Source organism: Acinetobacter sp. AHP123, assembly GCF_023757925.1.
GTDB classification, from domain to species: domain Bacteria; phylum Pseudomonadota; class Gammaproteobacteria; order Pseudomonadales; family Moraxellaceae; genus Acinetobacter; species Acinetobacter oleivorans.
This window is the reverse complement of record NZ_CP092454.1, coordinates 865,074-922,744: the sequence shown is the minus strand read 5'-3', so window position 1 is coordinate 922,744 and position 57,671 is coordinate 865,074. Positions and strand designations below refer to the sequence as shown.

The following is a 57,671-nucleotide window of genomic DNA, read 5'->3' as shown; positions in this document are numbered from 1 at the left end:
GTGTGTTAAAAGAAGGCATGCATATTATTGAACCAACCAGTGGTAATACAGGGATTGCATTGGCTTTTGTTGCTGCTGCTAAGGGTTATCCAATTACTTTAACTATGCCTGCAAGTATGAGTCTTGAGCGTAGAAAAGTATTAAAAGCACTTGGTGCCAATTTAGTTTTAACTGAACCAGCGAAAGGGATGAAAGGTGCAGTTGATGAAGCTATACGATTAGCAGGTGAACAGCCAGATGTTTATTTCTTACCTCAACAATTTGAAAATCCCGCCAATCCACAAATCCATGTAGATACAACTGGCCCTGAAATTTGGCAAGCAACAGATGGACAAGTCGATATTTTGGTTGCAGGTGTTGGTACTGGCGGCACAATTACTGGTATTTCTCGTTATTTCGAACAAGTTCAAAATAAACCTTTATATTCTGTAGCCGTTGAGCCTGCTGAGTCTCCAATTATTACTCAAACTAGAAATGGAGAGAACATTACACCTGCGCCGCATAAAATTCAGGGAATTGGTGCGAACTTTATTCCAAAGAATCTTGATTTGGATCTTGTAGATGAAGTTTTACCAGTGACTAGTGAAGAAGCAATTCAGTGGGCAAGAAACTGTGCAACCCAAGAAGGTATTTTAGTGGGTATTTCAAGTGGCGCAGCTTTGGCTGCGGCGGCAAAAATTGCAGAACGCCCTGAAAATGCTGGTAAAACTATTGTTGTTATTCTGCCAGATAGTGGGGAGCGTTATTTATCTTCTGTTCTGTTTGACGGTTTATTTGACGAATAATATTAACTGTATAAAAAAGCCCATCTATTGATGGGCTTTTATTTAAGCTTATTTATAAAGCACTTTTTAAAGCTTTTTGATGACGTTTAACAGACCGGGCATATTTTTTAGCTTTGTGCCGTGTCCAGAAGCTTCGCTCATATCCAGTTGGTCCCACATTATAATAAGCCGTAGCCTTAAACCAACTATCCGCTGACTGATAATAGTGATTTAAGATATAAGCACCACATTGAATATTTGTAGATTCATCATACAAATTACCAGCACAAGTTTGTTGCCAATAGCTGGGAATAATTTGAGTTAAACCTACTGCACCCGTAGGCGAGAGGGCATTAGTATTGTAACTTGATTCTTGTCTTATGACTGCGGCAAGTAAAAGAGGGGGCACATTATATTGGTCAGCACTTTGAATAATTATTGGAGATAACCGATTCGCTGTGCTTTGTGGAACAGAATAAGCTTTTTGTAGACCAGACGAGAGCTTATTTGAACGCCATGAAAATGAACCACTATTCGGGCCTAAGCTTGTACACCCAGTCATTATTGTCATTAAAGCAATTACGAAAAATTTGAGACTCAAAATGTTTATTTGAGTCGGTTTAAAATAATTGTTAGATAAAGATGAGGTAAGCAAAATACAAAACCGATAATCAAATTTCAAATGAAATCATGGTATTCAGCTGTAATTAATCGATCAATATAAGTTCTGTTGCTCAGCACAAGCAAAGAGTGAGAGTTTTGTATAATTAAAATGAAAAAACCCCGACATCCTGTCGAGGTTCTTTCGTATTCAGCTTATGTAGCTAACTCCTGTCAACTACCGCTTCCTGCGTTCTTATTCTTCTTCAATGAGACATCCTGTCTCTCTATGCTTCATATATTATGAAAAAATACTAAAGATGAATATCCGCAAATCACCGCAAGTTTTGTACGTTTTAACTTACAGATCAACTTACTTAAATACGATGTCGACAAGTTTCTGGGCTATAGGAGCACAAATCAATACACTTGGAAAAGCCAATATCCATGCAATAATCCAAGCCGATACCCACAATGAAAGGAAATGATGATTTAGGCCCACTACTTTAAAAGTTGAAATACCTGAAACTATAAAAGACATCATTCCAGATAAAATGAAGAGGAATAAAAGCTTCTGTGCTTTCATGGTCTTATATTCCTTGATAAGCATTTAAGATCAATGCAAAATTTTCTCCAAATTGTTGGGCAGTTTTAATATCTCCTTCATCAAACCTATCGGCATTACTGCCATGTTCGGCCTGGGCCATTAAGCCTGACCATGAACCGAGACGGTTGGCTGCTTGAGTATAAGGAATACCTTGGTGTTGCTCAGGCATAATCGGGTTGCCAACCCATAACATGCCGTGTTGCATACAAAAGGTGAAAAGTGAAATTAGTGTCGATTGTTTGTCACCTGCGGGAAGGGAAGATACAGTAAAGCCAGCCGCCAGTTTTCCTTTAAAGCTCTGCTTTTTCCATAATGGACCAGTTGCATCCATGAGTTGTTTTAACTTGGAAGATACGCCCCCTAAATAAGTGGGGGATCCCCAAATTAAGCCGTCATATTGAATTAGGATTTCTGGGTTTTCCACAAGATGTTCAGCATTGAGTAAATCTACTTCGATATTTTCTTGGCTTAAGATGCCCGTTTGAATTTGCTGAGCAATAAATTGGGTGTGGCCTTGGCGGCTATAGTAAATAATGGCAACGGTTTTCATGAGTAGTTTCCTCTTTATTTAAAGTTGAAATAGTTTTGCAGTGAGATATAAGCCACAACCAAAAACACTATGGTTCATCAAACTTTTTAGGCAGTTCAAAAAAGGACGAGGGGTTTTTGAAGAAGTAAAACCACTACCCATCGCAGGTTGCATAATAAAAAAAGGAATGAGAACGGTGACTACACCAAACAGAAGTGCTGAATAAAACTGAGGATGGCTAAGCCAATCTGAGCTGACAATGAAGAGAAAGCTCAATGCAAAGATCAGCCCAACACTATAGTGAGCAACCCAGCCCAATAAATATTCACCCTTAATTTGAGGGCTTTGAGCTATAGATTGATGGATAATTTTCCTTTTAAATATCCAACCGACCCAGCGACCGAGAAAGGCGAAATTTAAGGTCGGAATTTTGAATATCTTTAATGTTAACAGCCAGATATCCATAATAATTGTTGCGCCAATGCCGAGACATAAAGCCTGAAAGAATAATGTGGAGAGATTCATTTTGAAACCTTGCTTTTATACGTCTGAAACGTGATAAATTTATTGTGCAAGTTAAAGTTCACTTGAAGTCAAGAGGGTGTTATGGATATTGGTGAAGTCGCTAAAAAGGCAAAAGTCACAACCGCTACACTACGTTTTTATGAAGAGAAAGGATTAATTAAATCGATAGGGCGACAAGGTTTACGTCGGCAGTATGGGAAACAAGTGCTTGATCAATTAGCACTCATTGCTTTAGGTCGTGCCGCAGGTTTTTCTTTAAATGAAATTGCCACAATGTTTGGACAAGATGGTAAGCCAGAGTTTGATCGGCAAAAATTAAAAGATAAAGCTAAACAATTAGAGCAAATGGCAAAACGATTGCATTTTATCAGTCAAGGATTAGAACATGCTGCTGTATGCCCTGCTGAAAACCATATGCAATGCCCAACCTTCCAGAACTTTTTAAAAGCAGCAATTGCTGGAGAATATCAGCCAACAAAACTTTAATCAGTTTTTAGCGAAGAGGTTGAATTTTTAAGGTTCTATTAAATAGTTAGTCTTGTCATATTTTCGCCATAAAGATTTCATCTTTTTGAAGTGAAAACTTCATATAAGCTTGATTAAATTTGCTTAATTTTTTACCAACTGTATAAAACTATGAGCAAAAAAACTTTAGTCGCATTATTATGCTGTGCCAGTTTAGGATTGACGGCATGTAATGATGATAATGATCAAGATCAAACATCACCTACTGAAAAAGTTACCGAACCGACCTTAATTTCTTTTGCCAAATTACCTGTAGAAACTTATGCGGCTGGCCCAGACTCTGGGGCATATGTGAAAGGTGCAAATGGAATTTATCCTCCATTTAAGGGTCAACCTGTACAAGGCTTTTCTGCTGCATTAAAAAATGAAGATGGCAGTTATATGGCAATGGCTGATAATGGTTTTGGGACTCAAGATAATTCAGCAGATTTTTTACTTCGTATTTATAAATTAAAACCTGATTTCAAAACTAAACCTAAAGGCACGGGTCAAGTAACTGTGCAAAGCTTTATCCAGCTGCGTGATCCGAACAAATTAATTCCATTTAATATCGTGAATGGTGATACAGCTGAGCGTTTATTAACGGGTGCTGATTTTGATCCAGAATCTATGCAACGTACTAATGATGGGACTTACTGGATTGGTGATGAATTTGGACCTTATTTACTTCATTTTTCAGCGGATGGTGTATTACTAGATGCACCAATTGCTCTGCCAAATCCGTTAAACCCGACTCAAGAGTTACGTTCACCACAAAATCAGTTTAATAAAGCACAAATTAATTTTGTAGAGCCTCTAGTTCAGCAAAGTGGTGGTTTTGAAGGAATGGCGATTTCGCCAGATGGGCAGTATCTTTACCCGCTTATAGAAAAGCCAATTAAATCAATCCGAGAAACGGAACGACAATTATTGATTTCTCAATTTGATCTGAAGAAAAAAGCGTATACAGGAAAATATTATTGGTTCCAGTTAGACAGCAAGGCAACAAATATTGGTGACTTCCAACTCTTTAATGATAAAGAAGGCATTATTATTGAGCGTGATGCGACCCAGAATAATTTAGGCGGATATAAAAAATTAATTCGTATTAAATTAAATGAGTCAGGCCAACTAGTAAGCCGTGAAGATTTAGTCGATTTAATTAAAATTGCTAACCCGAATTTGTTGTATGGCACAGCTAGAGCAGGGGATATTGGTACGGGACAGGTTTTTGCCTTCCCATTTGAAACCATTGAAGATGTGATTATTGAAAATGGCACAACGCTTACCGTTTTCAATGATAATAACTTCCCTGGTTCAACAGGACGTAATGCAAAATTGGCTGATGATAATGAAATTATTCAGATTCGTTTGCCAAAAGCTTTGTTCTAAGCTCTATAAATAAAAATTAAAACTGCGGCGGATTTTGTTCCGCCGTATTTATTCCAAGAATAAAATATTGAGTAAAGTTTAATCAAATTAATTTCTATATTGTTGTTTTCGCATGTTTTATAAACAGGGAAAATGAATGAAATTCATGTTAAAATGATCGGCTTTCATCTTTAGATGTCTCTCCTCCATCTGCTAGCCGAGATTCGCAAGCCATGTCTACTGCCTACACCATGCAGACTGCGCCCAAAGCGCTGTTTGATTACGACAAATATTGGGCGTCGTGTTTTGAACCCGCACCATTTTTGCCGATGTCACGAGAAGAAATGGACCAACTCGGCTGGGATGCATGTGACTTTATTTTAGTCTGTGGGGATGCTTATATTGATCATCCATCGTTTGTATCGGGTGTGATTGGGCGTGTACTTGAAGCACAAGGTTTCCGTGTCGGAATTATTGCACAGCCAGACTGGACCAATGTTGAAAGCTTCCGCGTTTTAGGTAAGCCTACGATTGCTTGGGGCGTGACCGCAGGTAATATGGATTCGATGATTAACCGTTATACGGCAGATCGTAAAATCCGTTCTGATGATGCTTATTCTCCAAACAATGAACCAAATAAACGTCCTGACCGCGCAGCAACAGTTTATTGCCAGCGCTGTCGTGAAGCTTTCCCAGATGTACCAGTGTTATTAGGTGGTATTGAAGGTAGTTTACGTCGTATTGCGCACTACGATTATTGGTCAGATAAAGTTCGTCGTTCGATTTTGATGGATTCAAAAGCCGATTTACTCATGTATGGTAATGGTGAGCGTGCCATTATTGATGTGATGCATCGTTTGGCCAAAGGTGAAAAAATCCACGAGATTACAGATGTTCGTGGTACAGCATTTATTATTAATAAACATAACAAAGCATCAAAAGCAAAGTTTGTTGAAGTTGCGAGTAATGATGTAGATACGATTGGGCGTGTTGATCCAATTATTAACCCCTATGTCATGACTGAAGATATTGATGGCTGTGAGGTTGAAAAAGAAAAGGGTAACTCTTTAGCTCAGTATCAAGATTTCCAGAAAGAGATTGTTGCAAATCCGATTGTGCGTGAAGGCGACAAACTCGATGACGACACTCAAATCGTTCAATTAAAGCCGGCACCGTCAAAAGCAATTAAACATAAATTACCTCCACGCGAGTTAGCGGTAATTCGTTTACCTTCTTTTGAAGAGGTGTCAAATGATCACGTGCTTTACGCACATGCAAACCGTATTTTGCACCTTGAAACTAATCCGGGTAATGCCCGTGCTTTGGTTCAACGCCATGGTGAACGTGATGTCTGGATCAATCCTCCACCAATTCCTCTAACGACTGAGGAAATGGACTATGTGTTTGATCTTCCATATGCACGTTTGCCGCATCCTACTTATGGCGATGCTCGTTTCCCTGCATTTGATATGATCAAATTCTCGGTTAACATTATGCGTGGCTGTTTTGGCGGCTGTACGTTCTGTTCGATTACAGAACATGAAGGACGTATTATTCAAAACCGTTCGGAAGATTCGATCTTACGTGAGATTGAAAAAATCCGTGATACGGCACCAAACTTCACCGGCATTATTTCAGACTTAGGTGGTCCAACGGCAAACATGTACCGTTTGCACTGTAAAGACCCTGAAATTGAGAAGAACTGTCGTAAACCTTCTTGTGTATATCCGGGCGTTTGTCAAAACTTGCATACCGATCATGCACCTTTAGTACAGCTTTATCGTAAAGCACGTGCGATTAAAGGTGTGAAGAAGATTCTCATTGGTTCAGGTTTACGTTATGACCTTGCAGTACTCAACCCTGAATATGTCAAAGAGCTGGTACAACACCACGTTGGCGGTTATTTAAAAATTGCTCCTGAACATACCGAAAATGGTCCTTTATCTAAGATGATGAAGCCGGGTATTGGTACGTATGATCGTTTCAAACAAATGTTTGACCGTTTCAGTAAAGAAGCAGGAAAAGAGCAATATTTAATTCCTTACTTTATTGCAGCACATCCGGGTACTTCAGATTATGACATGATGCACCTTGCAATTTGGTTGAAAAAGAATGGTTTCCGTGCCGATCAAGTACAGACGTTCTATCCATCGCCAATGGCAACTGCAACAACTATGTATTATTCGGGCAAAAACCCGCTTGCTAAAGTAGCTCGCTATACTGAAAAAGTTGATATTGTAAAAGGTGAGAAACGCCGTCGTCTGCATAAAGCATTCCTACGCTACCATGATCCAAACAACTGGCCATTGCTTCGTGAAGCTTTAAAAGAAATGGGCCGTGCAGATTTAATTGGTAATTCAAAGCAGCACTTGATCCCGACCTATCAGCCACAAGGTACTGCTGAAGGTGAATATAAGTCGGCACGTAAGAAGAACTCTTCTGTAGCGGGTGATTCAGCAAAACGTGGTCAAGGGCCATCTCGTTCAGCAGCAGGGCAAAAACGTCCACAAAAAGGACAGGTTCTAACCCAGCACACTGGTTTGCCTCCTCGTGAAACCGGTGAGAAAAGACCATTTGGTGGAAAAAGTAAACCTAAAAGCAAGGTTCGTGGATAGTGATAAAACAGGCTCTTAAATAGAGCCTGTTTTGTTTTTAAAGTGTCTATTTAAATCGTATAGTGAGATTTTTGAAGATTAAAAGTACAAAAAACGTAACGAATAATGAGAAATAGCAAAAATCTGACGAGCTGCACTTGATTGTTGTAGATTCTATGATTATAAATAATGTGAGGGTGGCTAAATTTAAGCCAAGCTTGATAACTACAAGTGAAATTACTAAGTGAACCTTTTAAAAAACGGCTGTGTCGTTATCAATTAAAACAAAGTGTGATCTAGCAAAATCATTATAAAAAACCTAAAGGATTGGACCCATGTACTATTTAATTACGATTTTATTATTATTTCTTGCTGTTGTAATGGCAGTGAAAAGTCTTTCGCGAAGGCATCAACATGATAGTGCCTTGAAGCGCCGTGCAGTATTAACTAGTCATGAGCAAATGACATTAACCAGACTACAAACAGTTTTACCTAAATTTACCGTGTTGGCACATGTATCCTTTGATGCATTATTAACTACAAAATATGCGCATACACGTCGAAAATATCAAAATATGGCAGCTGATTTTGTTGTACTTGATCAAAATTATCAGGTTGTTGTCATTGTAGTTCTTGGTGAAAATGGTTTACGCCGTGCGCATCAACAATATGAACGTCGTCTATTACAATTGGCTGGCTATCGTGTACTGCATTACAGTGAGGTACCTGATTATCACGATCTGAGAAGGGACTTATTGACTCCAGAAACAGAGATGGCAATTTTACATGCAACGCCGCAACTAGAACGAATGTCAAATGCGTTTGTGAAGTCTTAAAAATTAGAGATTATAGCAATTGATTAAAGAACTCATTAAAGAAGATCTTAATAACATGCTGACATTAACAATGTTAAAACTACTAAAAAATTGAGCAATATAACTAGGGATATTGCTCAATTTAGTGTCACTTTATATTTATAAAAATTAGGGAAGTACTGCAACAACCGTCATTTCTACAAGCACGTCCGGCGCATAAAGTTTGGATTCTACACAAGTACGTGCTGGAGGATGTCCTTCACTAATCCATGCATCCCAAACAGCATTCATTGCTGCATAATCTTTGTCGATATCTTTTAGAAAAATCATAACAGAAAGAATATGAGTTTTATCTGTTCCAGCTTCTGCCAATAGACGGTCAATATTATCTAAAGTTTGTTGAGTCTGTGCTGTAACATCTACGCTTGTATCGTCTGCGAGTTGGCCAGCTAAATGTACCAAATTACCTGAAATCGCAACTTCGCAGTAGCGTGAAGTCACGTGTAAACGCTTTACCGTCATAAAAATGCTCTAGAGTGGCTTTATTTAATAGTTTTGATTTTATGAAGAGTTGCTGGGTTGGTGCAAGCAAGTAGAAAGGAATTTCAGTAGATTATTGTGATGAAGGGATATCTAAGCCATGTATCAGAAGAGCCCTGTAATATTCGGATTTGGTCGTCACGCCAATCACAGGACGATATGCCGAAAGTAAAGGTTGCTTTGGCATGTTGCAAATACATGGGTAATGAATATGCGTTGATTAGGTTACTCTAAAGTCTCAGTAAAAGGGAGTCTATTTTGTTTAAAAGTTGCTCTTTTGAGTGAGAATTAATCAATCACCAAAGGTTAAGTTGGAAGTCATCCGCTTGGGTCTGTAATTGATAAACTCCTATACCAATTAAGCGGAACTGAAAATGTTCAGGAATCTGCATTTCATTTAATAATAAATATAAAACTTGGATTAAGTCCTGTAGCGACTGGATCGGTCTTTTAAAGCTTTTACTATGTTGTAAAGTCTGAAAATTCTTGAGTTTAAGTTTAATATTCACACCACGTGCATTGAGCTGTTTTTTCTCTAAGCTTTGCCAGACTTTCTCAGCTAGTCCTTGCCAATAGGGCTGGCATTGAACCAAAGTAAAGTCACTATCGAAAGTGGTCTCTTTCGAAATTTGTTGGCGGGCTCTTTCAGCTTGAACAGGTCTATGGTCAATTCCTTGTGCATATAGATAAAGTTGTTGTCCATATTTACCAAAGTGGTGAACTAAAACAGCCTCTTCAGTTTTCTGTAAATCACCTAAAGTATGTAATTGAAATTGCTGTAATTTTTCCTGAGTGACTTTGCCGACGCCAGGAATCTTTTTAAGAGGTAGGTCTTGAATAAAACTAGCGACTTGCGAAGGTTTGATTACACATAAACCATTAGGTTTGTTCCAGTCCGAAGCAATTTTTGCCAAAAATTTATTGGGGGCTACACCTGCTGATGCTGTCAGTCCAGTTAACCTAAAAATATCTTCCCGAATATGCATCGCAACCTCGGTTGCACTCGCAATCTGTTTTAGGTTTTCAGTGACATCTAAATAGGCTTCATCTAAAGATAAAGGTTCAATAAGCAGAGTATATTGCTGAAAAATAGAGTGAATTTGAGCGGAAACTGTGCGGTATTTTTCAAAATTTGGCTCAATAATAACGACTTGAGGGCATAGTTTCCTTGCCTGACTCATCGACATGGCTGAACGCAGACCAAATTCACGGGCAGGATAGGATGCAGCAGCAATGACAGCTCGCGGATGATGAGAAGAAATAACCACAGGGAGATGCTTTAGATCAGGACGCTCTCGCAATTCGACTGATGCATAAAAGGCATCCATATCGATATGAATGATTTTGCGCATATTATTGTGCTTTCACGATGCCTTGCTGCTGTAAGAATTGGTGCCATTCTTTGACTGAACCCTCATAAACATTTAAGTCTACGGGCTTTATTATCCCTTCAATTTTACCCTGATTACTATGCTGCCAAAAGAGCCATTTTCTCTTGTCTTTAAGTTCAGGTTTTCCTTCATAATCACGAACCCAAAGGGGGGTATTAGGAAAACTACCGATTAACACAATGTGATAAAAAGTTTTAGAAATATAAAAGATAGGCTGTTTGCCATAATGCTGTTTTAGGCGATCATGCATGATGCCTATTTCTTTAAGTAATTGTTCTTTGGTATGCGAATTAATACAGTTACCGTCATATTCCAGATCAATGACAGGGGGGAGCGTATCTGCTTTTTTTGGAACTGTTGCAATAAAATTTTCGGCTTGTGTTTTACCATCACGACATAGACGATAAAAGTGGTAAGCCCCTACATGAAGCCCATGTTCACGAGCTTTGAGCCAGTTTTCTTGAAATTTTGAATCTTTGTAATCGCCGCCTTCAGTCGCTTTTAAATAAACGAATTGAAACTTTTCTGGTGATATTTTTTTCCAGTCGATATCACCTTGATGGTGAGAGACATCGAACCCTTGAACTGGATAATCTTGAGCAATTGCTTTTTGTTGGTAGAACAGACCGAAGTAAGTGAGAACCCCCATGACACAAGCTAAAACAATACCGATTACGGTGTTGTAGCGTGGTGCAGAAAAGGTTTTTGCCAGCTTGGTCATGCAAAACTCAGTAAAGATTTGAAGCCGACATCATAACGTGATTCAAGAGGGAGAAACCACGCTAAAAATGCAACGGCTTATACGGGGGTATTTTTTGGAATTTGCCAGAAAATAAGCGCTGTAATGACATTGATACAGCCGAGGCAAATGAGAGTGACGTGGAATGCAGTGGTCACATGGTCAGCTCCATAATAATCAGTAAAGATATTAATGAGTGTGCCCGCGAGTGCCACGCCAATACTCATTGATAGCATCATGATCATCGACAAGAAACTATTACCGCTGCTTGCATCTTGTTGAGGCAAATCTTTTAAGGTCAATGTGTTCATACCCACAAATTGCAGTGAGTTTAATGTGCCAAATAAGAAAAAGTGCAAGGCTCTAAACCAAGTTGGAGTGTCGACTGTCATGATGGCGAAAGAGGCAATACATAACCCGACCAGCGTTGTGTTGATGAGTAAAAAACGTCGATAGCCTATTTTTTGAATAATAGGTCTGACAATTGGTTTTGAAAATAACGAGCCTAACACCAGTGGAATCATCATTAAACCGGCAATAAAGGGTTCAAAGCCAAAAGCCACCTGTAGCATGAGCGGTAAAACAAAAGGTAAGGCATTACCACCAAAGCGGGCAAAGAAGTTACCTAAAATACCAATTGCATAAATTTTGTTTCTAAAAAGTCGGCTACGGAACAACGCATTTTGATGAGTATGAGAGTGATAGGCATACCAAAGCGTTGCGATTATACCGAAGACTAGTAGCGAAATACTGAACCATTTTGAATATTCAGGTGAGGCTAAATGTTCGATACCCAAAGACCATCCAATCATAGCCACCACTAATAAGATGAAGCCGCCCAAATCAAATGTTTTGACTGAAGGTTCTTTTAAATTAGGCATGACTTTTAATGTCATTAAGATGCCTAAGATACCCATGGGAATATTAATTAGGAAAATCCAGTGCCACGTTGCAACTTCAACTAACCAACCACCTAAAGTTGGACCAGCCAACGGCCCGAGTAAACCTGCAAGACTCATTAAGCTCATTGCAGCTAAAAACTGAGTTCGGGGAATAATCTTTAAAAGTGATAGTCGACCTACAGGAAGTAGTAAGGCTCCGCCTACGCCTTGGATGACTCGGAAAAATAAGAGTTCATTGAGGCTCTGAGAAAGACCACAACCTAAAGAGGCTAAAGTAAAAATAACGATTGCCGATAAGAAAATATTTCTAACACCAAAGCGATCTGCTAACCATCCACTTAAAGGAATGCAGGCGGCTACTGATAAAACATAGGCCACTACTACGCTATGCATGCGTAGAGGGTCTTCATTTAAATGGTGAGCCATTGCAGGAATAGCTGTATTTACAATTGTTGTGTCCAAAGCCTGCATAAAAAAGCCAATGGAAACCAAAAGTACGAGTAAGCGATATTCAGGTTGCAAGGCTTGGTGAGTCGGCGTGGCATTCATAACATTTGAAAGTTAACGTTTTGGTCTAGTGTAAAACAAATTGAAAGTAAAAAAAGTAAGACAATGTTGATTACCCCTTTAATAAATCTAAGTGCTTTTGAGGGTAGCGGTGAAAATAGTTAAAACAAAAAAAGCGGCAGAACCGCTTTTTTATGGAGAGTAGGTGGGTAACTAAACAACAAATCTTTTCGGCATTTTTAAATTTTTAATGACGTTATAAATTTGATCGACATCATCACATACAATTAATTTAGCTCGGTGCTGAAGGGGAAGAAAACCTTCTTGAACCGCATGGTCTAGTTGGGCAATCAATGCATTATAAAAGCCATTTACGTTATACAAAATCATGGGTTTTTGGTGTTGGTTAAGTTGGCCCCAAGTGGCTATTTCCAATATTTCTTCGAATGTTCCTAAACCGCCGGGTAATGCAATAAATGCACTTGCACGCTCTGCCATCATGGCTTTGCGCTCGTGCATGGTTTCTACGATATGTAATTCGGTTAAGCCAGCATGGGCTACTTCATAGTCGAGCATAAATTCAGGAATGACACCGACAGCTTCTCCGCCGTTTGCGAGAACGCTTTCAGCAACTTGTCCCATTAAACCAATACTGGCACCACCGTAGACTAAACCGAAACCTTGGTCAGCTATTCCATGAGCGAGTTCAATTGCCTTTTCTCGGTAGATCGGGTTATTTCCCGCACGTGAACCACAATATAATGCAATAAGAGGTTGTTTTGTTTTTACAGCTGTTATTGGTGAATCATTTACTGCCATTGTTAATACGCTATTCATTGTTTTATTTTCACCTTATCACGTTCATATTTCTTGTCTACACTAAGCAAAAAATATGACAACTTTATAAGCAGATTTATAGTAAAGACTCATGTTTTGTATGGGTTTGGTGAATGCCTGTCATGAACAAATAAAAATGATGAATTTATGTTAAATCTTGCCTATACTAAAAATTCGTTTAACAACATATGAACAAATATGGGTAGTGGTTGTAGTCGCTCCGTTTTAATTTCTTGTCCTAAAAAAACATTTTCCCTCCTTTGTATGGGCATGCCTGCTGTGTTGCCAAATAAAGATAAAATCCAATCAGCACAGGAGCAGGATCGATGATCTTTGAATGGATGTCTGATCCATCTGCTTGGGTGGGTTTAGCAACTTTAATCGTTCTTGAAATTGTATTGGGGATCGATAACCTCGTTTTCATCGCTATTTTGGCTGAAAAACTGCCGCCAGAGCAGCGAGCTAAAGCACGTATAATTGGTTTAATACTCGCCTTAGGAATGCGGCTAATACTTTTAGCTTCGATTGCTTGGGTCGTGACACTGACAGAACCACTCTTCCATATTTTTAATCACCCATTCTCTGGGCGTGATTTGATCTTGTTGTTCGGTGGTGTGTTCTTGCTCTTTAAAGGCACCATGGAATTGCATGAGCGCATGGAAGGTAATCAACTTCATAAAGAAGATAACCCTGTTCATGCTGCGTTCTGGATGGTCATTGTCCAGATTGTTGTGCTTGATGCTGTGTTCTCGTTAGATAGTGTGATTACCGCTGTAGGTATGGTGAAAGAGCTGTCAATCATGATGGTTGCAGTTGTAATTGCTGTCGGAATCATGTTGTGGGCATCGAAACCGCTCATGGACTTTGTGAATAAGCATCCAACGGTCGTTATTCTGTGTCTTGGTTTCTTAATGATGATTGGTTTCTCTTTGGTGGTGGAAGGTTTTGGTTTCCATATTCCGAAGGGCTACTTATATGCTGCAATTGGCTTCTCGGTTTTGGTGGAAATTATCAACCAGAGCATGCGTCGCAATCAGGAAAAACTGGTTACAACTACAGACTTACGTTATCGCACTGCTTCAGCCGTGTTACGTATGCTAGGAAGTAAAAGCAGTGGTTCTAGCTCAGATACGCAATCTTCTGATAAAGAAGACGTATTGGCTACACAAGCTTTTGCAGATGAAGTTTTTGACGAAGAAAATGGCGCTTATCATAGTGTGCTTGTGCAAGGTGTTCTTGGTTTATCAGAGCGTCCTGTAAAGTCTGTTATGACTCCACGACCTGAACTTGAGTGGATTGATTTAGACGACGAACCGGAAGTTTTAAAAGAACGTTTAATGTCAATGACGCACTCTCGTTTGATTGTTGCACGTGGTGAGCTTGATAATATTGAAGGTATTGCACTTACTCATAAAGTTCTAAATGGCTTTATCGAAACAGGTGTGGTCGATTTCCAAAAGCATTTACGTGAACCTGTCATTGTGCATGAAAATGCTCAAGTACTTATGGTGATGGAGCAATTACGTCAAGCACCGTTACAAATGGCAATCGTTTTAAATGAATACGGTTCAATTGAAGGTATTGCAACGCCAATTGATATTTTAGAAGCCATTGCGGGTGAATTCCCTGATGAAGATGAGCTAGATGCAGCCGCTGAGAGCTTGGCAGATGGTTCATTAATACTTGAAGGTTCAACGGACATTCGCCACGTATCGCTTTTATTAGGCCGTGATTTGGTCGATGAGAGTGAACAGTATTCAACTTTGTCAGGTTATTTGTTATTCCATTTAGGCCGCTTACCAGAAAATGGTGAAGCTGTTGAAGCAGATGGTTATCGCTTTGAAGTGATTACGATGGAAGGTCATAAAATCGAGAAGGTTCATATTGTTTCTATCGAACAAGATGAATCAAAAGATTAAATGACATTTTAAGTCTAGAAACATCATAAAATAGCTCAACTCTGAGCTATTTTTTTATTTGAGAAACACAGAATGACTCAACACACTTGTCCATGTGGAAAAGGCAGCTATGCAGAATGTTGTGAGCCTTTACATTTAGGCACAGCAAAAGCCCTGACGGCAGAGCAGCTTATGCGTTCGCGTTATAGTGCTTTTGCATTACAGCAAATTGATTATATTGTGAAAACAACCGCTTTAGGCCAGCAAACTGCACTTGATAAAGATGCCATTGCAGACTGGAGTAAACAAAATCAATGGTTGGGTTTAGACGTCGTTAACACCAAAGAAAAACTCGATAAAACCCATGCACAGGTTGAATTCAAGGCACATTATCATGATGGACAAAAAGCTCATGTTCACCATGAGGTTTCACATTTTGTATATCATCAACAACAATGGTTTTTTCTTGATCCCACTGTAGATATGCATGTCACCATGAAACAGCCTTGCATATGTGGCTCTGGAAAAAAATTTAAACAATGCTGTGCACAATTCCTATAACTTTATCTTAAAATACGCGCACCGTTTGGCCTGAGGGAAAGGGCAATGTTACTCACCGTTATTTATATTATTGCGATTACTGCCGAAGCCATGACAGGCGCATTGTCTGCTGGGCGACGGAGTATGGACTGGTTCGGTGTCGTACTGATTGCCTGTGTGACTGCTTTAGGTGGTGGGTCTGTACGTGATGTATTACTTGGCCACTATCCTTTAACTTGGGTAAAACATCCTGAATATCTTGTTCTGACTTGTTGTGCTGCTTTTGTCACAATCATTATTGCCAAATGGATGCGTCACTTACATAACATCTTTTTGGTGCTCGATGCTTTAGGACTAATTGGATTTACCATTATTGGTTGTCAGATTGCCTTACAAATGGGGCATGGTTTTGTCGTATCGGCAGTAGCAGGGGTGTTAACTGGAGTTTCTGGCGGTATTTTGCGTGACATTTTATGTAACGATGTTCCGTTCGTTTTCCGTCGCGAACTTTATGCGAGTATTTCTTTTGTAGCTGTCATTTGCTATTGGGTATGCTTAGATTTGGGATTCAGTTTAGAGTTAACTGTTATTTCAACCTTAATTTTCGGTTTTACTCTGCGTCTGATTGCGATCTATTTCGGCTTAGAAATGCCTAAGTTTATTTATAAAGATGACGATGCAGAATCAGCTTCATCAACCGATGAACATTAATCATGCAGAATACGATGTGAGCATGCTATAACAATTAAATATTGTATTGCTCACTTATTCTTTCCAGTAGAGTTTTCTTATGGATCTGGTTTCACGTATACAAAATCTTCCAATTGGCAAATTCCACTACACTTTATTGTGGGTGGTTGGGTTAGGTTGGATGTTTGATGCGATGGACACCGGTATCATTGCTTTTATCATGACAACGCTTGTTAAAGACTGGGCATTAACACCAGCCGAAAGTGGTTGGATTGTCAGTATTGGCTTTGTGGGAATGGCTATTGGAGCAGTTTGCTCGGGAGCCTTAGCCGATCGTTTTGGCCGAAAGACAATATTTGCCACAACCATGGCAATTTATAGTATTGCGACCGCCTTATGTGCTTTTGCTCCAGATTTAAAATGGTTATTGATTTTCCGTTTTATTGTTGGCCTTGGACTTGGCGGACAGTTACCTGTTGCGGTGACATTGGTGAGTGAATATATACCCTCACATGTGCGTGGTCGTTTTATTGTATTACTTGAAAGTTTTTGGGGTTTAGGCTGGTTAGTTGCAGCGTTAATTTCTTATTTTATTATTCCTAAATTTGGCTGGCATATCGCATTTCTGATGGGTGGCCTCCCTCTAATTTATATTTTAGTGATTTGGAAAAAACTCCCCGAGTCGATACCGTACCTCATTAACCGTGGTCGTATCGAAGAAGCGCATGCATTAGTACAAAAACTAGAAGCTCAGGCGGGTGTCCAAATCGTTCATCACATTGAAGTTGTGCCTGTCGCCATACAACAAAAGGTCTCTTTTAAACAACTTTGGAGTGGCCCTTTTGCACGCCGTAGTTTAATGCTTTGGCTCATCTGGTTTGGGATCGTCTATTCCTACTACGGTATCTTTACGTGGTTGCCAAGTTTATTGGTGAAACAGGGCTATGACATTGTTAAATCTTTTGAATATGTTTTGCTGATGATTTTGGCACAGCTACCCGGTTACTTGGCAGCGGCATGGTTTGTTGAGCGATTGGGTAGAAAAATTACTCTCGCTTCATTTATCGGGTTTTGTGCATTGTCTGCATATTTCTTTGGACAAGCCGACAGCGTAAATAGCATTATGTTTTGGGGCTGTCTCATGTCTTTCTTTAATTTAGGGGCATGGGGCGTTTTATACACCTATACGCCAGAACAATATCCAGCCAATATTCGGGCTTTTGGTTCGGGCTGGGCATCGGCAATGGGGCGTTTAGGCGGAATTTTGGCGCCGATTGTGGTTACTCATATGATGGTTGCAAAGCATGGGTTTAGCCATGTTTTTATGATGTTTACCGTTGTTTTACTTTTGGTCGCGGCTGTAATTTTAATATTAGGTGAAGAAACCCAAGGGAAAAGACTAGAGTCGATAGGCTTGTAGTTTTGCCTAACTTTATAGCAAGTAACTAAAAATATAGAGAGATGAGACATAATTTGACGCTCAGGTGACAGACTCCCTCTTGTGTCTGTAACATAGCCCACTTAGCATAAGACTCATTTAAAATAACGACTGATTTGGAAGATAAGCTGACTATGACCAGCCTTGCGCATCAAGCGACAGAAAACCGCTCTGTAGCCGAATTTACTGAACAGGCTTACTTGAATTATGCCATGTACGTCATTATGGACCGTGCATTGCCGCATATTAGTGATGGCTTAAAGCCTGTACAGCGCCGTATTGTCTATGCCATGAGCGAGCTAGGCTTAAAAAATAGCGGCAAGCCAAAAAAATCAGCACGTACAGTAGGTGATGTGCTCGGTAAGTATCATCCTCATGGTGACTCGGCATGTTACGAAGCGATGGTATTGATGGCCCAGCCATTTAGTTATCGTTATCCTTTAATTGAAGGACAAGGTAACTGGGGGGCACCAGATGATCCTAAGTCATTTGCTGCGATGCGTTATACCGAAGCAAAGCTTTCTGCTTACAGTGAGTTGTTGTTAAATGAGCTAGGTCAGGGCACAACTGACTGGCAAGATAACTTTGATGGTTCATTAAAAGAACCTATTACGTTGCCAGCGCGTATTCCTAATATTCTACTCAACGGCACAACTGGTATTGCGGTTGGTATGGCGACGGATATTCCTCCACATAATTTACGTGAAGTGATTAAAGGCACGATTGCATTAATTCGTAACCCGCAAACTTCAGATGAAAAATTGGCTGAATATATTCCAGGGCCAGATTTACCAACAAAAGCTGAAATTATTACTCCGCCAGAAGAATTACTCAAAATCCAGACCACTGGTCGTGGCAGTTACCGCATGCGAGCGGTTTATACCTTCGAAAAAAATGAAATCGTGATTACTGAATTGCCTTATCAAGTATCGGGCTCTAAGGTGATTACTCAAATTGCCGACCAAATGCAGGCCAAAAAGCTGCCATTAGTCGTTGATATTCGTGACGAGTCGGATCATGCGAACCCAACACGATTAGTGATTGTACTTCGCTCTAACCGCATTGATGCGGAAGCGGTAATGAGTCACTTATTTGCAACCACCGATCTAGAGTCGAGCTACCGTGTTAATTTAAACATGATTGGTGAGGATGGACGTCCTCAAGTTAAATCGATTCGTCGTATCTTGCTTGAATGGATTGAGATCCGTAAAAAAACAGTAACTCGCCGTTTAGAATATCATTTAAACCGAATTGAGAAACGCCTGCATATTTTGGCAGGTCTTTTAATTGCTTATCTTGATATTGATACAGTGATTCGTATTATCCGTGAAGAAGATCAGCCTAAACCTGTCTTGATGGAACATTTCAATATTGATGAGATACAGGCAGAAGCAATTTTAGAACTCAAGTTGCGTCATTTAGCAAAACTTGAAGAGATGGAAATCCGTCATGAACAAGATGAGCTTGCTGCAAAAGCTGCCATTATTCGTGAGCAATTAGAAAATCCAGAATCTTTAAAAAATTTGATTATTGGTGAATTAAAAGAAGACGCGAAAAAGTTTGGTGACGAACGCCGCTCTCCAATCGTGGTGCGTGCTGAAGCTGTTCAGATTAAAGAACAGGATTTAATGCCAGCTGAAGCGGTAACGGTGGTTTTATCTGAAGCGGGATGGATTCGTGCTGCAAAAGGTGCGGATGTTGATGCAGAGAATTTAAACTATCGTGCGGGCGACCAATATTTAAGTCACGCTGTGGGTAAAACTAATCAACGGATCTATTTCCTTGATGAGACAGGGCGTAGTTATGCCTTACCTATTAGCAGTTTGCCATCAGCAAGAGGTTTGGGTGAACCATTAAGTTCTAAACTTGCTCCTGCAAGTGGCGTGTCGTTTATTCAGGTTTATCTAGAAGATGAAGAGTCTGAACTTATCGCTGCGAGTACCTCGGGTTATGGGTTTAAGACTCAAACCAAACAGCTAGATACCAATGCCAAGGCAGGTAAGACATTCTTGTCTGTTCCTGAAAAATCAAAAGCTTTACCATTAATATCTGCTCAGAATATGACGCACTTAGCGGTGCTCAGCTCAGCAGGTCGACTCTTGATTATTGATTTGGCAGAACTACCAAATCTAAATAAGGGTAAAGGTAATAAGTTGATACAACTTGATGCGAAAGAGCAAATTTTATCCATGACAACCCTGAACTTAGATGAAATAATTCAGGTGGTTGCAGGTCAGCAACATCTAAAATTAAAAGGTGATGATCTACAAAAATATATGGGTAAACGAGCTTCGAAAGGTCAGCTCTTACCACGTGGATATCAAAAAGCAAATAAACTGTTGATTCAGAGATAAAGCTAGCGTCTGGCAACATAAATACGCTATATATGGCAACATGTTCAAGCAATGAACTGAACTTGTTGGTATTGAATAACGATTAAAAGGACAGCAATTTGGAGTACGTAATTTGTACTCCATGCAAAAAATTTGGCAGGGTTAAATTGTCAAAACTTCTGTCTCATAATCTTGTTCGAAGTGTCATGAATGTGCCAATAAGTTTTAAATATGTTCTGGCACCAAGAAGCTAAAGAATAGCTGGGGCATTGAATAACAGTTATTACTAAGGATTACGAATCGGAGATAATGGCATTATGGAAAAAATTTGGTTTGCAGAATACCAAAAAACAGGGATTCCAGAAACAGTAGCATTGCCTGCGGAAAATACCTCACTTGTTGATATTTTTGAGAGTAATTTCCAAAAATTTGGTTCTCGCGATGCCTTTATCTTTATGGATAAAGCGATGTCATTTAATGAGTTAGAACTTGCAAGCCGTAAGTTCGCAACCTATTTGCAAAATTTGGGGTTAGCAAAAGGAACTCGTGTGGCAGTGATGATGCCGAATGTATTGCAGTATCCTGTAGTTGCATTAGCTGTGTTACGTGCAGGTTTGGTGTTAGTAAACGTTAACCCACTTTATACTGCGCGTGAACTTGAGCATCAATTAAATGACTCAGGTGCAGAAGTCCTTGTGATTATCGAAAACTTTGCCAGTGTTTACCAAAGCATTTTGGGTAAAACTCCAGTGAAGCATGTCGTAGTTGCATCAGTCGGAGACATGCTCGGTACACTCAAAGGTACTCTGGTGAATTTTGTACTACGTAAAGTACGTAAACAAATTCCAGCTTGGAATATTCCAGGGCACGTTAAATTTAACTCAGCATTAAATAAAGAAAATGCGAGTAATTATAAGCGTCCGACTTTAACTTTAAGTGACACTGCTGTACTTCAATATACTGGTGGTACAACAGGTGTTTCAAAAGGTGCAGAGCTTACTCATCGTAATCTTGTAGCAAACTTACTTCAGTGTGATGGTATTTTCCAAAGTAAATTTGGAGCAAACGATGGTGCTAAAGGCGACCGTATTGTTTGTGCTTTACCGCTTTATCATATTTTTGCGTTCATGGTTTGCGCGATGTACGGTATGTATAAAGGTCAAGCAAATATCTTGATTCCGAACCCTCGTGATTTACCAGCTGTTATTAACGAATTACGTAAATATCAACCATCATTCTTCCCAGCTGTAAACACATTGTTTAATGCTTTAGTGAACAATGAAGAATTCAAACAACTTGACCATAGCAATTTAAAAATGGCGATGGGCGGTGGTATGGCCGTTTTACCTTCTACAGCAGAAGCGTGGAAGAAAATTACTGGTACAACTATTATTGAAGGTTATGGTTTGTCAGAAACTTCACCGGTAGCAACTGCAAATCCACCTGCTTCTACTGAATTTAGTGGCACTATTGGTATTCCGTTACCTTTAACTGAAGTTGCTATTTTAGATGATGACGGTAAAGAAGTTGCTTTAGGTGAGCAAGGCGAAATCTCGATTCGCGGTCCTCAAGTGATGAAGGGCTACTGGAATCGTCCTGATGAGACAGCTAAAGTCATGACAGCAGATGGTTTCTTCCGTACTGGCGACATCGGTGTGATGGATAGCCGTGGATATACAAAAATTGTAGACCGTAAAAAGGATATGATTTTGGTTTCTGGCTTTAACGTTTACCCAAGTGAAATCGAAGAAGTTATTGCTAAACATCCAAAAGTATTGGAAGTTGCAGCCATTGGTGTTCCAGATGAAAAATCAGGTGAAGTGCCAAAACTCTTTATTGTGAAAAAAGATCAAAGCTTGACGACTGAAGAAGTTTTGAACTTCGCTAAAGAAAACTTAACAGGCTATAAACGCCCTCGTTATGTTGAGTTTATGGATGAATTACCAAAATCAAATGTAGGCAAAATTTTACGTAAAGACTTACGTAAACCAGCCTAATCAGTGAATGAAAAAGCGCCTTAGGGCGCTTTTTTTATTTTAGTTTTTATGGCTTTTTATAAACCAGCGGTCTATATAAGGACGTCCAATTCCGACCATCCCAACAAAAACAAGCATTGTGCCAAGTTGCAGGCGTAGGTGAGTTAAATCAAGCTGACCATAACTTAAATAATTATCTGCTAAACAATATATCGTAATCACAATGAGCCAGTGCCACAAAGTAAGTCGTTTAATACCGACTGCAATAAAGGTAATTGTTAAAATAACAAAGGTGCCAAGTGTCGATTGCCAATTCAAATTTGCACAAATCACACTAAGTAAAAAAGCCATAATAGGGAGCACGATCTTTAATATGCGATCTATCTGAAGTTGATTCTGTTTTTGCTTATCCAAGACTTCAAACAATTCTTTTTGATCAGGTTGTTGCATACATGGCCCTATTAATCAGTGATGACAAGTGATTGCATAAAATTTCAGGTAAAAACGCAATGTTATGATAGCATGATCAACAGTATTTTTAGTGATGGATGGCACTATGCAGGGCATCAGCGGCATTATCTATATTATTTTAGTGGCATGTTTGCTGCCATACGCATTTACCGTAATTGCAAAGTTTACAGGTGGTTTTCAGCCTGTTGATAATCAAAACCCAAGAGCTTTTTTTGCCAAAACAACTGGTTTGGCTGCTCGTGCAAATGCCGTACAACAAAATAGTTTTGAAAGCTTACCTTTATTCTTAACGGCTATTTTAATGGCTGAATATATGGTCGTTCCGGAATATTTTATTCTGAGATTGGGTTGGGCATATATTATTTTAAGAGTTATTTATGGGATCTGTTATTTAAGTAACTGGGCAACTTTACGTTCGATTGTCTGGTTCTTATCTATATTGTGCCCAATCTTCTTATTAGTGGTCACGATTAAACTGACTTGAGTGTCATTCTGTCATCATTCATATCAACTTTCGCGTGTGCGCATTGTATAATCGGCATCATTTTGATGATATCCACGCTATAATCGAGTGGATTTTACATCTGACTTCATAACGAAAGAGTATTGATATGAGTTACAGCAATATCCCAGCAGGTAAAGATGCCCCAAATGACATCTATGTCATCATTGAAATTCCTGCAAATGCAGCACCAATTAAATATGAAATCGACAAAGATTCTGATGCATTGTTTGTAGACCGTTTCATGGGTACAGCAATGTTCTATCCAGCGAACTATGGTTATGTTCCAAATACTTTGTCTGAAGATGGTGACCCGTTAGACGTACTTGTTGTAACTCCACATCCTGTTGCTGCTGGTTCAGTCATTCGTTGCCGTCCAGTGGGCAAATTAAAAATGGAAGATGATGGTGGTATCGATGCGAAATTAATCGCTGTTCCACACGAGAAATTGTCTCCATTGTATAAAGACGTTAAGGAATATACAGATCTTCCTCCGTTATTAATTAGCCAAATTGAGCATTTCTTCAGTCACTATAAAGATCTAGAACCAGGTAAGTGGGTAAAAATCAGTGGTTGGGAAGGTGCTGACGTTGCTAAAGCTGAAGTATTAAAAGCAATTGAAGCTGCTAAATAAGCTTTAATTGATAAGGCTCAGAATGCCTTAATTGATATTCTGAGCTTAATAAAAAACCTACATCTGTTGCCAGACGTAGGTTTTTTTATGCTTGATAAATTTGTGAATTAGAATAATTTCACAGGAATATCAAGGAAGATACGCCATTCATTCGTATCGCCAATATAGGCTTTCGATTGGTAAGCATCACTCGCACGGTAGTAAGAGTTACGAATACGCAGGCTTGCATCTTTAGCGAAACCACTTTGAACGGTGTATTTCACTTGGTTAAAGAATTCACGTTCTTGAGCATCGTCAGTCACGTTTCTAACTTTGATGTCCCAACCGTATACAAATGCAGTTGTCCAGTTTAAACCAGGTAATACACCTAACTTACCAAAGTCTACGTTGTACTGAATTTGTGCAGATTTTTCATCGTTACCGATGAAGTCAGACATGTAAGAGTTCGGTAAATAGATACTTTGGAAACCATCAGCATTTTGACCATAGTCATAACCAACATTACCGCTGTTTTGTTGGTAAGCAACCATTACGCTATGTGGACCAGTGTTATAGGTTGTAGAAATTGCCCAAATATTATTAGACTTTTCTTCACCAGCTATATTAGTCGAAGCATAATCTGGTGCTACTGCTCCAGTTGCTGAATAAGTAATAGCATCTTTATCAAACTTTGTATGGTAACCACTAAAATCGTAAGTTAATGAACTGTCATTCGCCAAAGGCTGTTTAAAGTTCACATTAGCATAATGGCGTTCAAGTTTATTTTTGCTGTCTAAACCATAGTAAGATGCATTTAAGTTGTCATTGAACTTATATTTAGCACCCCAAACAATGGCACGATCAAGTCCGTTGCCATATACATCAGCATCGGTATTGATTTGATCAGACATTTGGTCTTTAGTAAATTTACCAGCAACCAATTCAAGATTCTTGATTTCATGGCTAGTTAATAAAGTACCTGTAAAGTATTCAGGTACCATACGTCCAGTATTACTTGCAAGAACAGGTAAATCGAGTACTTGAGTACCGTAACGTACTGTTGTATTCGAGAAACGTGCTTTAACGCTACCACCACCACGAGCCCAGTGATCGTAAGCCGACCCGTCGTTATTCTTAGGAATCATTTGGTTTCCGGCATTTTTATTTTCACCGATCTTAAATGAACCATCGCCAACAACGCCAACACCGAAGCCAACAATACCAGGGGTAAAGCCTGAATCGATACTTACAATTGCTGATTGAGCAAATGAGCTAGTATCTTTTGCGCCCTGTTTTTTATCACGGCTGATGTAACCTGTACGGAAGAGAATAGAACCGTTCGCATCTTCAACAAATCCTTTTGCCTCACTTTGCTCGCTTGCCTGAGCTGAGGAAATTATTGCCGCAGAAATGAGAACTGCTAATGTAAGTTTTTGTGCATTTAGCATATTTAAAGAACCTCATAAAAACGATAAATCCTGTGCCTTGTTATTGTTCAGGGCCTAGGATTTGAATCAATTGTATAAGTAATCTATAAAAAAGATATATTTTTGTTGATTTTATTTTATATATGCTATGCAGAAATTGATTAATGTGCTACTGCTTGTTGACTAAATTTACTATTAACCTTTTATACTTAATGTATTGTTTAAAATAAAAAAAGTAATTTATTTTTTAGTGTATTTTTACCATTTATTTTATATTCCAAGCTCAAAAAATAGTTGATTCTTCTGTTTGTTTTTTGATCTTTTTTGGTGGATATGTTTACTTTTTGATCTTCTCTTGAGTTGATTTTTTCGACAAATTATTTTAAATATTTTTTAAATTGTTACTTTATAACATTATTTTGAAGAGTGATGTGCAAAAATAGATCACTGTAGAAGACCAATAGAATTTAATTTAATTGGTCAAATTTAGTGCGATATTCTGCGTAAATTTTGTGCATTACTCTTTTTGCTTATATTGCTGATTAAAAAAGACCCAAAATAGTTCATAAGTTTAAAAATAGAAAAAATAAAGAAATCTAATTAAATGAAATGCCCATTTACAGACCATTAAAAGCCGAGCGTTAAGAAATTTACGTAATTTTTATATTTCCTAATCAAGGCTAAATAGAAATTTTACATTGAGTAAATGAATACTTCCCATCGTGGTTACTAGTTTCCGATAAGGGGTTTTCATATGCTTATTATTTCTAAACGGACAAGAATTTTATTTTATTTTATTGTTTTTTATAGATATATATTTATAAGAAACAAGCGGGGGTTTCATTGTAAGACAAGTTTGATCTCAAAATTAATGAAGTGCATTGATAGCCAATATGGAATTGGCACAGCAATTGCTAAAGCTTAAGTAACACAATGTGTTTTATATACATAAATCGTGCATTCATTATGGGGGAGATCAGAATGATGAAATTTGCACTTAAGACCTTAGGTCTTGGTATCTTTGCAGCAGGCTCAACGATGGTTATGGCTGAACCTGCACCATCTTTTTATGGCATCACGACAACAGGAAGTGTAGCGGCAACTACTGACTATCGCTTCCGCGGAGTTACTCAATCCTCAAATAACCCTGCAATTCAAGGTGGTTTTACTTTTTCTCATAAGTCGGGTGCTTATTTATCACTCTGGGGTTCAAGTGTTGATTTTGGAGTAACTGGCAACTCAACAGAAACTGATGTCGCTTTGGGTTATACCAATACTTTAAAATTAACGGATACGCTTGCGCCTACTTATGATGTCGGTGTAATTCATTATGGCTATATTGGTTCTGGTCATAGTTTTGACCGTAATGGAATTGGTTATGATGGTAAAAATGGATTAGATTTTAATGAGGTTTACGGTAAATTAACTTTTGCTGATTCTTTATTTAAAGGTGATGCACTTAGTGTAGGTGTGAACTATTCAGATGATTACTGGGCTCATTCTAAGCAGTTCTGGTATTTTAATGTCGGTTATTCAGCGCCAATTGCAGATACAGGATTTACAGGCCTTGCATCAGTTGGTTATAACAAATTCAAAAATAAAGATGCTTTAGCCGTAGTTGCTGGTGGTCCAGGTAAAGACGATAGCTATATCGATTATAAAGTGGGTGTAAACCGTAACATTCTAGGCATTTTGGCTGAGCTAGATGTAGTTGGTACAGATATTAGTACTTCTGGCATGACCGATGCTCAGAAAAAACCTTATGACACAGGTTTAGTGTTTAGTTTAACTAAAACATTTTAAGTATATGCTGTAAAAAAGCGGGTTTATTGACCCGCTTTTTTATTAGTTTTCTATTTCAGAAAGTAGCTGTTTTAACTGGTTAAGCTCAATATCCGTAGCTTTAGACAGTGGCTTGCGTGGTGAACCCGCAGCAACACCTTTTAACTGTAAACCTGCTTTAATCGTTTTGGGTAAACCACCAGTTACAATAAAGCGTAGTAGAGGAAGTTGCTGATAAAATGATTTTTGGGCTTGTTCTAATTCACCATTTTTTACATGTTCGATAAGTTGTTGAGGTTGTTGACCTAACAGATTTGGTGCTGCTGTACACCAACCACTTGCTCCAGCACATAAAGCTTCTAAAGCTAGAGGGTTACATCCGTTATAAAACGGAAGTTCTCCTTTTGAGAGTTCTTGAATTTTATGCATGCGCTGAATATCACCGCTGCTTTCTTTTACCATTGTGATGTTTGCAATGTTATTAAACATGCGCACGATTAATTCTGGAGACATATCAACACCGCTAGTTGCAGGGTTATTATAAATCATAATCGGTAAAGTCATCGCTTGTGCAATCGCTTGATAATATTCAAAAATTTCTTGATCAGTTAGCTTCCAATAAGATATAGGAATCACCATAAGTGCATCTGCACCATAGCTTTGCGCGATCTGCGCTTTTTTGATGGCTTGATCCGTCGTGAGTTCTGAAATTCCAATAATGACAGGTACACGTTTATTAATGCTTTCAATTGAAGTTTTAGCGACTAAACACCACTCATCCCATTCAAGATAAGCACTTTCGCCAGTACTGCCTAAAGGCGCAATTGCATCGCAGCCATTTTCAATAAGCAAATCCAGCATTTGCTTTAGAACAGGAAGGTTAATGGTGTTGTCATCAGAAAAAGGAGTAACAGGATAGCCAATAATGCCGTTTAGTTTCATGGTCGAAATCTCTTTTTAAATACAGTCAGAATGTTTTTTCAAAGCTTTACGTGCGTAGTAAGCAAAGTTCACTTTGTTGCGTTTATCGGTAGACACCCAGTCATGAGCTTCTGTGGCTAAATCGTGTGGGATCGGCTGAATTTGCCCGGCAGACATGGCTAGTAGTTGCAGTTGAGCTGCGCGTTCAATTAAAAGAGCCAAGTTGCATGCTTCTTCAATGGTTTTTCCTGTGACCAGTTGACCATGGTGAGACAACAAAACAGCGCGGTTTTTACCCAGAGCAGAAGAAATCAAAATACCTTCTTCATTGCCCACAGGAACACCCGGCCAATGGCCTACAAAAGAGCAATCCTCGTAAAGTGCACAGACATCCATTTGAGAAATTATGAGTGGAATTTGAAGCATGGAAAGAGCCGCTACATGAGTCGGATGCGTATGGACAATGCAGTTCACCTCTGGGTGTTCTTTATAAATCCATGTATGAAAACGGTTGGCTGGGTTTGCCATTCCTTCTTGATTAATGGGTTCTAGGTCTTGATTCACCTCAAGCAAGTTTGAGGCAGTAATTTCATCAAAACCTAAACCAAAACGTTGGGTAATAAAGGATTCTTTACTTTCACTACGACAAGTAATTTGGCCTGCTAAACCAGCATCATGGCCATGATCAAATAAAATACGACAAGTGAGTGCAAGCTTTTGGCGGTCAGTTAAATCTGAGTCACTAATCCACTTTTGCATGTCTTGCTGTGCATGTTGCATAAGGTTTTGTTTGTTTACAGAAGCAGTCTTCATCTCTTCTCCAGTCCAGTTGACCAAATTAAGTAGGTGAAGGCAGAATAGAAAACAACTGGATGAATCAATACATCCAGTTTTAATAAGTTATATGGTCCAGATGGGGTAAATATGCTAAGACCTTGGCAAGTACATTTTCGTATCGATGAAAGAGAAGAAAAGACGGTTTTTCTAAAACTGACCAACTTGATTAGTCAGGAAATTTTAAGTGGCCGGTTGGCGCACGGGACTATGCTGCCAGGGTCTCGTAGCCTATCAAAAGAATTAGGAATTAATCGGAAAACGGTACAAGCGGTCTATGAAGAATTAGAAGCACAAGGATGGCTTGTAACTCGCCCTCGAAAAGGCACATTTGTGGCAGATGTTTTGCCAGACAAACAACACCAAATAGAGTCAGTATCTGAGCGAAAAGTGAATGAGAAGCCAACTATTCAAGAAGTTGCTTTATATCCACATAACGATGGTGTACCAGATCCACGGCTCATTCCCTACGAACTATTTTCACGCGCCTATCGGCATGCACTGATTAAGATTACCCAAAACCAGTACATGGGATATGGTGACCCACGAGGTATGATTGGGTTAAGACAAGCCTTACAACAAATGTTGTCAATGGAACGTTTTATGAATGTTGCCGCAGGTGAGATTTGTATTGTACGCGGTAGCCAGATGGGAATTTTTCTTGCATCTCGTGCATTACCTAATCGGCAGGGTGTTATCGTTGTTGAAGAGCTTTACTATCCATCTGCTTTTAAAGCGTTTCAATCAAATGGTTTTCAGGTCGTTTCTGTAAAATTAGATGAACAAGGTATTGTCATTGAGGATTTAGAACGTATTTTAAAAGAACATTCGGTTGCTGCCATTTATACAACTCCGCATCATCAATATCCCACAACTGTCACGATGCCAATGAATCGCCGTCTTCAACTCTTAGAGCTTTCAAAAAAATGGGGCTTTTATATTATTGAAGATGACTATGATCATGAATTCCATTATGACAGTCGGCCTATGCCACCCTTAGCGAGTTTGCCTCATTCTGAATTGGTTATTCATGTTGGCTCATTGTCTAAAGTTTTTGCACCAGGGATCCGTTTAGGCTACATCGTGGCATCGCCATCAATCATTCAATCGATTACTGAAGATATTTTACTGATTGATCGTCAAGGTAATAATATTACTGAACTTGCCTTAGCAGATTTAATGCAACGGGGTGAAATTAAAAGACACATCCGTAAAATGAAAAAGATATATCAGCTACGCCGAGACCATGCATTAACTGAGTTCAATCGAATTTTTGCAGAGTGTGTTCATATACGACCACCCGCAGGTGGAATGGCGTTATGGGTGAAATTCCAGAAACCATTTACTCAAGATCAGCTTATAAAATTAAAAGAACTCAACATTGATACAGAGGATAAGTTTAAACAAATCGAGTCTTCTAATCGTAGTATCCGCTTCGGTTTTGCAGCTTTATCAGAGAAAGAAATCACTAGTCTAATTGAAACCTTAAATAAGGTTCTTAATAAAAGAACAGCGGACTCATAATCCGCTGTTTCACTTTAAGAATGATTGCCTCGATAGGAGAGTGCTTCTGTGAGATGAGGACTTTGGATCATCTCGCTTTGAGCCAAATCGGCAATGGTACGAGCAACCCGTAAAACACGATGATAAGCACGAGCTGATAGATTTAAACGTTGCTGTGCCATTTCAATCATTCGCTGTGAAGTACTATCAAGGACAGCATATTGTTCTAGTTGCTTCGGCGAAAGCGCTTGATTTAAACAATTTTGTCTTTGCATTTGTTGTTCATAAGCACAAATCACACGCTGTCTTACAGCCGTAGAACCTTCAACAGGTGTTGGATCTTGCAGTTCCTGAGCTTTTAAAGGCGGTACATCAATATGTAAATCGATACGGTCAAGTAAAGGTCCTGATATACGGTTTTGATAGCGCTTAATACTCTCGGGTGAACATTGGCAACGGCTGTCTTGATTAAACGCATAACCACATGGGCAGGGGTTCATCGCTGCGATCAGTTGAAAGTTAGCCGGATAAGTAATTTGCCGAGCTGCTCGTGAAATAATGATTTCTTTTGACTCAAGCGGCTGGCGTAAAACTTCTAGCACCTTTCTATCAAACTCTGGCAATTCATCTAAAAATAGAACACCTAAGTGAGATAAGGTAATTTCACCCGGTTTAGGGTGAGATCCGCCCCCAACGAGTGCAATTGCTGATGCGGTATGGTGGGGCGCACGAAAAGGACGCTGTCCAAACGTATGCGGTGTATTAGAAATCGAATAAATACTCGCAACTTCAAGTGTTTCTTGATTAGAAAGAGGTGGCAAAATTGAAGGAAGGCGTGAAGCGAGTAAAGTCTTACCTGTGCCTGGTGGTCCTTTAAAGAGCAGAGAATGTCCTCCTGCTGCGGCTATTTCTAGGGCGCGACGTGGGCGTAGCTGACCTTTTACATCTGCCAAATCAAATTTATAAGGCATTTGATTTGATGTCATTGAAGGTTCAATCGAAGATAGAGATTTCGTGCCCAGAAAGTGTTCACAGACTTCTTTTAAATGGCTCACCGGATAACACTCAAGGTCCGGTAAATGGTTAATATCCTCACTATTATCAAGAGGTAAAAGCATTTTATGCTTGGCCTGTTGACAGGCCATTGCCAAAGTTAAAGTACCTGACACTGGTCTTACATGGCCATCCAGCGCTAATTCACCAATTAATTCAAAATCTTCGGCACAATTTTCAGGAAGCTGACCAGAGGCAATTAAAATGCCTACAGCAATTGGTAAATCCAGACGTGACCCATCTTTGGGCAAATCTGCTGGTGCAAGATTAATGGTCAGCCGTTTAGTTGGAAATTGAAATCCACTATTAATAATGGCTGAGCGAACTCGGTCTTTACTTTCTCTTACAGCCGCCTCTGCCAGCCCGACAATGGTAAGAGAAGGTAAGCCTTGACTCACATGTACCTCAACTTCAATTAGAGGTGCATGTAAACCCAAAAGTCCCCGTGTATAAATTTTAGAAAAAGACATCTTATTGTTCCATTATAGTGCTTCATTTTTAATCGTTGTAAAGTATAAGTGCGCTACGTTGGTGCTTATTTTTTATTCTTTAAAGTTTCTTCTAACAGACTTACTTGTTTTTGTAGCTCTTCTAAACGTTGAGTGGCCGATTGAAGTGCAGTCTTTTGACGGTCAATTTCTTGTTTGGACACAAGATCCAACTTTTCGACTGCTTCATTTAATAATGCACGTAAATTTTTTTCCAAATCTTTTTTAGGCTCATCAATTTGTTCCAAAATGGCCTGTAGTAATGTTTCTAGCATAAAATATCCAAAGTGTTGTATTACCTTATGGTTTACATTTTAACACTGCTTGAACTTGGGATATAGGTTTCAATTCTTTTAGTACAAATAGAACATTAAATAAGCACTCAACGATACTGAAAATTCATTTTATTTTTAATAGCTCATCTACATCTTGATCACTAAATAGGTTATAAAGAAAGTTCATGCAATAGATTCATTTCCCTCAACCTTTGAAATATTGGCATGAAAATTGAACATAAAACCTTACTGGTGAAAAGAAGCCGAAGGAAACAAACATGAAGCTTGTAACTGCAATTGTAAAACCGTTTAAATTGGATGATGTGCGTGAAGCGCTCTCTGACATTGGTGTACAAGGGATTACCGTAACTGAAGTTAAAGGTTTTGGTCGTCAAAAAGGACATACAGAACTCTACCGTGGCGCAGAGTATGTGGTTGATTTCTTACCTAAAGTAAAAATCGAAATTGCGATTAGTGATGAAATGGTTGATGCGGTAATTGAATCAATTACTCGTGTAGCAAGCACTGGAAAAATCGGCGATGGTAAGATTTTTGTGACTAACCTGGAACAAGTTATCCGTATCCGTACGGGTGAAACTGGACCAGATGCTGTCTAATTGGCACAAAGCTTGCTGAGTAGAAAATAACTCGCAAATGAGGTTGGGGGACACGAATGAAAAAAATGCTTATGGCGCTGAGTCTATCAGGCGCTCTTTTGGGTGGTACTGCCGTTTGGGCAGAAGATGCTGTAACAACGCCTACATCGGAAGTTGCGGCTACATCAACATCTCCAGCTACTGCAACCACTGCAGAAGCACCAGTTGCTGAAACTCCAGCAGCTCCAGCACCAACACCAAAACTTGATACAGGCGATACATCTTGGATTTTAGTTTCAACAGCTTTGGTTCTATTAATGACCATTCCTGGTTTGGCACTATTCTACGGCGGTATGGTACGTAAGAAAAATGTATTAAGTACTATGATGTTCAGCCTTTCCGCTGCAATTTTAGTAAGTTTGCTGTGGGTGATTGCAGGGTATTCAATCGCGTTCTCTGGCACAGGTGCATTTTTTGGTGATTTGTCTAAAGCTATGCTAAACGGAGTCGCGTTTGATGCATTGAGCGGGACAATTCCTGAAAGTCTCTTTGTTATTTTCCAAATGACTTTTGCCATCATTACAGTTGCAATCCTTAGTGGTTCTATTGCAGACCGTATGAAATATTCAGCTTTCATGGCATTCATTGCAATTTGGGTACTTGTTGTTTATGCACCAATTACTCACTGGGTTTGGGCAACAGATGGCTGGTTATTTAAAGCAGGCGCATTAGATTTTGCTGGTGGTACAGTTGTACACATCAACTCAGGTGTTGCAGGTCTCGTTGCTGCTTACATGCTTGGAAAACGTATTGGCCTTGGCCGTGAATCTATGGCTCCTCATAACCTGACTCTAACTGTTGTTGGTGCAAGCTTACTTTGGGTGGGTTGGTTCGGCTTCAACGGTGGTAGTGCCTTAGGCGCGGGTGCTCGTGCAAGTATGGCAATTTTAGTGACTCAAGTTGCTGCCGCTGCTGCTGCATTCTCTTGGTTAGTTGTTGAACGTATGATCCGTGGCAAAGCATCTGTATTAGGTGGTGCTTCTGGTGCGGTAGCTGGTTTGGTTGTGATTACACCAGCAGCAGGTTTTGTCGGTGTAGGCGGTGCTTTAGTCATGGGCCTTATCGGTGGCGTAGTGTGCTTCTGGGGTATTACAGCACTTAAACGCTTACTTAAAGCCGATGATGCTTTGGATGCGTTTGGTTTACATGCTGTAGGTGGTATTGTTGGTGCGATTTTAACTGGCGTATTCTACAGTGACGAAATTATTAAAGCAGCTAACGTTACCTTAGCTCCAACATTCGCTGGCCAATTATGGGTACAAGTTGAAGGCGTATTGGCAACCATGGTTTACAGTGGTATCGCGACTTTCGTTATTCTTAAAGTGATTGATCTTGTGATTGGTATCCGTGTGAACGCTGATGATGAACGCATGGGTCTGGATTTAAGCCAACATGGCGAACGTATTGAATAATCATCATTAATATATCTGCTGTCTTAAAAGAACAGTCTTGAGCTGTGATCAAAGCGATACTTTGATCTTGCTCAGGGCTGTTTTTTTGTCTTATAGAATGCTGGTTCTGTAAGTGTAGAAATTTTGCTACACTAGGTCAAAGTAATCGACCCTATAAATCCGCTATGCATTGTCCATTTTGCAACGCCGCAGATAGTAAAGTCATCGATTCACGTTTAGCCGCCGAAGGCTGTCAGATTCGTCGACGTCGTGAGTGTGTAAGTTGCGGTGAACGTTTTACCACTTTTGAAAGCTATGAAGTGGTAATGCCCCGTGTGATCAAATCGAATGGAAAAAATGAACCTTTCGATGAGGCCAAATTACGTCGTTCGTTAATGCATGCTCTGCAAAAACGTCCGGTCACACAAGAGCAGATCGAAACAGTTTTAAGTGATATTCAGTTGCAGATTCGCCGTTTAGGTGAGCGTGACGTAAAATCTAGAACAATTGGTGAAATCGTCATGCAATCTCTATTTGCCCTTGACCATGTCGCTTATGTCCGATTTGCTTCTGTATATCAAGATTTTCAGGATGTTGAGGCGTTTCGTCGTCAAATTGAGCAAATGCAACAACGTGAACAATAACTATTTGAGATTTTTATGTCTGAGTTGAAACAAGATCAATATTGGATGCAGCAAGCCATTGAACTTGCCAAACGAGGTCTATATTCGACTAAGCCTAATCCAAATGTTGGTTGTGTCATTGTCAAAGATGATCAGTTAATTGGTGAAGGCTTCCATCCTAAAGCAGGTCAACCACACGCAGAAGTCTTTGCTTTACGTCAGGCAGCTGAACAAGCACAAGGTGCTACAGCCTATGTCACGCTTGAGCCATGTGCGCATTATGGAAGAACTCCTCCTTGTGCTGAAGCACTGGTTAAGGCTCAGGTTAAAAGGGTGGTTGTAGCATGTCCTGATCCAAATCCGCTCGTTGCGGGTAAGGGCGTTCAGATTTTGAAAAATGCCGGAATTGAAGTAGAAGTTGGCATTTGTGAAGATTTAGCAGAAAAATTAAATCAAGGTTTCTTAAAGGCAATGTCTACGGGCATGCCTTATGTACGCTTAAAAGTAGCTTCAAGTCTAGATGGACGTACGGCAATGGCATCTGGTGAATCGAAGTGGATTACGGGTTCTGCTGCCCGTCAAGATGTCCAGCATTGGCGTGCCATTTCAGGAGCGGTGATTACAGGTATTGAAACTGTGATTGCAGATGATTGTCAGCTTAATGTGCGTTCACTCGGTCATATTGATATTGAGACAGTTGCTCAACCAAAACGGGTTGTTTTAGATCGTCAGGGGCGTTTGCCACTTAATGCTAAAATTTTAGAAAACCCTGAAACTGTGCTGGTGATGGGGCCATATCGTCAAGAACTTGCCGATTTAGGCGTGATACAATTAGAAATTCAGCCTTTAAAAATACTGTTACAGACCCTATCTAAGCAACATCAAATTTATGATGTATTGGTGGAAGCCGGTGCGACATTATCTACTGCCTTTTTACAAGAAGGTTTGGTAGATGAGTTGATCAGTTATATTGCCCCAACATTCTTGGGGAAAAGTGCAAGAGCCATGTTCAATGCAGAGTTTGAATATATGGCACAACAACTTCGTTTTACACTTCTTGATGTGACACAACTTGATCAAGATATACGCTTAAGGTTAATCCCTACGCAAGAGAAAGTATGAATTCAGAGCCTTCGGTTTATCACAAACGTCGTCATGCGGCCCGTACGACAGACGAATATCTTTTCCATCAGCTTGTTCCTTATTTAGGTAACAAGCGCCGATTGCTCCATCTAATTTTAGAAGCCCTTGAAATTACAGGGACACTGAATAGCAAGAAAAAGAATCCTCCGATTTTTGCCGACTTTTTTGCCGGCAGTGGTGTCGTGTCTCGTTTAGCACGTCAAAATGGTTACCGTGTGATTGCAAATGACTGGGAACCTTATAGCCATGCTTTAAATCATGCGATTTTAGCTTGTACCGATGCACCTGCATTTAAAGAGCTTGGTGGCTATCAGAAGGCAATCGACTATTTAAATCGCTTACCTGAAGTTAAAGGTTGGGTAACGCATAACCTTTGCCCACGTAACGATGATGTATACGATCCAACTCGTGACCGTTTATTCTTTAAACGCCGTAATGGTATGCGTATTGATGCGATTCGCCAGCAGATTGCAACATGGCAGGCACAAGGTGCAATTAATGATGTAGAAATGAGTGCTTTACTCGCGCCATTACTTTATTCAGCAAGTTTTGTGAGTAACACCAGCGGCGTATTTAAAAGCTTTCACCAAGGGTGGGGCGGACGTACACAAACTGCATTGGAACGAATTGAGTCATTGCTTTGGTTAACACCAAGCCGTTTTTGCGAGATTGGTGACCGTAAACGTCCTGCTGCTGAAATGTGGTGTGTAGATTCACAGCATCTAGCAAATCAAATGAGTGGTTTTGAAGTCGATGTTGCCTATCTCGATCCACCCTATAACCAGCACGCATATAGTAGTAATTATCATGTTCTGAATGCATTAACTTTATGGGATCAGGTCGATTTACCATCACCAGATACCAAAGGTTATAAGAGTGGAATTGATAGAGCGTGGCGTAAAGAACGTCCAAGCCCATATAACTCTTCTAAATATGCGAAAGATGCGTATGAAAAACTACTTTCAACCATCAATGCCCGCTATATTCTGACCAGTTATTCAACTGATGGTAATATCGAGCCGAAAGATTTGCTTATGGCTAATCTGGAGCGCGGCAAAGTGACTTTGTTAACACAAGATGTTCCGCGCTATCGAGTAAGTAAACAGCGACAGTCTGAACGGGCACGCGTACTTGAGTTTATTGTGATTACTGATACTCATGCTAAGTCAGGACCACCATTACGTCAGTTATTAGGCCAGCTTTACCACTTCGCCGAGCTAGGTGGTGTAGATACTTCAGGTAATAGTACACAGCTCGCACTTTGGTAAGCGCTGCAATTTAAGCAGTGTAAAAAGATTTGGAGATTGAGCCATGTTTACAGGCATTATTGAAAGTTTAGGAAAAGTTGAAAGCCTGCAAAGCGTAGGTGGTGATGTGCGTTTACGTATTCAGACTGATCTGGATATGTCAGATGTGCATTTGGGTGACTCAATTGCGACCAATGGAATCTGTCTCACCGTGATTGAATGGGGCGATAATTGGTACGCAGCGGATGTTTCTCGTGAAAGCTTGAATCGTACGACTTTAGGTAATTGGAAAGTTGGGCAACGTGTCAATGTTGAAAAGGCAATGTTACCGACAACACGCTTTGGTGGACACATTGTCAGTGGCCATGTTGATGGTGTGGGTGAAATTACTGTAGTACGTGAAGATGCTCGCTCAATCTATTATGAAGTTACAGCACCGACAGAACTTGCTAAATATTTAGCCGAAAAAGGTTCTGTGACCGTAGATGGGATTAGCTTAACGATTAACCACTTACGTGGAAATATTTTAAGCTTAAACTTAATTCCGCATACAGCAGAGCGTACTAATATTGGAACATGGCAAGTTGGTAGCAAAGTAAACCTTGAAGTCGATGTTTTGGCGCGTTATATCGAGCGTTTATTGCTAGGTGACAAAGCAGCTGAACAAAAAACAGAGTCAAATATTAGTATGGCTTTTTTAGCTGAGAATGGTTTTTTAAAATAAAAAGCTAAATCGTTAAAATAAAAAACCGGACACTTGTTCCGGTTTTTTATTTTGAAAACTTATTGCTTGGTTAGCGTAACCGAGTTTGTGCCGACCCATGGTTTATTATGTTGGGTGCGTGTAATTGAAAATTCGCCTTTTTCTGACTCTCGTGTGAGTAAGATAGATAAAGAGTTAAAGTCGTTATGACTCATATAAAGTTCTTGTGCTGAAAATGTCCATTGTTCACCCTGATTAAGCTGCTCAAGTTGCATTGAAATCTGATGCGGAATGTCCATTTTTACCCTCATTAATTTTCATAAATAACCATGCGGTATTCTAATAATTATTTGAACTAAAAGAATATTGTGCATGACTATTCTGTGACAATTAAATGTCATTTTTATGACAAAGAGAGTCTTAAAAACTTTACTTTTCTATTTTTTCATCAGAAAACTTAGAATTCTTTAAAATGTATTCAATTTCTTCTTGAGCTGCCGAATTTAGCTTGGCTCGGAAAGCTGTTACAGACTGTTCAATTAAGCTCTCAGCTTCAAGTTCTAAACGAATGCGTAAACTTTCAAGCTCAGATAAGATTTGATCATCGGTAATACTAAGTTTTACACCAGCAGAATAATTGACTGCTGGTGTTTCAGGGTTTTTCTGATAACGCGCAGTTTGCTCTGCAACTTCTTGTTCTAAATGGCTACGTAATGTGTGTAATGTTTCAGTCTGTTCATTAAATTTTCGAACTTCGTCTGCTTGCAACTCCGCAGCATAAGCAGCTTCTGATGCACGTTTGTCAGCAAGCGATTTTTCTAAAGCGAGTTGACGACGAATACGTGCTTGCTCAATGAGCTCTGCTTTAAGATCTGCGTAAGCTTGTTCAATTTTTTGCTGTGATTCTAACTGCGCTTTTTCATCATTTAAAACCCAAAGTTGAATAGGCGTTTGAGGCTCTAGTAAGTCACAAATACGTGCCAGATCCTGTTGATAGGTATGACGGACAGCTTCAGGCGCATTTAACCATCTTTTTTTAAAATCTTGCCCGACATTTAATGCCACCATGTTTCTCCTTGATCAACAGTATTTACATTTTAGCGCGTTATAATTTAAAGGTCCGCGGTTCTATACCCAAACGGCGATACATTTTAAATTTTTCTCGACCAATTTGCTTGGCTGTTTCATTATTTTCAACAATTTCTATAATGTGGCTAAAATGATCAACTTGTTCAAGTGCATGATTGTTAAAATTAAATACTAACAGGCCTTGTTCAAGTGGTTGTTTAGCCGAAATACATACAGCAGCATCAGTCTGGTCAACGCCATGCGCAATGAAACTCACAGGGTCGAATTCCCATAATCTTTCATCAAGCATCTGTTGTAGCTGCACATCTGGGCAATACCACCAGATTTTAGGATGCTTCTGTAATATTTTTCGACATAAACGGCAAGCACTATCGACTTGCCGTTCTTCGCTGGTTTCAAACAGATAAAAACTAACTTTAGCCATTCGTATTTACACGATTCGCTAAAAATTGCATGAGTAATGGTACTGGACGACCTGTTGCACCTTTAGCTGGACCCGATAACCATGCTGTTCCTGCTACATCTAAATGAGCCCAACGATATTCACGTGTAAAGCGCTCAAGGAAACATGCAGCTGTAATCGCGCCGCCATATGGACCACCGATGTTTGCAATATCGGCAAATGGTGAATCAAGTAATTCTTGATAATCATCAATCACTGGCATACGCCATACACGGTCAAACGATTGTTCGCCAGCTTGTTGGAGCTCTGCTGCCAAAGCATCATCTGGTGAGAACAACCCACTGAGTACTTTGCCTAAAGCAACTACACACGCACCTGTTAAGGTCGCAATATCAACCACGACTGCTGGATTAAAGCGTTTAATATAGGTCAATGTGTCACACAGTACTAAACGGCCTTCAGCATCTGTATTTAAAATTTCAACAGTTTGACCGCTCATGGTTGTCACAATGTCACCTGGACGAGTTGCTTTACCAGAAGGCATATTTTCTGCTGCTGCAATTGCACCAACTACATGAATAGGAAGTTGTGCTTCGCATAGGGCACGAATGGTACCAAGCACAGATGCTGCACCGCACATATCGAATTTCATTTCATCCATGCCAAGGCCTGGTTTTAATGAAATACCACCTGTATCAAAAGTTACGCCTTTACCCACGAGAACAACCGGAGCTTGATCAATCTGCGCTTGGTATTCGAGCGTTACAATACGGCCCGGACGTTCAGATCCTTTGCTGACTGCAAGAAAAGCATACATGCCTAAATCAGCCATTTGTTGCTCATTTAAAACAGTTACTTTAAGTAAGTCAGGGAATTCTGCGGCTAAAGCTAGAGCTTGTTCTGCCAAATATTCTGGGAAACAAATATTCCCCGGACGGTTGCCAAGATCACGTGCATAAGACTGACCAGACTGTACTGCATGTACTAAAGCCAGTTGTTTTTCATCTAGGCTAGTCGTTGAACTAATTAAATCAACCTGTTGTAACACAAATTCATTTTTTTTCGATTTAAACTCATCATAACCATAAGCTGCTTGAGTTAAGCTTAAAGCAAATAAATAATGGTGCTCGGCAGGTAACGCAGCAATATCAATTGCGATATGCTTAAATTTATTTTGTGTCGATTTGATAATCGTTTGGGCAAGTTTAGCGAGCTTGACTGCCTGAAGTTCAGCTGTTTTTCCTAAGCCAAGTAATTGGCTGTGAGGCTGATTTGAAATCTGACCAAATAAAGGCAGAGTTTCATTGAAGTTGCCTTTAAATTGGGTAGCGTTCAGAACGCTTTCTAGGTTATTGATTTGATATGTGTTGACGTTGCTTTGTAGCTGTTCTGAATCAACTAAAACCCACAAAGATTCATTAGATGTCTGTTCGGGAAAAGTTGTATAAGTTGTAAATTTCATGGCTGTCGTGATTGCCTATAGAAAGTTATGATGAATTAAAACATTGAAACACTTTCAAGCATAGCGTTGCAATGTGCGGTTTTATATTTTTAACATTCGGGTAAACTAGCAGTCGTCCCGATTAGCCTTTTGGAAGTATTACTTTGATTATTCGGCGTTATCTCGTCAAGCAAGTTGTCTCTACCTCATTGGTGGTCATTTCTTTATTGACCTTAATCATGATGGGTGGTCGTCTGATCAAATACTTTGGTGTGGCGGCGCAGGGGCGTTTAGATGCCAGTATCTTGTTTAGCATCATTGGATATCGTTTACCTGAATTTCTAACACTCATTTTACCACTAGGTTTTTTCATTGGTTTAATGTTGGTGTTTGGTCGTTTATATGTTGACCATGAAATGGCAGTACTGAACGGTAGTGGTGTGAGCCGTCATCAATTAGCGCGATTACTCATTCCAATGACGCTTGTTTATATGGTTTGTCAGTCTGTGCTTATGCTCTGGATGACGCCGTGGGGACTGCGTGAGTTTGAGAAATTAACCACCACCCAAGCGGTTCGGACGGGCTTCGATTTGGTTCGCCCAAGAGAATTTATTTCTTCTGGACCCTATACGATTTACGCAGGTTCATTGTCAGAAGACCGAAAGAATTTGAAGGACATTTTCTTTTATCAACGTGCGACCAAAGAAGATAAACCAGATGTCATGATCTTGGCAAAAGAAGCGACTCGTGTAGAAGTTGCAAATGACACAGCCAATGTCGTTGATCTGGTGCAAGGCCGTCGTTATGAAATATTCCCGGGACAACCAAAGTATACGCAAGCTGAGTTTCAGTCTTATCGTCTACGTTTAGAAAATGATAAAGATGTTAAGTTTGAAAGTGGCGATGTAGAAGCATTATCAACAACTAAACTCTTTTCAAAAACAAATGATCCAGTCATAAGAAGTGAGTTGGGATGGCGTTTGTTTGGACCATTCACCATTATTATTGCTTTAATGCTTTCTGTGGCATTGTCTGAGGTGAGTCCACGACAAGGTCGTTATTACCGTCTTATTCCGGCGATTTTTATTTTTTCCAGTCTGATTGTATTAATGATTGCAATCAAGACTCGTATTAGTAAAGAAGAACTCGATATTTGGGCTTATCCTGCCGTGTTGGTGGTTTATGGCGTTGCAGCAGCCTTATTTTCACGTAAACAAAAGTTGGCACCAAAAATCAAGAAACAGATCAAGCGAGTGAAATTATAATGTTAGCACGTCGAATAGTCGCCAAATATGTGACGAAAACCACTGCGCTTGCAATGTTTGGCACCACAGTTGTTTTGTCGATTTTACAGATCTTATTTACATATCTGGGCGAGTTGGGTGAGCTCAAACCAGACTATAACGCATGGCAAGCTCTCATCTATGTGTTATGGGGTGCTCCTCGTTATCTATATGAAATTTTGCCTATTTCTGCCTTGATTGGTGCTGTAATTGGTTTAGGGTCACTAGCAACCAGCAGTGAACTTATTGTTATGCGCTCTGCTGGTATTAGCTTATGGCGTATTGTTGGTTGGGTGATGCGCTCAGCTTTACTGCTTATTATTTTGTCTTTCGCTTTAAGTGAATGGGTTATTCCATATACTAATGAAAAAGCAGCAAGTGTTAAAAGTCACCGCTCTGTAGCTGCTTTAGGCGAAGTGAAAGGTTATTGGTCACGTGAAGGGCAGCGATTTATCTATATCGACTATGCTAACTCTCAAGGCAATTTAAAAGATATTCAAGTGGTCGATTTTGACCAGAACTATTACTTGCAATCCTTAATCAATGCTCAGCAAGGCCAGTTCGTAAAAGATGGTCAATGGGCTTTGAAGAAAGCACAACAGATGGATATTTTGGCGGCAGGAAATGCCATCAAAACTGATCATGAAGAACAATCGCTTTCTTTAGCATTACAGCCTAAATATGTGCATATGGTGACTTTAGATCCTGAAGATTTATCACCAAGCCAGCTCATCAGCTTCATGCGCTATATGGATGAATATAGTCAGGTTCCAAAGACCTATCAATTGGCTTTCTGGCAAAAAGTTGCCTCGCCATTTTCGTTGATTGCTCTGGTTCTCGTGGCATGTTCATTTATTTTTGGGCCATTACGCCAACAATCGATGGGTTTCCGTTTGGTGATCGCATTGTTTATTGGTTTGAGTTTCTATTATTTGCAGGATTTCTTGGGTTATGCCAGCTTGGTTTATGCTCCATCTCCTGCGTGGTTCGTACTCGTACCTATCTTGTTAATGTTTGGTGCCGGAAGTTATTTGCTTTACCGCGCTCGCTAGTAATAATTGAAATTTATGGTTTTCATCAATCGTAGATATTGGTGAAAGCCATAGGAAAAAATAGAGTCTTGACCGAAAATTCGGTAAGATATTGTGACGAAATTGTAGACAAAAGAGAAATAGATTATGACGGATGCAACTGCTGGCAAGATCCCTCACGTTCTGGTCATTATGGATGGTGTTGGTCACCGTGAAGCGACTGAAGATAATGCCTTTCTTGCAGCAAAAACACCGAATTTGGCAGCAATGACCGCAAAGCATCCAAATAGTCTAATTTCTGGTTCTGGCGAAGATGTTGGCTTACCTGATGGACAAATGGGTAACTCTGAAGTTGGTCATATGAACCTTGGCGCAGGCCGTGTTTTATACCAAGACTTTACCCGTATTACTAAAGATATTCGTACTGGTGACTTTTTTAAACATGAAGTGTTGATAGACGCTGTTGAAAAGGCCAAAGCTGCTAATGGCGCTGTTCATATTATGGGCTTGCTCTCAGAAGGTGGCGTCCATTCACATGAAGACCATATTGTGGCGATGTGTGAGCTTGCATTAAAACGTGGTGCGAAAGTTTATTTACATGCTTTCCTTGATGGTCGTGATACACCTCCACGTAGTGCTCAGCCATCTTTAGAAAAATTGGATGCGTTATTTGCTCAATATCCAGGTCAAGGCCGTATCGCGACCATGATTGGCCGCTACTTTGCAATGGACCGCGACAACCGTTGGGATCGCGTTGAACAAGCTTATCGCTTGTTAACTGAAGGCGAGGCACTTCGTACTGCACAAACAGCAGTGGAAGGATTAGAGTTAGCTTATGCAGCCAATGAAAACGATGAGTTTGTAAAGGCGACTCGCATTGGTGATATTGCTAAAGTACAAGACGGTGATAGCGTTGTATTTATGAATTTCCGTGCTGACCGAGCTCGTGAAATTACTCGCGCATTTGTAGAGAAAGATTTTGCTGGCTTTGAGCGTAAAGTTGTTCCAAATCTTTCTAAATTTGTGATGCTTACGCGTTATCAAGCTAGCATTGATGCGCCAGTTGCATACATGCCAGAAGCTCTCAAAAATTCATTGGGTGAATATTTATCTTCTCTTGGAAAGACTCAGTTACGTATTGCCGAAACTGAAAAATATGCTCATGTAACATTCTTCTTTAGTGGTGGGCGTGAAGATGAATATCCAGGTGAGAAACGTATTTTAATTCCATCTCCAAACGTTGCGACATACGATCTTAAGCCTGAAATGAGTGCTTATGAAGTAACTGATGAATTGGTTAAAGCCATTAACTCTGGTGAATACGATTTATTGGTTGTGAACTATGCCAATGGTGATATGGTAGGCCATACAGGTATTTTTGATGCGGCAGTTAAAGCAGTTGAAGCAGTCGACCTTTGCCTAGGACGTGTCTATGAGGCAGTTATGGCGAAAAAAGGCCATATGTTGATTACTGCTGACCATGGTAACGTTGAACAGATGCAAGACTACGAGAGTGGTCAAGTTCATACTCAACATACAACGGAACTTGTACCGTTTATCTATGTTGGCCCAACACAAGCAACAATTGCAGAAGGTGGTGTGCTTGCCGATGTAGCACCAACGATTCTCAATTTAATGCAGATTCCTGTTCCTGCTGAAATGCAAGGACGTAACCTGATTACATTATCTGCATAAACCAAAGGTGATTGGATGCTGCAACACATTAAATATAAAAAACTTATTGTAAGTATGTTGCTGTGTTGCAGCCAATTTTCTTTTGCGGCGCCAGTTGTAAAAGAGAAATTGTCACCTTTGCATTCTGATTCGGAAGAACCTGAACATAGCTATGCAGAGGTGCCGATCGAATCGATTCAACAGTTTGTACAAATCTATGGAATCGTTCGAGATAACTATGTCGATGTGAAGTCTGACGATGCCTTATTTCAACAAGCCATTAAAGGGTTAGTGAGTGGGCTAGATCGTTATTCACGTTATTTGTCGGCAGAAGAATATCGTCAACTCATTCAATATACCGAAGGTGACCTTGCCTCGGTTGATTTTGCTTTAAGCCCTGAATTGCATCTCCATAAATGGATAATTCGTGATCTTAAAACAGGTTCAGACTCATACAAATTAGGTCTGAGAAATGGTCAGACGATTCTCAAGATTGATAATCAAGACCTAAAAAACTTAAATCAAGATCAGGTGCTCGGACTGCTTTACGGTTCTATCGGAAGTACGCTTCAAGTACAGGCAGAAGAGTTAAGTGGAAACATTAACTTAGTTCGTAATAAAAAAATAGAAACCGATATCGAACCTGTAATGCTACATAATCAGGTTTTAGTACTCAAAATTAGAGTATTCCAGCAAGACACTGCTAATGAAATTAAACGGTTAATTGAAGAAAATAGTTCACCACGTTTAAAAGCCGTTTTAATCGATTTGCGCAATAATCCGGGTGGATTGTTATCAGCAGCAGTCGAGTCAGCAGATTTGTTTTTAAATAACGGGATTATTGTTTCAACTAAAAGTCGTTCGGAAGGTAATCAGCAATTTCAGGCTTTGCCCGGTAATGAATTTCAGAATATAAAATTAGGTATATTAATTAATCATCGCTCTGCATCGGCAGCCGAAGTTTTTACTGCAGCCATGAAAGAACACCAGCGTGCATGGGTCATGGGTGAAAAAAGTTATGGAAAAGGCGTAGTGCAAAAGCTATTTCCTTTGCCAAGTGGTGCGGCACTACAAATGACAGTCTCACATTACTACACACCAAACGGCAATATGATTGAAGGGCAAGGTATTCAGCCTAATCAGACCTATCCTTTGCCCCCAGAAATGAAAGAAGACGTCTATTTAGATCGCGTTGCAGACTTATTTCTAAAGAAAAAGTAGTTTTATACTTCCTCTCCCAATTCGGTATCTAAGCCAAACTTTTTCAGTCGATAGCGTAAAGAACGAAAGGTCATTCCTAGCTTTTTAGCTGCTAATGTTCGGTTCCAATGTGTCATGTCCAATGCGTTCAATAGAAGATCTTTTTCAATATTTTCTAAGTAGCGTTCTAAACCTTCCAGTGGTAATTTTGGCCGAGTTTGGGCAATCGCAGTTGACGGGTCATTCACTGGTTGAGTAGTGATTTGAGAGTTAACACTACTGCCTCTAAGAAGAGGTGCTAGATGGGTTAAATCAATAAATTCATCATCACTTAAGGTAATAGCTCGTTCAATCATATTTCTTAATTCACGAACATTACCCGGAAAATCTTGCTGCAATAAATAAGTTTCACCAGTTGTAGTTAATTGTTTGCTTGGAATTTCCCATTCCATACAAACTTTTTGAATAAAATGATTGGCTAATAACAAAATATCGCCACCGCGCTCACGTAGTGGCGGCAACATGATATCCATCACATGAATACGGAAAAATAAGTCCTGACGGAATTTACCTTGTCGGACTAACAAATCTAAATCTTGGTGGCTGGCGCTGATTACACGAAAATCAACATCAATTTCCTGATCTGAACCTACTGGACGAATTTTTTTCTCTTGCACGGCCCGAAGCAATTTAACTTGCATACTTAAAGGCAATTCGGCAATTTCATCTAAAAATAAACTACCGCCATGAGCAGACAAAATAAGGCCTTGTTTATCTTGAGTCGCTCCAGTAAAACTTCCTTTTTTATGTCCAAAAAGTTCACTTTCCATGAGCTCAGTTGGGATGGCTCCACAGTTAATCGCAATAAAAGGACCTTCGCTGCGATTACTCAAGCGGTGAATAAGATTAGCAACAACCTCTTTACCTGTACCAGACTCGCCTGTAACAAACACAGGAGCTTGAGAGCGGGCTATTTTTTTAATAGCTGTTCGTAAGTTTTGTATTGGGGGAGAACGACCAATTAATAGGTCATTTTCCAAAGTTGTTTCACCAAACTCATGCTCTGGTTTTGGCTGGTTAAGCGCTTTTTTTAATAACTGATCTAAATGAATTTGGTTAATAGGTTTACTTACAAAGTCAAAAGCTCCTGCCTTTAACGCTGCAATTGCAATATCCATATTGCCGTATGCAGTTAAAACTGCAATTGGTGTGTGTGGGTAAGTTTGAGAAACATGTTTAACCAATTCTAAACCGCTACCATCGGGTAGGTTTAAATCGGTTAAACATGCATCGTAATGAAACTGAGTAAAGAGTTGTTTGGCCTGTTCAACCCGATAAGCAAGATGTGTTTTAATCCCCATTCGTGCAAGAGTCATTTGCATTAACAGGCACAAATCTTCTTCATCGTCTACAAGCAAAACCAGTGGTTGCTGTTCTGCCATTTCCCCAAAAACCTAATAAAAAATCAATATATTATTGGGCATTCCATTCGGAAGCATGCCCCTTGTTTTTGCTCTACATAAGTGAGCTTTGCATGGTTTGCCTCACAAAAACTATGAGACAAATATAATCCTAAACCAGTTCCATTAATTTCGGTACTAAAAAATGGTTTAAATAATTGAGATATATCACGTTTTGAAACCCCTTCGCCGTAATCGATCACATCAATATAAATTTTATTTGTTTGTGAGTGAATGTTGATCAGAACATGGGAGGAATCGGGTGCATTATGTCGTAAAGCATTTCTGACAAGGTTAATGAGCACCTGCCTAAGTTGTTTCTCGTCAAATAATAATTTTAAGGATGAATCGGAAATTTTAAGCTGTATAGAATGTTTAACATCTAAAAGATCTTCGTCTAATAACGTCTTTATGAAATTGTTTAATTCAATCTGGATTGGGTAAGTTCTTTCGCTGCTAGCCAGTCCTAATGTGTCTTGAACAATACTATCGATGCGTTTGGTTTGCTTACCAATCATACGGCGTAAAGTATTTTGCTGTTCTAAATCACTATCTTTAAGTAATTCATTTGCCTGAACAATGGCTGCTAAGGGGTTGCGGATTTCATGTGCAATGCTGGCTGAAAGTTGCCCTAAGGCAGCAAGTTTGAGTTGTTGAGCTTGCTGATTAATTTGCTGTGCATCTTGTAAGATGAGTAGCGTCAATGCTTGCTGCGGCACCACAAGATGTTGCACTTTAATGTTAATAGAATATGCCGATAGCCGAGACTCAAAAATAAATCGATCGCCTTCTTGCAGGTTATCAAACTTAAGAATTTCAAATAAATCGGGGTGCCATTTCGCTAAAGGATATTTTTCACTCGCAAATTGAGGAGGAATCCCTAACAGAGAGCAGGCAGCTGGATTACTTAAAACAATGGCGTAGTTTTCATCTAGAACCAAATAGCCTTCTTCAATTTGTTCCAAAATATAGCGGTTAATATTTTGTAGTTGATAGAGTTCTATAGATTGATGGAAAGTCAGTGCTTCAAGTAGTTTAAAGCGCTGTACCGCAATTTGCCCAATGCCATGCACCACAAAAAATAAGAAGGCTAATAAGGCACTATTACCAATCGTATTTAGATTATTGTAGTCAAATAAACTACCAACAAAACGTTGGTAAATAACGGCAATGACAGCAAGTAATGTAATGAGTAAAGACATTCTTGCGCTGAGTAAAATTGCCGAGGTAAATATAGCAATAACATACAGCAAGCTGAGTTGTAGATTTGGTTCGCCTACAGAAAATGTAAGTAAACTCAGGCAGATAATATCAACTACAAAAAATAAAATAAGCTGCTTTGTTGCCTGAGTTGCAACAAACTTAAAACACAAAAGCTGAAGAAGGCTTAATATGGAATAGCCGAGCAGGGTGTAAGAATATAAAGCGGGTTGTTGTAGACTATTGTCGATTTGAGCATCGGTTAAAACCAAAATAATATTGAGGCTAACCGCAATAATAAGACGATATAAACCATACCACGTGCCCAAACGAAAAATCGTATGGGACAACGATGAGTTTAATGGAAATTGCATATAAGTTTAATTATGGCTTGATCAAACCATAACGGATCGCAAGATGAGTGAGTTTAACGTCGCTATCGATAGCGAGTTTTTCAAAAATACGGTAGCGGTAAGTATTAACCGTTTTTACACTTACAAAAAGTTTGTCCGCAATTTCCTGAGCGCTAATACAATTTACAACCATCATTGCAACTTGCATTTCTCGTTCGGATAAAGCGTCAAAAGGCGATTGTTGCGTGTCAGATAGATAGGAACTCGCCAACTGCTCAGCAATATCGGCACTGAAGTATTTGCCACCTTGCATGACTTTGTTGATTGCCCGAACCATTTCTGTAATTGGAGCACCTTTAGTGATATAGCCTTTAGCTCCTGCTTTAAGCAGAAGAGAAGGGTACGGTTCTTCTGATAAACCACTTACAGCAATAACTTTTGTGTCTGGTGCGGTTTGTAGTAAACGACGTGTCGTTTCTACGCCCCCGATGCCTGGCATGTTGACATCAAGCAACACAACTTGAGGATGTTTCTGACGAACAATAGCAATTGCTTCTTCACCCGATTCGGCTTGTCCAATGACCTCTACATCGGCATGATCTTCTAACATACGGCAAATGCCTGTACGTACAAGTTCATGGTCATCCACAACTAAAACTGTAATCAAGAAGACCTCCTTTCTTTTAAAAAACAAGTTTTTTGTTACATAAAGCAAAATTAGCTTGCAATGGAATGACAAAATTAGCAATCCTATTCTTATATAGTGAGCGAATAGTTGTGCACAATTGTGTCGGTAAAAGCGTTATACCTTATACCTCAAATGTAAGGCATAATTATAGTAAGCGCAAATGTGTATCACCCTGAGTCGAGTATTGTGCCGTGAAAAATTCTAAAAAGTCTTTAATACATGTGCTAAGCATGTCTATTTTGCTTAGTTTGAGTTCAACAAGCTTTGCAGAACTCGTCAATAACCCGTCCTCAGGGAGTAGTGGTACTGCAAGCTTAAATTGGTCTTCAGCTGATGCTAGCCAATTTTTGAATGAGGAGGATGATGAGCCAACTCCACAAGGTTCAACGTCTGTAACCACGACATTGCGTGGTGGTAGCGCACCGAAAGTTATAGCATCTGCTCCTAAGCTTGCTCCAATTCGTGATACGAGTGGTTACAATGCTCAGCCGAGTGTAAGTGCTCGAGCTGCGTTAGTGATGGATGCGCAAACGGGTGAAGTGTTGTTTAGTAAAAATACCAATGCTTCTGTGCCAATTGCGTCTATTACCAAGTTAATGACAGCAGTGGTAACAGCAGATGCTCGTTTAAACATGTCAGAAGAAATTATGCTTGAGCAAATTGATTTTGCTGGGGCAAACGGTAAAAATTCAAGTTCAACACTCCGTGTTGGCGACAAAATGAACCGTGCAGAAGTATTGTTGTTTGCTTTGATGAAGTCTGAAAATCCCGCAGCGGCAGCTTTAGCGCGTACTTATCCGGGCGGTCGTCCTGCATTCGTAGCGGCAATGAACGCTAAAGCACGTGCTTTAGGTATGAATGCAACTCATTATTATGAGTCAACTGGTTTAGATCCACGCAATGTATCTTCTGCGCGTGACTTAGGGATTTTAGCGAGTACGGCTTCTCAATATGGTTTGATTCGTCAGTTCTCAACTACACCGACCTATGACTTTAACTTGGGTTATCGTGTGTTGAAATCTAATAATACCAATGCTCTAGTGCGTAATGGTGGTTGGAATATTAACTTGTCTAAAACAGGTTATATCAATGAAGCAGGCCGCTGTGTTGTCATGCATACGACTGTAAACTCGCGTCCAGCAGTGATTGTATTACTTGGCGAGCCAAGTACGCAGGCACGTAATAACGATGCAACTAACCTATTGGGTTGGTTAAGTAATTTACCAAAACGTATTTAATTTAAATATTCTAAAAACGCTTCTTTCAAGAAGCGTTTTTTTATGGCTATAAAAAAGACATAAAAAAACGGCTGTATTGAACAGCCGTTTTTTGAAAACTCAGATTTTACATATTAGATAAAATCGAATCTTTTACTTGGCTCATTGTCGCATCAATTGACAACATTACTGCATCAGCACATTGTTTAATTGCAGTGTCAGGATCTTTCAAGCCATTACCAGTTACTGTACATACAATGACAGAACCTTCAGCAATCTTACCTGCTTTAATATCGCGAATCGCACCGCCAATAGAAGCAGCAGATGCTGGTTCAACAAATACGCCTTCATACATAGAAAGTAAGCGTTGAGCTTCTAAAATTTCGCTGTCTTGAAGTTCATCGAACCAGCCTTTAGAGTCACGTACTACAGCTTTTGCATGGTTCCAGCTTTGTGGATTACCAATACGAATTGCAGTTGCAACTGTTTCAGGGCTTTCAACTGGAGCACCACGTAAGAATGGAGCTGCGCCAGAAGCTTGGTAACCCACCATTGTTGGTAAACCTTCAGGTTTTGGACCAGTGAATTGATCAGTAGCTGCATCATAAATCACTTGTTCAAACTGATCAGCAGGTTGGTTTGCTACAGCTTCGGTATAACCCATCCAGTGAGCAGTGATGTTACCTGCGTTACCAACAGGTAAGCAGTGATAATCAGGTGCGCGGCCTAAAGCTTCAACGATTTCATAAGCAATAGTTTTTTGACCTTGCAAACGGTAAGGGTTGATTGAGTTTACAATCGTTACAGGTGCTTGATCAGCAACTTCTTTTACAAGACGCATACCATCATCGAAGTTACCACGAATTTGCATAGTGATCGCACCATACATCATCGCTTGCGCCATTTTACCCATTGCAATTTTGCCTTCTGGAATCAAAACAAATGCTTTGATACCTGCACGTGCAGCATAAGCAGCAGCAGCAGCAGAAGTGTTACCAGTAGATGCACAGATAATCGCTTTAGAGCCTTCTTCAACCGCTTTGGTTACAGCCATGGTCATACCACGGTCTTTAAATGAACCAGTTGGGTTTAAGCCCTCATATTTCACATAAATTTCAACATCTTTGCCAATAATACGTGGAATATTCTCAAGTTTAATGAGTGGGGTGTTGCCTTCACCCAAAGAGATAGCACGAGTAGTTGCCGAAACTGGCAAACGGTCACGATAACGATCTACAAGACCAGTATAACGATTGGCATTAGACATGATGGTGTTCCAATTAGAGGTGAAGCGGGAGAGGGAATCTTTCCCTCAACCTGATTAACTATCGAGCGATTCTAAACGAATTCTTACGATTTCGCCACGAATAGCAGGTAATGCTTGGATTTGTGCAAGAGCCTCATCCATTTTAGATTCAACGATTGGATCGGTCAGAATCACGATTGGAATAAGGTCTTTTAAACGGGATTGTTGCATGATGGCATCAATACTAATTCCAGCGCGACTTAAGATGGTAGTAACATCTGCAAGTACGCCAGTTTGATCTTCTGCATTTAAGCGGATGTAATAACCAGTGGTCATTTCTTCACGGCTTAAAATTGGCACATTTGTTAATGCTTCAAAAGCCAACTGAGGAATTGTTCCTGCACCGTCTTCGGTATAAGAGATGTCACGAACAATATCAATTACATCGGCAACAACAGCAGAAGCTGTTGGACCAGCACCCGCACCAGCACCGTAATAGAGCGTTGGGCCTACAGCATGCGCTTGAACTAAAACAGCATTTTTAACGCCGTTTACATTCGCAATAAGCTGTTCATCTGGAATGAGCGTTGGGTGAACACGTAGTTCAATACCCTTTTCAGCGCGACGTGCAATTCCTAGGTGTTTAATGCGGAAACCAAGTTCTTCTGCATATTTCACATCTTGTGCAGTGATTTTACTGATACCTTCGGTATAGACCTTATCAAACTGAAGAGGAATACCAAAAGCACAAGACGCTAAAATTGTAAGCTTGTGCGCAGCATCAATACCTTCAACGTCAAAAGTTGGGTCTGCTTCTGCATAACCAAGTTCTTGAGCTTCTTTTAATACATCATCAAATGCACGACCTTTTTCACGCATTTCAGTCAGAATAAAGTTGCCTGTACCATTAATGATGCCTGCCAACCATTCAATATGGTTTGCAGCAAGGCCTTCACGGATGACTTTAATAATTGGAATACCGCCAGCAACTGCTGCTTCATAAGCAATTTGTACAGCATTGTCTTCTGCTGCTTTAAATAATTCATTGCCATGTTCAGCGAGTAACGCTTTATTTGCAGTCACGACTTGTTTGCCGTGTTTGATCGCTTCCATGATTACTTCGTAAGCAGGGTGGATCCCACCCATAACTTCTACAACTACATCAACGTCTGGTTGACGAACGATGTCAAGTAAATCGGCGCTTTGTTTAATCCCTTCCAATTCTAGATCTGGACGAGGGCGGCGTGTTCCAACGTGGGTAATTTGAATTTCTCGACCGGTGCGACGTTTAATTTCAGCGGCATTTTCTTGTAGTAGTTTAAGGGCTCCTCCACCTACGGTTCCTAGACCGAGTATTGCCAGGCGAACTGGTTTCACGTCACACTCCATTCATCATTTAATCATTTAGTTGAAGCTAGATCATAGCTAAAAAAAACGCCAGACTCTAGCGCTTTTAGTGCCTGTTCAATGAATTAGAGTGCGATGTTTGGAAAAGAAGAGTAGATCAGTCTTTAAACACAGAGAGTTAAAGCATTATTTATTGAAAAAACAAAGCGCTGCAATGAGAGCAGCGCTTTTTGTAAGAGATAGATGATTAATTATTCATCAACTTTAAATGGATTATTTATCCAGACGTTTAATTAATTCATCTGGTGTTAGATATCCACCTAAGTACTCGCCATCAACACTATAAATAGCAGGTGTACCATTTACACCCATGTTTAAGCCAAGTTGATATTGTTCACGAACAGGGTTTTTACATTGAGCAGGCGGAATATTGACACCTTGTACTGCTTGGCTAAAGGCAGCTTTACGATCTGCACTACACCATACAGCTTCCATGGTCGGCATAAATTGCTCACCACGTGGCCAAGCGATATAGCGTACTTCAATACCCTTTTCATTAATTTCAGGTATGTGCTCATGTAGTTTATGGCAATAAGGACAGCTTGCATCGGTAAACACATAAATCACATGTTTAGCTTTACCGCCTTTCGCTGGGTAAACAATCAAATCTTCATTTTTTAACGCAGCAAGATGCTTTTTATTTTCCGAAGCTTGGAGATTATCTCCAATATTATGAAGCTCTTTGCCTCCTAGTCGGATTACATCACCCTGAATTAAATATTTTCCATCACTGGTTGTATAAATCGATGTCATCCCTTCGAGGTTCACCCAATACAAATTAGGAACTTCAGTCGGCTTGATATCTAAAATTTTGGCGTTGATATTTGCATTCTTAAATTGTTTCTGCAAAGTTTCGATCAAACGCTGTTTATCATTACGTTCGATAATGGTTGAAGCTTCCCCAGTAGCAGGTGCAGTCGCTGTGAGCGCATCTTCTTTTTGTGGTTTGTTTTCTTTAGAACAAGCACTGAACAAAAGGCTAGATGCCAGAGTGCAGGCAAGAAAAATTTGAGAGCGGGTAAAAGACATAGATAACCCTTATTTCATCAGTATTTATAGTCAGAAGCTGCTAAGCATAACAAAAAATCTAATGTGTATTGTTAAAACTTTCTTAACCTTTGTGAACGAAATCAAACGATTGATATGAAATAATTGTCTGGAACTTTAAATCTTTATCATCCTCTAGGGTGATGTTTTTCATGTAATTGTTGCATTCGTACTTGTGCAACATGTGTATAGATTTGTGTTGTAGATAAATCGCTATGACCCAGTAACATTTGTACTACGCGTAAATCAGCGCCATGATTGAGCAAGTGTGTTGCAAAGGCGTGACGTAAGGTGTGAGGTGAGAGTTCAGCTTGAATATTGGCTTGAAGCGCATAGCGTTTAATGGCATACCAAAAGTTCTGACGGCTCATAATTCCGCCATGTTGAGTTAAAAAAAGATAGTCAGTCGAGCTTTTGTAGAGCTGAGGCCGAGCATTATGCAAATAGCGTTCTACCCATTCACAAGCGAATTGTCCTAATGGAACTAAACGTTCTTTATTGCCTTTACCTGTAACACGTAAATAGCCTTGCTTTAAATTAATGAGCTCTAATCGCAAGTTAAGTAGTTCTGAAACACGTAAACCGCAGGCGTAAAGTACTTCAAACATTGCTCGATCACGTAAGCCAAGTGCTGTATTGATATCGGGTGCTTGGATCAGTGCTTCAACATCTTCTTCAGATAAATCTTTGGGTAAGGCCCGTCCAATTTTTGGAGAATGGTGAGTTGCTACAGGATTATCGCTTCGTAATTTCTGTTCACGTAAAAATTTGTAAAACTGGCGTAGAGCAGATAAGCAGCGAGCAATCGAGCGGGGGCTTTTCCCGACTTTGGTCAACTCAATCAAAACATCAGCAATATCATCACTTGTCCACTGTGGAAGAGCTGTTTTTTTATGAAGTTCACTGCATTGAATGAGGTCAGATAAATAAGCATTTCGTGTATGTGGACTCACTGTCTGGGCAACTAAATAGTCTCGAAAACCTTGTAAAAAGCTTAAATGTTCAGGAATTTGAACTGGGCTTGGAATACGCGGTTTTTTATTCAACATACACTAGATCCTCTAAACCTCTGTACTGTAAAAGAAACTTTAAGGTTTGTCGATTAAACTGAATAAGAAGTGAAATTTAACCTTATTTGGTAATTATTCTCATTTATATGTATACTAGAAAAAAAGGTTTAGGATCGGATGCGGTGCGTTTATCAGCTTTAAAAGTGAAGCAAGCGGCGACCATCACCAAAGTGAATCGGATAGAAGTAGAGTCCGAGCAGCAAGATTTGGTCGCAATTCGTTTGGAAAGTCTGGGGTTTGTACCAGGCACACGAGTGGAAGTGATTACCAAGGGTATTTTTGGTGGTGATCCGATCTTGATCCAAATTGGCTTTACTCGTTTCGCTTTACGTAAAGCAGAAGCGGAAAAAATTGAAATTCTAGTAGAAGAAGGAGTACCCGCATGAGTGATGCGTTACGTATTGCCCTTGTGGGAAACCCTAACTGTGGTAAAACCTCTCTTTTCAACCATTTAACTGGAACTCGACAAAAAGTTGCAAACTATGCGGGCGTAACTGTTGAGCGTAAAGTAGGTCATTTTCAGTTACCGTCAGGTCGAGCAGTGCGCGTACTCGATTTACCGGGTACATATAGTCTAAATGCAACTAGTCCTGATGAAGTTATTACCCGTGACGTTTGTTTGGGTAAGATTGCAGAAGAAGGGCAGCAAGATGCATTTTTGTGTGTGGTTGATGCCACTAACTTAAAATTGCATTTAGGACTGGTGCTTGAAATGATCGGGCTAGGCCGTCCGATTTTACTTGTACTCAATATGATGGATGAAGCGCGTCGTCGTGGCATCCAAATTAATACTCAAAAGTTATCTCAACGTTTGGGTGTGCCCGTTGTTGAAACAGTTGCTGTTCGTAATGCGGGTATTGAAAATTTATTACATGCCCTTGATCAAGAAAAATACAGTGTGCCACAAACCGAATTGAGTGGTTTAACTGGAACTCATCATCAAAAAATCGATATGATTTTTAAAGATGTTGTTCATTATGTTGAGCAGGGTGATAAGCGTACTGATTTTCTAGATCGAATTTTCTTGCATCCAGTTTTAGGCCTGCTCAGCCTTGCACTCATGATGTTTATTGTGTTCCAAGCAGTTTTTGCGTGGGCAGCCCCATTCATGGATGGCATTGAAGGTTTCTTCGGCTGGTTGGGTGAAGTAATAGGAAGCGTAATTACACAGCCCCTACTACATAGTTTGGTTGTTGATGGAATTATCGCGGGTGCTGGTGGCGTAGTGGTGTTCTTGCCACAAATTCTGATCTTGTTCTTCTTCATTTTAGTATTAGAAGAATCGGGCTATTTACCGCGTGCAGCATTTTTGCTTGATAAATTAATGTTTCAAGCTGGTTTAAGTGGACGAGCTTTCATTCCTTTACTTTCAAGCTTTGCCTGTGCAGTACCGGGCATCATGGCAACGCGTAGTATTAGTGACCCTCGTGATCGCTTTACAACCATTATGGTTGCGCCATTAATGACTTGTTCGGCACGTTTACCTGTATATGCCTTGCTGATTGCTGCATTTATTCCAGAGAAAATGGTCTGGGGTATTTTCAACCTACAAGGTCTGGTGCTATTCGGTCTGTATATGGCTGGTATTGTGAGTGCGCTTTGTGTTTCATTTTTAATGAAATTCTTCCAAAAAGATAAGTCTCAACATGCCTTATTGCTAGAGCTGCCGAGTTATCGTTTCCCTGATTTAAAAAGTGTGGGAATCGGTTTGCTCGACCGTGCAAAGATCTTCTTAAAACGCGTCGGCGGAATCATTTTTGCGCTCTCTATTTTGCTATGGTTTTTGTGTACTTTCCCCCAACCACCAGAAGGGGCGACATTACCAGCTATAGATTATAGTTTTGCCGGTATGCTCGGACACCTTATTCAACCTTTATTTGCTCCAATTGGATTTAACTGGCAAATCTGTATTGCTTTAATTCCAGCAATGGCAGCGCGTGAAGTTGTGGTTGCAGCATTAGGTACGGTTTATGCCTTGTCTGCAACGAGTGACGATGCTGTAGCTCAAGGTTTGTCACATCTGATTAGTGCTGATGGTACAGGTTGGTCTTTGGCAACAGGATTGTCGCTTTTAGTGTGGTTCATTTATGCCCCACATTGTTTGGCTACGTTGGCAACAGTACGACGTGA

At 39.8% G+C, this 57,671-nt stretch carries 54 protein-coding genes and 1 pseudogene (2 of these 55 cut by a window edge); 29 read left to right on the top strand and 26 right to left on the bottom strand.

Annotation, left to right across the window (positions count from 1 at the left end; all coding sequences use genetic code 11):
• A protein-coding gene (cysK, locus tag MJX77_RS04400; protein WP_192835092.1) for a cysteine synthase A crosses the window boundary here: on the top strand, positions 1 to 785 show its 3' portion. Its footprint begins 214 nt before the window's first position; only the last 785 of its 999 coding nucleotides appear in the window; its start codon lies off the left edge, out of view; it ends in the stop codon at positions 783 to 785.
• A gap of 52 nt (positions 786 to 837) precedes the next feature.
• On the opposite strand, the gene MJX77_RS04395 is transcribed toward cysK, so the two are convergent.
• From MJX77_RS04395 to MJX77_RS04380, 4 genes are all read right to left on the bottom strand, one after another.
• A complete protein-coding gene (locus MJX77_RS04395) occupies positions 838 to 1,446 on the bottom strand; it encodes a lytic transglycosylase domain-containing protein (RefSeq protein ID WP_111855775.1) in 609 nt (202 codons plus the stop codon).
• A 291-nt stretch (positions 1,447 to 1,737) separates the two neighbouring features.
• Positions 1,738 to 1,950, bottom strand: coding sequence for a DUF2798 domain-containing protein (locus MJX77_RS04390; RefSeq protein WP_191901030.1), 213 nt, complete (start codon positions 1,948 to 1,950; stop codon positions 1,738 to 1,740).
• Positions 1,951 to 1,954: 4 nt separating this feature from the next.
• Positions 1,955 to 2,521: a flavodoxin family protein gene (locus tag MJX77_RS04385; RefSeq protein ID WP_252060629.1), complete on the bottom strand. Its 567-nt coding sequence runs from the start codon at positions 2,519 to 2,521 to the stop codon at positions 1,955 to 1,957.
• 18 nt (positions 2,522 to 2,539) lie between these two features.
• Positions 2,540 to 3,025 carry a DUF2938 domain-containing protein gene (locus MJX77_RS04380; RefSeq protein WP_252060628.1) on the bottom strand — a complete coding sequence of 162 codons (486 nt, stop codon included), beginning with the start codon at positions 3,023 to 3,025 and terminating at the stop codon, positions 2,540 to 2,542.
• A gap of 81 nt (positions 3,026 to 3,106) precedes the next feature.
• Here MJX77_RS04380 and MJX77_RS04375 point away from each other — a divergent pair, with 81 nt between their 5' ends.
• The 4 genes from MJX77_RS04375 (at position 3,107) to MJX77_RS04360 (ending at position 8,330) form a co-directional block, all read left to right on the top strand.
• A complete protein-coding gene (locus MJX77_RS04375) occupies positions 3,107 to 3,511 on the top strand; it encodes a helix-turn-helix domain-containing protein (RefSeq protein WP_252060627.1) in 405 nt (134 codons plus the stop codon).
• 150 nt (positions 3,512 to 3,661) lie between these two features.
• Entirely contained in the window at positions 3,662 to 4,921 is a 1,260-nt protein-coding gene (locus MJX77_RS04370; RefSeq protein ID WP_252060626.1) for an esterase-like activity of phytase family protein, read from the top strand.
• Between the two features lie 212 nt (positions 4,922 to 5,133).
• Positions 5,134 to 7,515, top strand: a complete 2,382-nt coding sequence (locus MJX77_RS04365; RefSeq protein WP_252060625.1) for a YgiQ family radical SAM protein — start codon at positions 5,134 to 5,136, stop codon at positions 7,513 to 7,515.
• A gap of 314 nt (positions 7,516 to 7,829) precedes the next feature.
• Complete coding sequence (locus MJX77_RS04360; RefSeq protein ID WP_005301476.1) at positions 7,830 to 8,330, top strand: DUF2726 domain-containing protein; 501 nt, start codon at positions 7,830 to 7,832, stop codon at positions 8,328 to 8,330.
• A gap of 147 nt (positions 8,331 to 8,477) precedes the next feature.
• On the opposite strand, the gene MJX77_RS04355 is transcribed toward MJX77_RS04360, so the two are convergent.
• A complete protein-coding gene (locus MJX77_RS04355; RefSeq protein WP_004795237.1) occupies positions 8,478 to 8,831 on the bottom strand; it encodes a RidA family protein in 354 nt (117 codons plus the stop codon).
• Positions 8,832 to 9,024: 193 nt separating this feature from the next.
• On the opposite strand from MJX77_RS04355, the pseudogene MJX77_RS04350 reads away from it, so the two are divergent.
• Positions 9,025 to 9,141 (top strand): annotated as a pseudogene (locus MJX77_RS04350) (hypothetical protein).
• A 4-nt stretch (positions 9,142 to 9,145) separates the two neighbouring features.
• Here MJX77_RS04350 and dinB read toward each other — a convergent pair.
• The 4 genes from dinB to MJX77_RS04330 form a co-directional block, all read right to left on the bottom strand.
• A complete protein-coding gene (gene dinB / locus MJX77_RS04345; RefSeq protein ID WP_252060624.1) occupies positions 9,146 to 10,201 on the bottom strand; it encodes a DNA polymerase IV in 1,056 nt (351 codons plus the stop codon).
• A gap of 1 nt (position 10,202) precedes the next feature.
• Positions 10,203 to 10,961, bottom strand: a complete 759-nt coding sequence (locus MJX77_RS04340; RefSeq protein ID WP_252060623.1) for a glycoside hydrolase family 25 protein — start codon at positions 10,959 to 10,961, stop codon at positions 10,203 to 10,205.
• Between the two features lie 77 nt (positions 10,962 to 11,038).
• Positions 11,039 to 12,430, bottom strand: coding sequence for a multidrug transporter subunit MdtD (mdtD, locus tag MJX77_RS04335; protein ID WP_252060622.1), 1,392 nt, complete (start codon positions 12,428 to 12,430; stop codon positions 11,039 to 11,041).
• Between the two features lie 171 nt (positions 12,431 to 12,601).
• Positions 12,602 to 13,225, bottom strand: a complete 624-nt coding sequence (locus tag MJX77_RS04330; RefSeq protein ID WP_013199154.1) for an LOG family protein — start codon at positions 13,223 to 13,225, stop codon at positions 12,602 to 12,604.
• 326 nt (positions 13,226 to 13,551) lie between these two features.
• Here MJX77_RS04330 and MJX77_RS04325 point away from each other — a divergent pair, with 326 nt between their 5' ends.
• The 6 genes from MJX77_RS04325 to MJX77_RS04300 all read left to right on the top strand — a co-directional run bounded on the left by MJX77_RS04325 (position 13,552) and on the right by MJX77_RS04300 (position 22,121).
• Complete coding sequence (locus MJX77_RS04325) at positions 13,552 to 15,144, top strand: TerC family protein (protein ID WP_005301484.1); 1,593 nt, start codon at positions 13,552 to 13,554, stop codon at positions 15,142 to 15,144.
• 72 nt (positions 15,145 to 15,216) lie between these two features.
• Positions 15,217 to 15,684 (top strand): YchJ family protein, encoded by a 468-nt coding sequence (locus MJX77_RS04320; RefSeq protein ID WP_252060621.1) that lies wholly within the window; start codon positions 15,217 to 15,219, stop codon positions 15,682 to 15,684.
• Between the two features lie 45 nt (positions 15,685 to 15,729).
• Positions 15,730 to 16,374: a trimeric intracellular cation channel family protein gene (locus tag MJX77_RS04315; protein ID WP_004795225.1), complete on the top strand. Its 645-nt coding sequence runs from the start codon at positions 15,730 to 15,732 to the stop codon at positions 16,372 to 16,374.
• Between the two features lie 79 nt (positions 16,375 to 16,453).
• Positions 16,454 to 17,773, top strand: coding sequence for a niacin transporter NiaP (gene niaP, locus MJX77_RS04310; protein ID WP_005301502.1), 1,320 nt, complete (start codon positions 16,454 to 16,456; stop codon positions 17,771 to 17,773).
• A 152-nt stretch (positions 17,774 to 17,925) separates the two neighbouring features.
• Complete coding sequence (gene parC / locus MJX77_RS04305; RefSeq protein ID WP_252060620.1) at positions 17,926 to 20,145, top strand: DNA topoisomerase IV subunit A; 2,220 nt, start codon at positions 17,926 to 17,928, stop codon at positions 20,143 to 20,145.
• Positions 20,146 to 20,441: 296 nt separating this feature from the next.
• Positions 20,442 to 22,121, top strand: a complete 1,680-nt coding sequence (locus MJX77_RS04300) for a long-chain-fatty-acid--CoA ligase (protein WP_174743745.1) — start codon at positions 20,442 to 20,444, stop codon at positions 22,119 to 22,121.
• 39 nt (positions 22,122 to 22,160) lie between these two features.
• Here MJX77_RS04300 and MJX77_RS04295 read toward each other — a convergent pair whose 3' ends face one another.
• Positions 22,161 to 22,550 (bottom strand): hypothetical protein, encoded by a 390-nt coding sequence (locus tag MJX77_RS04295; RefSeq protein WP_005301519.1) that lies wholly within the window; start codon positions 22,548 to 22,550, stop codon positions 22,161 to 22,163.
• Positions 22,551 to 22,656: 106 nt separating this feature from the next.
• Between MJX77_RS04295 and MJX77_RS04290 the strand changes: the two genes are divergently transcribed.
• On the top strand, positions 22,657 to 23,055 hold the full coding sequence (locus MJX77_RS04290) for an MAPEG family protein (protein WP_009392286.1): 399 nt from the start codon (positions 22,657 to 22,659) through the stop codon (positions 23,053 to 23,055).
• A 127-nt stretch (positions 23,056 to 23,182) separates the two neighbouring features.
• A complete protein-coding gene (gene ppa, locus MJX77_RS04285) occupies positions 23,183 to 23,707 on the top strand; it encodes an inorganic diphosphatase (protein ID WP_004795210.1) in 525 nt (174 codons plus the stop codon).
• Between the two features lie 107 nt (positions 23,708 to 23,814).
• Here the strand turns inward: ppa and MJX77_RS04280 are convergent, their stop codons facing one another.
• Entirely contained in the window at positions 23,815 to 25,134 is a 1,320-nt protein-coding gene (locus MJX77_RS04280) for an OprD family outer membrane porin (RefSeq protein ID WP_252060619.1), read from the bottom strand.
• A 960-nt stretch (positions 25,135 to 26,094) separates the two neighbouring features.
• Here MJX77_RS04280 and MJX77_RS04275 point away from each other — a divergent pair.
• Positions 26,095 to 26,916, top strand: a complete 822-nt coding sequence (locus MJX77_RS04275; protein WP_252060618.1) for a TorF family putative porin — start codon at positions 26,095 to 26,097, stop codon at positions 26,914 to 26,916.
• 42 nt (positions 26,917 to 26,958) lie between these two features.
• On the opposite strand, the gene MJX77_RS04270 is transcribed toward MJX77_RS04275, so the two are convergent.
• Together MJX77_RS04270 and MJX77_RS04265 are read right to left on the bottom strand one after the other, a co-directional pair.
• On the bottom strand, positions 26,959 to 27,837 hold the full coding sequence (locus MJX77_RS04270) for a dihydrodipicolinate synthase family protein (protein WP_252060617.1): 879 nt from the start codon (positions 27,835 to 27,837) through the stop codon (positions 26,959 to 26,961).
• Between the two features lie 15 nt (positions 27,838 to 27,852).
• Positions 27,853 to 28,629: an aldolase gene (locus tag MJX77_RS04265; protein ID WP_252060616.1), complete on the bottom strand. Its 777-nt coding sequence runs from the start codon at positions 28,627 to 28,629 to the stop codon at positions 27,853 to 27,855.
• A 111-nt stretch (positions 28,630 to 28,740) separates the two neighbouring features.
• Here MJX77_RS04265 and pdxR point away from each other — a divergent pair, with 111 nt between their 5' ends.
• Entirely contained in the window at positions 28,741 to 30,174 is a 1,434-nt protein-coding gene (pdxR, locus tag MJX77_RS04260; RefSeq protein ID WP_252060615.1) for a MocR-like pyridoxine biosynthesis transcription factor PdxR, read from the top strand.
• 14 nt (positions 30,175 to 30,188) lie between these two features.
• On the opposite strand, the gene MJX77_RS04255 is transcribed toward pdxR, so the two are convergent.
• Positions 30,189 to 31,676: a YifB family Mg chelatase-like AAA ATPase gene (locus tag MJX77_RS04255; protein WP_252060614.1), complete on the bottom strand. Its 1,488-nt coding sequence runs from the start codon at positions 31,674 to 31,676 to the stop codon at positions 30,189 to 30,191.
• 65 nt (positions 31,677 to 31,741) lie between these two features.
• Positions 31,742 to 31,969 carry an accessory factor UbiK family protein gene (locus MJX77_RS04250; RefSeq protein ID WP_004795193.1) on the bottom strand — a complete coding sequence of 76 codons (228 nt, stop codon included), beginning with the start codon at positions 31,967 to 31,969 and terminating at the stop codon, positions 31,742 to 31,744.
• Between the two features lie 278 nt (positions 31,970 to 32,247).
• Between MJX77_RS04250 and glnK the strand changes: the two genes are divergently transcribed.
• The 6 genes from glnK to MJX77_RS04220 all read left to right on the top strand — a co-directional run bounded on the left by glnK (position 32,248) and on the right by MJX77_RS04220 (position 37,753).
• Positions 32,248 to 32,586, top strand: a complete 339-nt coding sequence (gene glnK, locus MJX77_RS04245) for a P-II family nitrogen regulator (RefSeq protein WP_000780326.1) — start codon at positions 32,248 to 32,250, stop codon at positions 32,584 to 32,586.
• Between the two features lie 56 nt (positions 32,587 to 32,642).
• On the top strand, positions 32,643 to 34,037 hold the full coding sequence (locus MJX77_RS04240) for an ammonium transporter (RefSeq protein WP_004795189.1): 1,395 nt from the start codon (positions 32,643 to 32,645) through the stop codon (positions 34,035 to 34,037).
• 164 nt (positions 34,038 to 34,201) lie between these two features.
• Positions 34,202 to 34,660 (top strand): transcriptional regulator NrdR, encoded by a 459-nt coding sequence (gene nrdR / locus MJX77_RS04235; RefSeq protein ID WP_004795187.1) that lies wholly within the window; start codon positions 34,202 to 34,204, stop codon positions 34,658 to 34,660.
• 15 nt (positions 34,661 to 34,675) lie between these two features.
• Positions 34,676 to 35,761: a bifunctional diaminohydroxyphosphoribosylaminopyrimidine deaminase/5-amino-6-(5-phosphoribosylamino)uracil reductase RibD gene (gene ribD / locus MJX77_RS04230; RefSeq protein WP_192835124.1), complete on the top strand. Its 1,086-nt coding sequence runs from the start codon at positions 34,676 to 34,678 to the stop codon at positions 35,759 to 35,761.
• A complete protein-coding gene (locus MJX77_RS04225; RefSeq protein ID WP_005301611.1) occupies positions 35,758 to 37,050 on the top strand; it encodes a DNA adenine methylase in 1,293 nt (430 codons plus the stop codon). The genes ribD and MJX77_RS04225 overlap by 4 nt, the downstream gene beginning before the upstream one ends.
• Positions 37,051 to 37,093: 43 nt before the next feature.
• On the top strand, positions 37,094 to 37,753 hold the full coding sequence (locus MJX77_RS04220) for a riboflavin synthase (RefSeq protein ID WP_002121149.1): 660 nt from the start codon (positions 37,094 to 37,096) through the stop codon (positions 37,751 to 37,753).
• A 59-nt stretch (positions 37,754 to 37,812) separates the two neighbouring features.
• On the opposite strand, the gene MJX77_RS04215 is transcribed toward MJX77_RS04220, so the two are convergent.
• The 4 genes from MJX77_RS04215 to MJX77_RS04200 form a co-directional block, all read right to left on the bottom strand.
• Positions 37,813 to 38,031 carry a hypothetical protein gene (locus tag MJX77_RS04215; RefSeq protein WP_005301614.1) on the bottom strand — a complete coding sequence of 73 codons (219 nt, stop codon included), beginning with the start codon at positions 38,029 to 38,031 and terminating at the stop codon, positions 37,813 to 37,815.
• 130 nt (positions 38,032 to 38,161) lie between these two features.
• Positions 38,162 to 38,800 carry a cell division protein BlhA gene (blhA, locus tag MJX77_RS04210; protein WP_004795179.1) on the bottom strand — a complete coding sequence of 213 codons (639 nt, stop codon included), beginning with the start codon at positions 38,798 to 38,800 and terminating at the stop codon, positions 38,162 to 38,164.
• 37 nt (positions 38,801 to 38,837) lie between these two features.
• Positions 38,838 to 39,245, bottom strand: a complete 408-nt coding sequence (locus tag MJX77_RS04205) for a DNA polymerase III subunit chi (RefSeq protein WP_111855735.1) — start codon at positions 39,243 to 39,245, stop codon at positions 38,838 to 38,840.
• On the bottom strand, positions 39,238 to 40,686 hold the full coding sequence (locus MJX77_RS04200) for a leucyl aminopeptidase (RefSeq protein ID WP_252060613.1): 1,449 nt from the start codon (positions 40,684 to 40,686) through the stop codon (positions 39,238 to 39,240). Before MJX77_RS04200 ends, MJX77_RS04205 begins: the two co-directional genes overlap by 8 nt.
• Before the next feature lie 143 nt (positions 40,687 to 40,829).
• Here MJX77_RS04200 and lptF point away from each other — a divergent pair, with 143 nt between their 5' ends.
• The 4 genes from lptF (at position 40,830) to MJX77_RS04180 (ending at position 45,874) form a co-directional block, all read left to right on the top strand.
• Complete coding sequence (gene lptF, locus MJX77_RS04195) at positions 40,830 to 41,930, top strand: LPS export ABC transporter permease LptF (RefSeq protein ID WP_013199136.1); 1,101 nt, start codon at positions 40,830 to 40,832, stop codon at positions 41,928 to 41,930.
• Positions 41,930 to 43,000 (top strand): LPS export ABC transporter permease LptG, encoded by a 1,071-nt coding sequence (lptG, locus tag MJX77_RS04190; RefSeq protein WP_252060612.1) that lies wholly within the window; start codon positions 41,930 to 41,932, stop codon positions 42,998 to 43,000. Before lptF ends, lptG begins: the two co-directional genes overlap by 1 nt.
• Before the next feature lie 126 nt (positions 43,001 to 43,126).
• A complete protein-coding gene (gpmI, locus tag MJX77_RS04185) occupies positions 43,127 to 44,674 on the top strand; it encodes a 2,3-bisphosphoglycerate-independent phosphoglycerate mutase (RefSeq protein ID WP_174727225.1) in 1,548 nt (515 codons plus the stop codon).
• Positions 44,675 to 44,689: 15 nt separating this feature from the next.
• A complete protein-coding gene (locus tag MJX77_RS04180; protein ID WP_049838282.1) occupies positions 44,690 to 45,874 on the top strand; it encodes a S41 family peptidase in 1,185 nt (394 codons plus the stop codon).
• A gap of 2 nt (positions 45,875 to 45,876) precedes the next feature.
• On the opposite strand, the gene MJX77_RS04175 is transcribed toward MJX77_RS04180, so the two are convergent.
• From MJX77_RS04175 to gacA, 3 genes are read right to left on the bottom strand one after another with little or no spacing between them, the layout of a single operon-like run.
• Complete coding sequence (locus MJX77_RS04175) at positions 45,877 to 47,295, bottom strand: sigma-54-dependent transcriptional regulator (protein WP_252060611.1); 1,419 nt, start codon at positions 47,293 to 47,295, stop codon at positions 45,877 to 45,879.
• A gap of 23 nt (positions 47,296 to 47,318) precedes the next feature.
• Positions 47,319 to 48,887 (bottom strand): sensor histidine kinase, encoded by a 1,569-nt coding sequence (locus MJX77_RS04170; RefSeq protein WP_252060610.1) that lies wholly within the window; start codon positions 48,885 to 48,887, stop codon positions 47,319 to 47,321.
• 10 nt (positions 48,888 to 48,897) lie between these two features.
• Positions 48,898 to 49,533 carry a response regulator transcription factor GacA gene (gene gacA, locus MJX77_RS04165; protein ID WP_003654436.1) on the bottom strand — a complete coding sequence of 212 codons (636 nt, stop codon included), beginning with the start codon at positions 49,531 to 49,533 and terminating at the stop codon, positions 48,898 to 48,900.
• Positions 49,534 to 49,745: 212 nt separating this feature from the next.
• Between gacA and pbpG the strand changes: the two genes are divergently transcribed.
• Entirely contained in the window at positions 49,746 to 50,792 is a 1,047-nt protein-coding gene (pbpG, locus tag MJX77_RS04160) for a D-alanyl-D-alanine endopeptidase PBP7/8 (protein ID WP_128825344.1), read from the top strand.
• Positions 50,793 to 50,898: 106 nt separating this feature from the next.
• On the opposite strand, the gene thrC is transcribed toward pbpG, so the two are convergent.
• The 4 genes from thrC to xerD form a co-directional block, all read right to left on the bottom strand.
• Positions 50,899 to 52,038 (bottom strand): threonine synthase, encoded by a 1,140-nt coding sequence (gene thrC / locus MJX77_RS04155; RefSeq protein ID WP_004795157.1) that lies wholly within the window; start codon positions 52,036 to 52,038, stop codon positions 50,899 to 50,901.
• 54 nt (positions 52,039 to 52,092) lie between these two features.
• A complete protein-coding gene (locus MJX77_RS04150) occupies positions 52,093 to 53,394 on the bottom strand; it encodes a homoserine dehydrogenase (protein WP_005301642.1) in 1,302 nt (433 codons plus the stop codon).
• Positions 53,395 to 53,637: 243 nt separating this feature from the next.
• Positions 53,638 to 54,453, bottom strand: a complete 816-nt coding sequence (locus MJX77_RS04145) for a DsbC family protein (RefSeq protein ID WP_013199128.1) — start codon at positions 54,451 to 54,453, stop codon at positions 53,638 to 53,640.
• Between the two features lie 146 nt (positions 54,454 to 54,599).
• Positions 54,600 to 55,520 carry a site-specific tyrosine recombinase XerD gene (gene xerD / locus MJX77_RS04140; RefSeq protein WP_252060609.1) on the bottom strand — a complete coding sequence of 307 codons (921 nt, stop codon included), beginning with the start codon at positions 55,518 to 55,520 and terminating at the stop codon, positions 54,600 to 54,602.
• A gap of 143 nt (positions 55,521 to 55,663) precedes the next feature.
• Between xerD and MJX77_RS04135 the strand changes: the two genes are divergently transcribed.
• Complete coding sequence (locus tag MJX77_RS04135; protein ID WP_013199126.1) at positions 55,664 to 55,927, top strand: FeoA family protein; 264 nt, start codon at positions 55,664 to 55,666, stop codon at positions 55,925 to 55,927.
• Positions 55,924 to 57,671: the 5' portion of a ferrous iron transporter B gene (gene feoB / locus MJX77_RS04130; protein ID WP_005301651.1), read on the top strand. The gene runs 106 nt beyond the window's last position; only the first 1,748 of its 1,854 coding nucleotides appear in the window; it begins with the start codon at positions 55,924 to 55,926; its stop codon lies beyond the right edge, outside the window. Before MJX77_RS04135 ends, feoB begins: the two co-directional genes overlap by 4 nt.

Bases quoted from the DNA above. Each gene is read 5' to 3' on its own strand.
- MJX77_RS04200 (WP_252060613.1), bottom strand. From the start codon at position 40,686: ATGAAATTTACAACTTATACAACTTTTCCCGAACAGACATCTAATGAA.
- MJX77_RS04205 (WP_111855735.1), bottom strand. From the start codon at position 39,245: ATGGCTAAAGTTAGTTTTTATCTGTTTGAAACCAGCGAAGAACGGCAA.
- MJX77_RS04175 (WP_252060611.1), bottom strand. From the start codon at position 47,295: ATGGCAGAACAGCAACCACTGGTTTTGCTTGTAGACGATGAAGAAGAT.
- MJX77_RS04280 (WP_252060619.1), bottom strand. From the start codon at position 25,134: ATGCTAAATGCACAAAAACTTACATTAGCAGTTCTCATTTCTGCGGCA.
- MJX77_RS04270 (WP_252060617.1), bottom strand. From the start codon at position 27,837: ATGAAACTAAACGGCATTATTGGCTATCCTGTTACTCCTTTTTCTGAT.
- ppa (WP_004795210.1), top strand. From the start codon at position 23,183: ATGAGTTACAGCAATATCCCAGCAGGTAAAGATGCCCCAAATGACATC.
- MJX77_RS04390 (WP_191901030.1), bottom strand. From the start codon at position 1,950: ATGAAAGCACAGAAGCTTTTATTCCTCTTCATTTTATCTGGAATGATG.
- MJX77_RS04145 (WP_013199128.1), bottom strand. From the start codon at position 54,453: ATGTCTTTTACCCGCTCTCAAATTTTTCTTGCCTGCACTCTGGCATCT.
- MJX77_RS04340 (WP_252060623.1), bottom strand. From the start codon at position 10,961: ATGACCAAGCTGGCAAAAACCTTTTCTGCACCACGCTACAACACCGTA.
- MJX77_RS04170 (WP_252060610.1), bottom strand. From the start codon at position 48,887: ATGCAATTTCCATTAAACTCATCGTTGTCCCATACGATTTTTCGTTTG.
- parC (WP_252060620.1), top strand. From the start codon at position 17,926: ATGACCAGCCTTGCGCATCAAGCGACAGAAAACCGCTCTGTAGCCGAA.
- MJX77_RS04295 (WP_005301519.1), bottom strand. From the start codon at position 22,550: ATGCAACAACCTGATCAAAAAGAATTGTTTGAAGTCTTGGATAAGCAA.
- MJX77_RS04215 (WP_005301614.1), bottom strand. From the start codon at position 38,031: ATGGACATTCCGCATCAGATTTCAATGCAACTTGAGCAGCTTAATCAG.
- blhA (WP_004795179.1), bottom strand. From the start codon at position 38,800: ATGGTGGCATTAAATGTCGGGCAAGATTTTAAAAAAAGATGGTTAAAT.
- MJX77_RS04365 (WP_252060625.1), top strand. From the start codon at position 5,134: ATGTCTACTGCCTACACCATGCAGACTGCGCCCAAAGCGCTGTTTGAT.
- MJX77_RS04275 (WP_252060618.1), top strand. From the start codon at position 26,095: ATGATGAAATTTGCACTTAAGACCTTAGGTCTTGGTATCTTTGCAGCA.
- MJX77_RS04180 (WP_049838282.1), top strand. From the start codon at position 44,690: ATGCTGCAACACATTAAATATAAAAAACTTATTGTAAGTATGTTGCTG.
- MJX77_RS04250 (WP_004795193.1), bottom strand. From the start codon at position 31,969: ATGCTAGAAACATTACTACAGGCCATTTTGGAACAAATTGATGAGCCT.
- pdxR (WP_252060615.1), top strand. From the start codon at position 28,741: ATGCTAAGACCTTGGCAAGTACATTTTCGTATCGATGAAAGAGAAGAA.
- MJX77_RS04255 (WP_252060614.1), bottom strand. From the start codon at position 31,676: ATGTCTTTTTCTAAAATTTATACACGGGGACTTTTGGGTTTACATGCA.
- MJX77_RS04240 (WP_004795189.1), top strand. From the start codon at position 32,643: ATGAAAAAAATGCTTATGGCGCTGAGTCTATCAGGCGCTCTTTTGGGT.
- nrdR (WP_004795187.1), top strand. From the start codon at position 34,202: ATGCATTGTCCATTTTGCAACGCCGCAGATAGTAAAGTCATCGATTCA.
- dinB (WP_252060624.1), bottom strand. From the start codon at position 10,201: ATGCGCAAAATCATTCATATCGATATGGATGCCTTTTATGCATCAGTC.
- MJX77_RS04380 (WP_252060628.1), bottom strand. From the start codon at position 3,025: ATGAATCTCTCCACATTATTCTTTCAGGCTTTATGTCTCGGCATTGGC.
- niaP (WP_005301502.1), top strand. From the start codon at position 16,454: ATGGATCTGGTTTCACGTATACAAAATCTTCCAATTGGCAAATTCCAC.
- MJX77_RS04300 (WP_174743745.1), top strand. From the start codon at position 20,442: ATGGAAAAAATTTGGTTTGCAGAATACCAAAAAACAGGGATTCCAGAA.
- MJX77_RS04315 (WP_004795225.1), top strand. From the start codon at position 15,730: ATGTTACTCACCGTTATTTATATTATTGCGATTACTGCCGAAGCCATG.
- MJX77_RS04325 (WP_005301484.1), top strand. From the start codon at position 13,552: ATGATCTTTGAATGGATGTCTGATCCATCTGCTTGGGTGGGTTTAGCA.
- gpmI (WP_174727225.1), top strand. From the start codon at position 43,127: ATGACGGATGCAACTGCTGGCAAGATCCCTCACGTTCTGGTCATTATG.
- MJX77_RS04360 (WP_005301476.1), top strand. From the start codon at position 7,830: ATGTACTATTTAATTACGATTTTATTATTATTTCTTGCTGTTGTAATG.
- MJX77_RS04225 (WP_005301611.1), top strand. From the start codon at position 35,758: ATGAATTCAGAGCCTTCGGTTTATCACAAACGTCGTCATGCGGCCCGT.
- ribD (WP_192835124.1), top strand. From the start codon at position 34,676: ATGTCTGAGTTGAAACAAGATCAATATTGGATGCAGCAAGCCATTGAA.
- MJX77_RS04330 (WP_013199154.1), bottom strand. From the start codon at position 13,225: ATGAATAGCGTATTAACAATGGCAGTAAATGATTCACCAATAACAGCT.
- glnK (WP_000780326.1), top strand. From the start codon at position 32,248: ATGAAGCTTGTAACTGCAATTGTAAAACCGTTTAAATTGGATGATGTG.
- MJX77_RS04265 (WP_252060616.1), bottom strand. From the start codon at position 28,629: ATGAAGACTGCTTCTGTAAACAAACAAAACCTTATGCAACATGCACAG.
- MJX77_RS04385 (WP_252060629.1), bottom strand. From the start codon at position 2,521: ATGAAAACCGTTGCCATTATTTACTATAGCCGCCAAGGCCACACCCAA.
- MJX77_RS04355 (WP_004795237.1), bottom strand. From the start codon at position 8,831: ATGACGGTAAAGCGTTTACACGTGACTTCACGCTACTGCGAAGTTGCG.
- MJX77_RS04375 (WP_252060627.1), top strand. From the start codon at position 3,107: ATGGATATTGGTGAAGTCGCTAAAAAGGCAAAAGTCACAACCGCTACA.
- thrC (WP_004795157.1), bottom strand. From the start codon at position 52,038: ATGTCTAATGCCAATCGTTATACTGGTCTTGTAGATCGTTATCGTGAC.
- MJX77_RS04220 (WP_002121149.1), top strand. From the start codon at position 37,094: ATGTTTACAGGCATTATTGAAAGTTTAGGAAAAGTTGAAAGCCTGCAA.
- mdtD (WP_252060622.1), bottom strand. From the start codon at position 12,430: ATGAATGCCACGCCGACTCACCAAGCCTTGCAACCTGAATATCGCTTA.
- xerD (WP_252060609.1), bottom strand. From the start codon at position 55,520: ATGTTGAATAAAAAACCGCGTATTCCAAGCCCAGTTCAAATTCCTGAA.
- lptG (WP_252060612.1), top strand. From the start codon at position 41,930: ATGTTAGCACGTCGAATAGTCGCCAAATATGTGACGAAAACCACTGCG.
- MJX77_RS04320 (WP_252060621.1), top strand. From the start codon at position 15,217: ATGACTCAACACACTTGTCCATGTGGAAAAGGCAGCTATGCAGAATGT.
- MJX77_RS04370 (WP_252060626.1), top strand. From the start codon at position 3,662: ATGAGCAAAAAAACTTTAGTCGCATTATTATGCTGTGCCAGTTTAGGA.
- MJX77_RS04290 (WP_009392286.1), top strand. From the start codon at position 22,657: ATGCAGGGCATCAGCGGCATTATCTATATTATTTTAGTGGCATGTTTG.